This window comes from Streptomyces sp. DSM 106670, assembly GCF_055792845.1.
Window position 1 is genome coordinate 2,785,226 of record NZ_CM147704.1, and the last position, 55,884, is coordinate 2,841,109.

Consider the following 55,884-nt stretch of genomic DNA (forward strand, 5'->3'; position numbering starts at 1 on the left):
CCAGCACCAGGGCCCGCCGCGCGCCGTGCGCGGCGGGGTGTCCGCCGCGCCGCACCGGCAGCGCCCTCGCGGCGGTGCGCCGCCGCACGGCGCACCCCGCGCATCCGCAGTCGATGGCGGGTTCGTACTCCTCGAAGACCGGCACAGTCATGCGATTCCCCTCCGCACTCGTCATTCGTCAAGATCTTTGGGCGCAGCCGCAACGGGCGTCAGTGTTTCAACTCTCCCGACATATCGCATTTTGACGGAACAAAGGAAAAAAACGACTATCTGACGGGGCGTGGCGGCCGGTAAATGGTTCGGAGCACTCCCGAAGGTCCGGTAGAGTTCTCCAGGTCAGCAGGCGCCGTTAGCTCAGTTGGTTAGAGCAGCTGACTCTTAATCAGCGGGTCCGGGGTTCGAGTCCCTGACGGCGCACGCACAGTCGAAGCCCCCTCACGTTCAGTGAGGGGGCTTTGATCATTCCCCGTCCGATATCCGGTGACACCCGGTGGCGCCCCGCGACCGCACACGAACAACCACGCGTCGAACTGCACTCCGTCACGAGGCAGTGACGGAGGGGCTCGCGAGCGCCGATCTCCACTTCGTCACACCCCCTCCACAACTGGGGCCCAAATCGTGCGTATGACCGGTAAACAGTCTGTTTCACCCTTGCGATCCCGTTCCGTGTCGGACAATCTGTCTGGGGGCCCGACGGGCGCCAAGGGGGCTGCTGATCCGTACAGTTGGCACAGCAGAGCGTGACGTTCCGGTTGTTCGTACCGCGGGGTGGGGGTCCCGCTCGGTGACGGACGCCGAGGGGGCATCATGCAACCGGAAGGCCGCCGAACCATGTCTGTGGGGACGGTGGCTTGCCACCGTGTGCGTACCCGGTGAAGAACGGGGGCCACCGCGCACGCACGAGAGACCGAACAGTCACGCACCAGCATGCGTGCGGGGGGATGTACCCATGACGTCGACGCCGCCAGGCGACCGGCAGGAGAACGACGCTTCCCGGACGACGCAGCTCCGGATACCGGCGCAGCTGCGGGCCGGTGCGGCGAGGCGGCGTGCCAAGAAAGAGCTGCCGCGCTACGACTACGAGCACTACAGCCGGCTGGCCGGGCCGCTGACGCAGCCCCCCGCGGGCAAGCCGTACAAGGTCCAGTACCGCTCGCTCATATCGCAGGAGCCGCACCGCGTGCGCGCGGCGCTCCTGCTCGGCGCGGCTCCGCTCGTCTCGCTCGGTCTCTTCGCCTGGCTGATGCAGCCCGGCCACTGGACGGACCGCGACCCGAACCTCGACAACGACCTCCTGCTGGTCCTCGACATCGTCATGCTGGTCTCGATCGGTCTGATCGAGCTGTTCCGCACGATGAATGTCCTGTCGAACGCGCATGCCACCCTGGTCGCCCGCGACCCGGTCCCGGTGATCCCGGAGTCCGGCACCCGGGTCGCCTTCCTCACCTCCTTCGTTCCCGGCAAGGAACCGCTGGAGATGGTGACGAAGACGCTGGAGGCGGCCGTGAAGATCCGCCACCGCGGTCTGATGCACGTCTGGCTGCTGGACGAGGGCGACGACCCGGCGGTCAAGGAGGTCTGCGCCCGGCTCGGTGTGCACCACTTCTCCCGCAAGGGCGTGGCGCACTGGAACCAGGCCAAGGGTCCGCACCGCGCCAAGACCAAGCACGGCAACTACAACGCCTGGCTGGACGCGCACGGCGGCGACTACGACTTCTTCGCCTCGGTCGACACCGACCACATCCCGATGGCGAACTACCTGGAGCGGATGCTCGGCTACTTCCGCGACCCGGACGTCGGCTTCGTCATCGGCCCGCAGGTCTACGGCAACTACGACACCTTCGTCACCAAGGCCGCCGAGTCGCAGCAGTTCCTCTTCCACGCGCTGATCCAGCGCGCGGGCAACCGCTACGGCGCGCCCATGTTCGTCGGCACCAGCAACGCGGTCCGGATCTCGGCGCTGAAGCAGATCGGCGGTCTGTACGACTCGATCACCGAGGACATGGCCACCGGCTTCGAGATCCACCGCCACCGCAACCCGGCCACGGGCCGGAAGTGGCGCTCGGTCTACACCCCGGACGTGCTGGCCGTCGGCGAGGGCCCGACCGCGTGGACGGACTTCTTCACCCAGCAGCTGCGCTGGTCGCGAGGCACCTACGAGACGATCATCGGGCAGTTCTGGAAGGGCTTCGGAACCATGCCGCCCGGCAAGCTCTTCAACTACACGATGATGATCATCTTCTATCCGATGTCGGCGCTGAACTGGATCCTCGCGGCGCTCAGCTGCGCGCTCTTCCTCGGCATGGGCGCCTCCGGTGTCCAGATCGACCCGACGATCTGGATGATGCTGTACGGCAACGCCTCCGCGCTCCAGATCGGCCTGTACATCTGGAACCGCCGCCACAACGTCTCGCCGCACGAGCCCGAGGGCTCCGGCGGGCTGGCCGGCATGGTGATGTCCGCGCTCTCCGCGCCGATCTACGCCCGCTCGCTGATGGACGCGGTGCTGCGCCGCAAGAGCTCGTTCGTGGTGACCCCGAAGGGCGACTCGTCCAGCCCGGACACCCTGTTCGGCACCTTCCGGATCCATCTGTTCTTCATCGTCGTCTTCGGCGCCTCGATGATCTCCTCCTTCTTCCTGGGCCACAGCCACCCCGCGATGGTCACCTGGGCCACGCTGGCGCTGCTGATCACCGCCGCGCCGATCATCGGCTGGCGGTACACGATGCGCGCCGAGAAGAAGAAACGCCGGTCGGGCGGAGGATCGCACCGCAGCGGCGGACCGGCCCCGGAGCCGAGGCCCCAGCCGCTGCCCGGAGCACCCGGAAACGACCAGACCATGCAGATCTCCCTGGGGGGACGTAAGAAATGAAGTACCGTCCGAGCCGCCGTACCCGCCGCCTGGCGATCAGTACGGCGGTGGTTCTCGCGCTCGCGGGGGCGAACGGGCCGTGGCTGTACCGCTTCAGCACCGAGCGCTATCACGAGTACAAGATCAACCAGCCGGACTACAAGGCGGCCAACGGGCACTGGGACTTCCTGGACGTCCCCTCCGAGCACCGGATCAACACGATCCACGCGGCGCTGCTGCACACCGGCAAGGTGCTGCTCGTCGCGGGCTCCGGGAACAACCAGAAGAACTTCGACGCGAAGAGCTTCCGCTCGGTGCTGTGGGACCCGAAGACCAATGTCTTCAAGGACATCCCCACCCCCAAGGACATGTTCTGCGCCGGGCACACCCAGCTGCCCGACGGCAAGCTCCTCATAGCCGGCGGCACCAAGCGGTACGAGAAGCTCCAGGGCGACGTCACCAAGGCCGGCGGCCTGATGATCGTCCACAACGAGAACCCGGACAAGCCGATCACCCTGCCCGCGGGCACCCGGTTCACCGGCAAGGAGAACGGCAAGACGTTCGTCTCCAAGGACCCGGTCCTGGTCGAGAAGGCCACCAAGGTCTTCGACAAGCAGACCGGCGCGTTCCTGCGCAACGACCCCGGGCTCGGCCGGATCTACGTCGAGGCGCAGCAGACCGGCAAGAAGTACGAGACCGGCACCGAGGACAACTACCGGGTGGCGGGCCTGTCCGGCTCGGACACCCGCAATGTGTACGGCATCGCGCAGAAGCTGGCCCTGGACAAGAAGGACTTCCAGGGGATCAAGGAGGCCTTCGAGTTCGACCCGGTCGCGGAGAAGTACATACCCGTCGACCCGATGAACGAGGCCCGCTGGTACCCGACGCTGACGACGCTGGAGGACGGCAAGGTCCTCGCCCTGTCGGGTCTGGACGAGATCGGGCAGATCGTCCCCGGCAAGGACGAGATCTACGACCCGGCGACCAAGGAGTGGGAGTACACCGGCATCGAGCGGAAGTTCCCCACCTACCCGGCGGTCTTCCTGCTGAATGACGGCAAGCTCTTCTACTCCGGCTCCAACGCCGGATACGGTCCGGCGGACGTGGGCCGCGACCCGGGCGTCTGGGATCTGTCGACGAACAAGTTCAAGAAGATCCCCGGGCTCAGCGACCCGGACCAGATGGAGACCTCGGCGACGGTACGGCTGCCCCCGGCCCAGGACGAGAAGTTCATGGTGATCGGCGGCGGCGGGGTCGGCGAGTCCGAGAAGGCCAGCGAGAAGTCGCGGCTGGTCGACCTCCGGAAGAAGAACCCGGAGTTCACCGACGGCGCGTCCCTCTCCGAGGGCACCCGCTACCCCAGCGCCTCGCTGCTGCCCGACGACTCGCTGCTGGTCACCGGCGGCTCCAGCGACTACCGCGGGCGCGGCGGCTCGGACGTGCTCCAGGCCCGGCTGTACGACGCGAAGAGCGACACGTACAAGAAGGTCGCGGATCCGGCGGTCGGCCGGAACTACCACTCGGGTTCGGTGCTGCTGCCGGACGGCCGGGTGATGATCTTCGGTTCGGACTCGCTCTTCTCCGACAAGGCCAACACCCGGCCCGGCGTCTTCGAGCAGCGCATCGAGATCTACACCCCGCCCTACCTCTACCGGGACTCCCGGCCGGAGCTGACGGCCGGGCCGAAGAAGATCGAGCGCGGCTCCACGGGTCTTTTCACCACGCAGCACGCCTCGAAGATCACCTCGGCGAAGCTGATGCGCCCCTCGGCGGTCACGCATGTCACCGACACCGACCAGCGCACCGTGGCGCTGGACATGAAGAAGTCGAAGGACGGGATCACCGTCACCGTGCCGGAGAACCGGGCGCTGGTGCCGGCCGGTTGGTACATGCTCTTCGTCACCGACGACCAGGGCACCCCGTCCGAGGGCATGTGGGTGGAGGTGCCCGAGTAGGGGCCGTACGCGGCGGAGGCCGCACACCGGGAGATCGGGCTCCCGGTGTGCGGCCTCCGGCCGTTGCCGCTACTTGGTGGCGCCGGCCAGGCCCAGGGCGTACTCCGGCCACCAGTCGCCGGCCTTCGGGCCGCCCTTGCAGTCGCCGTCGGACTCGCCGGGGCGCTTGATCCACAGATAGGCGTCGACCAGCTCGTCGCCGGTCCGGGTGGTCGGGGCCTCGCCCAGCGCGCGGCCTGGCGGATTGCACCAGCTCTCGGCGGGGTCGCCGCCGGTGTAGGGGCCGTTGCCGTTGCGGCTGGTGTCGATGACGAAGGGCTTGTTGCCGATCTTCTCCGACAGCTTCTTGCCGAACTCCGTGGAGACGGCCGTCGTCTGGAAGTTGGAGACATTGAGCGAGAAGCCGTCCGCCTCGGCGATCCCGGCCCGCTGGAGCGGCTGGAACAGCGCGTCGGGCGACTGCCAGCCGGCGTTGCCCGCGTCCAGATAGACCTTGGTGGCGGGCTGCTGCTTCAGCCGCTGGATCGCGCCCTTGAGGAGGTCGTAGCGCTCCTCGTGGAACTCCTGCGGTGTGCAGCCGTCGACCAGGTGCAGCAGGGCGTCCGGCTCCAGGATCACGGTGGCGCTGCGGTCCCCGATGCCCTTGGCCACGCCGTCCAGCCAGCCGCGGTAGGAGTCGCCGTCGGAGGCGCCGCCCTTGGAGAACTGGCCGCAGTCGCGGTGCGGGATGTTGTAGAGGACCAGCAGGGCGTCCCGGTCGGCCGCGGCGGCCGCCTCGGTGATGCCCCGCACCTGGGACTCCGGGTTGTCCGGGGTGATCCACTCGCCGACCGGCTGCTGCGCTATCTTCCGGATCAGCGCGGCGTTCTTCGCGTCGCCGTCCTCGGTGTACGCGGCGACCTGACGGGCCGCGTTGCCGTCGGGGTTGACCCAGTACGGATCCTTGTCCTTGGGCTGCTGCTCGACGGTCGGCGCGCTCTTCTTCCCGCCGCCGTCCCCGTCACCGGAGCATCCCGCCAGCAGCAGGGCCGCCCCCAGCGCCGCCGCCGTACCGGTCGTCCGCAGGCCCGCCGCGCGCCTGCGCGTCCGGGACCGGCCGGTGTAACTGCCGTACATCCACTCCCCCTTGGGTGCACTGCCTGCACTGTCGCTCACTGGTTGCACCGATGTGCTGCCGGTCCGATCCATCCTGGCACAGCGGCCGGGCGCCCACGCTCCCACCCGTACAACGGTCGCACCGGGGCACCGGTTCCGGACATCCCGTTCGAAAGCCGGTCATCCGTCCGGCGGGGCCCCTACAGTGGCGAGGGATCGGGCTTCCCACCGCACCGACCTCCCGTACCGCGCCGGGCGACTCCCGCGGCCGGGCGCACGCGGTCGAGGACCGGCCCGGCCGGCACGCCCCGTGAGAGGCGGCCGGCCGGGCCGGGTTGAACGGGGCGCTTCAGCCGCGTCCCCCGTGGGCCACGGCCTGTACGCGCTCCCCCGCGTCTCCGGCGTCTCGGGCGTCTCCGGCCTTCGCGTCCTTCGCGCCGGTGAGGTACGCGGAGACGACCACGTTCGCCGTGTAGGAGCGGGTCCTGTGGTCGTACGTCCCGCCGCAGGTGATCAGCCGCAGCTCGGCCCGGCCGTCCTGACGGGGCCCGTACGCCTTCTGCGCGTCGAAGCGTTCGCGGGTGACGACCTGGACGTCGTCCACGGTGAACTCCGCGACACTGCCGTCGGTCCGGGTGACCTCGATCCGGGCGCCCGGCTTCACCGCGCTGAGACCGTAGAAGACCGCCGGCTTGGTGTCGGTGTCGACATGGCCGACGAACAGGGCCGCGCCCTTCGCCCCGGGCTGGATGCCGTCGCCGTACCAGCCGGCGGTCTTCGGCATGCCGTACGGGGGCGGGTCGATGGCCCCGTCGCGGTCGAGGCCGCGGGCGATGACGGGGGCCGTGATCCCGACGGAGGGGACCTCGACGCGTTCGGGGGCGGCGCCGGCGACCGGGTCGTGGGCCGGGGGCAGCTCGGCCCCGAAGGGGCGGCCGACCGCGGCCACGTCGCCGGTGGTGGGCCCCGACAGGCCGCCGAGCCCGCCGCCCGCCTCCTTGCCCCAGAGCCACAGGCCGAGCAGCAGCACGGCCCAGGTCACTCCGGTGAGCAGTCGCCCGTTGCCTGCCGGGCGGTCCTGGGCGCTCATGTCAGCTGCCGGCCGGGTCGCGGCGCCGGCGCGAGCTGCGCAGGGCGACGGCGACGGCCGCGACGGCGGCGAGCACCAGGCCGATCACCGCGTGCCGGGTGCCGGGCCCCTCGGCCTCGGTGGACCGTTCGGCGAGGGTGGCGGTGCCTCCACCGCCCGCCTTGACGGGTGCGGCGGGCGAGGGACGGTTGTGGTGGACGACGGTGAGGGTGCCGGTCGCCTTGCCGTCGCTGTCCTCGCACGTCACCCAGACGTCGTAGGAGCGGGGTTCGGCGTCGGACCGGATCCGGGCCTCCGCGAAGAGGCCTTTGTCGTCGGCCGGGCGGAAGTGGGCGACCGAGGTGAAGGCGTCGGAGTTGCCCTTGGCCCGGCGGCCCTTGCCGCAGACGTCGACCCACAGTTCCACCTGCCCGCCCGGGGCGGTCGTGGACGGGGTGACCGAGACGGTGCCGGTGCGCCGGTCGTCGTCGCCGGCCGGGGCGGCCGGGGATGCCAGCGCGGCGGGCGCGGGCACGGCTATGAGTGCGGCCGCCGCTGCGGCACAGAAAGTGATGGGCATGGAACGCATCGTGAACCTCCTACGGGAAGGTTCACGCCTGCGACGGCGGCCCGCATCCGCAGTCCTCCATTCGAGCGACTGCGGACGCGGTCCGCGCAGGTCAGTCGCGGTTCCCCGCGGTGGGCTGGTCGGCCTGGTCCGGCAGCTCGACGAGGCTGACCAGGTCGGCGATGGACTCGACGACGTGGGACGGGCCGAACGGGTAGCGGTCGATGTCGGCGACGGTGGTGAGCCCGGTGAGCACCAGGAAGGTCTGCATGCCCGCTTCCAGGCCGGCCAGGACGTCGGTGTCCATCCGGTCGCCGATCATGGCGCTGGTCTCGGAGTGCGCGCCGATGGCGTTGAGCCCGGTCCGCATCATCAGGGGGTTCGGCTTGCCCGCGAAGTACGGGTCCTTGCCGGTGGCCTTGGTGATGAGGGCGGCGACCGAGCCGGTGGCGGGCAGCGGGCCCTCGGCGGACGGGCCGGTCTCGTCGGGGTTGGTGCAGATGAAGCGGGCGCCCGCGTTGATCAGCCGGATCGCCTTGGTGAGCGCCTCGAAGCTGTACGTACGGGTCTCGCCGAGCACCACGTAGTCCGGGTCGTGGTCGGTGAGGACGTACCCGATGTCGTGCAGGGCGGTGGTGAGACCGGCCTCGCCGATGACGTACGCGGTGCCGCCGGGGCGCTGGTCGTCCAGGAACTGGGCGGTGGCGAGCGCGGAGGTCCAGATGTTCTCCACGGGCACGTCCAGGCCCATGCGCTTGAGCCGGGCGTGCAGGTCGCGCGCGGTGTAGATGGAGTTGTTGGTGAGGACGAGGAAGGGCAGCCCGGAATCCCGCAGCCGCTTGATGAAGGCATCGGCGCCGGGGATGGGCGTGCCCTCGTGGATGAGGACGCCGTCCATGTCGGTGAGCCAGGAAGTGATGGGCTTGCGGTCTGCCATGTGTCGGGACTCCTGCCGTACGCACTGCGTGCTGGGGGTGCCCGGACCGCGCCGTCCCGGCACCCCCAGCATAATTAGGAGGCCGTGATCGTGACCCCGTCGATCACCCAGTACCAGTTGTTGCTGCCGGTGTAGTGGAACCGGAAGCTCACGTTGGCGGCCCCGGGCGGGACGTCCAGGGTCAGCGCCTGGGGCTGTGAGATCACATCGGCCGTGTAGCGCTTCACCTCGACGGGTGTTCCGCCGTTCCAGGAGGCGAGGATCCGGGCGCTCTGGCTGCCCTCCTGGCGGTACAGGGTGGTGAAGCCGAGGGTCACGGTGGACCTGCCGCCGACCGCGTACGCCGGAGTGACGAGCGTGGAGTCGTACGGTCCCGAGGACGCCTTGTCGTCCCACTCGTCGGAGTCGGCGACCGCGAAGATCCCGCGCGAGCGGACGTTCAGCTCACGGGACTGGTCGCGCTGGCTGCGGCTCCAGAACTCGTCGGTGGCGAAGGTCCAGCCGCGCCACTCGGTGACGCCTCCGGTGCCCATCGCGGAGTTCACGACGGACCAGCCGCTGGGCGCGGTGTGGGTCCAGCCGAGGACGCCCGCCGGGATCCCGGTCTCGTCGACGCGGGCGGACAGGGCCGGGTGGAGGGTCTCGAAGGGGTCGGTGGAGCGCTCCTGGATCGGCTTGCCGTCCAGGCCCCAGGCGGGGTCGGGGGCGATGCCGAGCTGCTTGAAGACGGTGGCGGCGACGTCCACGAGGCGGGTGTCGGCGGGGCGGGCGCCGGCCTCGATGCCGGGGCCCTGGGCGAGGACGAAGGTGCGCCGCTCCTCGATGGCGCTGCCGCCGTGGCCGCCGGAGTCGGTGTGGCCGTGGTCGGTGGTGACGATGACGGTCCAGCGTTCGGTGGCGTACGAGGGCCGGGCCCGGATCGCGGTCAGGAGGCGGCCGAGGTAGCCGTCCTGGACGTCGATGGCCTGGCGGTAGGCGGTGCTGGCGGCGCCGGAGTTGTGGCCGACGATGTCGGTCTGGCCGAAGTAGACGAAGAGCACGTCCGGGTTCTGGTTCCGGAGGATCGACTCGGTCTCGGCGGCGATGGTGGCGTCGTGGCCGGTGTAGCCGTCGCGGTCGCCGTCGAGGACGAGCTTGGCGTCGGCGCCCGGGGTGACGGTGCCCTGGGCGTCCAGGGGCTTCCAGTCGACGGCGGCGTAGGTGGAGAGCTGGGGGCGGACCTGGGCGAGGCGGGCGAGGAAGCCGGGGTACTTCGCGTAGTTCTTCCCGGCGAAGGAGTTCTCCTTGACGCCGTGCTTGTCGGGCCAGACGCCGGTGGAGATCGTCGACCAGCCGGGTCCTGAGGAGGTGGCGGCCATGGGGTTGGCGTACAGCAGCGAGGTGCCGTACGTGCCGTCGGCCATCATCGCCTTGAGGTGCGGGGCGTTCGCGGCGGCGATGACGTCGTGGCGCAGCCCGTCCATGCCGACGACGAGCACCTTGTCCTTGCTGGTGCCGTTGGGGAGGGTGGGCGCGGCGTACGCGGCGGGGGCGGTGACGAGCGGGCCGACGGCGGCGGCGGTGGCCGCGACGGCGGTGGTGGCGAGCACGGAGCGGCGGGACAGAGACCGGGTCACGTGATCCTCCAGGGAGGGGGCGGGTCGGGCGGGGGCGGGACGTGAACTTCCGTCTGGACCGGACCCGTTACCTTGACGAGATAACCGGGCCGGGTCCAGACCTTCGCAGGAATCCGTTGCCGGAAGATGGCCGGTCAGCTTCCGGTGGCCGACTTCCAGGCGTCGATGTACGAGTCCAGGTTGGTCCCGATGTCCGACCAGTCGGGCTCGAAGATCTCCACGCTCTCCATCAGCCCGGCCAGTTCGACGGCGTTGGCGTCGGTGGCCTTGACGTCCTTGCGGGCGGCGAAGCCGCCGCCGACCGCGCTGACGTCGCGCTGGGCCTGCTCGGAGAGCATGAAGTCGAGCAGCTTCTTGCCGTTCTCGCTGTGCGGGGCCTTCGCGACGAGCCCGGCGGCGTACGGCAGAGCGAAGCTGGTGGGCTTTCCGTCGCCCTTGGCCGGGAACCAGATGCCGAGGTTCGGCATGTCCTTGGACTGGGCGAAGTTCATCTGCACGTCCCCGTTGGCGACGAGGAGTTCGCCCTTGTCGACCTTGGGGGCGAGCTTGCCGGTGGAGGCGGACGGGCCGACGTTGTTGGTCTGGAGCTTCTTCAAGTAGGCCATGGCCGGCTCCTTTCCGCCGAAGTCGTGCATCGCCTTGATGAGGACGGCGGTGCCGTCGCCCGCGACGCCGGGGGTGGAGTACTGGACCTTCTCCATGTACGCGGGGTCGAGCAGGTCCTCCCAGGTGCGCGGCGGGTTCTTCAGCTCCTTGGTGTTGTGGACGAAGCCGAAGTAGTTGTTGACGACGGAGGTCCACGTGCCGTCGGCCGCCCGGTCGGCGCCGTCGACCTGCTCGGCGCCCTTCGGCTCGTACGCGGTCAACAGGCCCTTGGCGTCGGCCTGCTGGATGAAGGGCGGCAGGGTGACGAGGACGTCGGCCTGGGTGTTGGACTTCTCGCGGGCGGCGCGCTGCACCATCTCGCCGGAGCCGCCCTCGACGTACTTCACGGTGATGCCGGTCTTCTTCTCGAAGTCCTTGAAGACCTTGTCGTACCAGCCGTCGCCGCTCTCGCCCTTGAGGCCGTCGGCGCTGTAGACGGTGACGGACTTCTCGTCGGACGCGGCGGAGGAGCCGCCGCAGGCGGTGAGGGTGACGGCGGTGAGGGCGGCCAGGGGCAGGGCGAGGGTACGGGCGGGGGTGCGCATGGGTTTCTCCAGAAGACGGGAGGTGGTGGTGGCGGGGTTTCAGCGGTAGGAGGCGCGGGTCCGGATGCGGGAGACGGCGGCCAGGACGAGGAGCGTCGTCGTCATCAGGACCACGGCGAGGGCGGCGCCGGTGAAGAGCGAGCCCCGGTCGGTGGCGGCGAAGATCTGCACCGGCAGCGGGGTCCAGTCCGGCGGGTAGAGCATCATCGTGGCGCTCAACTCCCCCATGGACAGCGCGAAGCAGAGCCCGACGGCCGAGGTGAGCGAGGGCAGCAGGAGCGGCAGCCTCACCCGCCACAGCACCCGTGCGGGGCTCGCGCCGAGGCCGGCGGCGGCCTGTTCGTACATCGGGTCCAGGCGGCGCACGGCGGCGGCGACCGACTGGTAGGCGAAGGCCGTGACGAGCACGGTGTGAGCGAGGATCACGATCCACCGCGTCCCGTTGAGCAGGACCGGCGGTCGGCTGTAGGCCACCAGCACCGCGAGGCCGACGACCACCGAGGGCACGGCGACCGGCAGGATGAACAGGGCGTCCAGGAGCCGCTTTCCGCGCGTACGGAGAGAGGCGGCGGCGAGCGCGGCCCAGCCGCCGAGGGTGAGGGCCAGCACGCTCGCGGCGAGCGCGGTGGCGAGGCTGGTGGTCAGCGCCTGGAGCGCGTCGCCGCTGGTGGCGGCGGCGTAGCGCTCGACGGTGGGCCCGGAGGGGAAGGCCCCGGACCAGTTGGTGGCGAGGGACGCGGCGAGGATGACGAGCAGCGGCACCGCGAACAGCGGGACGAAGAGGAGCAGGAAGACGGTCCAGGTGGCCCACTTCCCGGCGCGGCTATGCACCAGCACGACGGCTCACCACCCGGTAGAGGCCGTAAAGGCCCACGGAGATCGCGATGTTGACGACGGCGACGACGCAGGCGGCCGGGTAGTCCGACTCCAGGATCGCCTTGCTGTAGACGAGCATCGGCAGCGTCGTGACGCCCTTCGCCCCGGTGAACAGGACGATCCCGAACTCGTTGAGGCACATCACCAGGACGAGGCTGCCGCCCGCCGCGAGTGCCGGAAGCGCCTCGGGCAGGATCACCTGCCGGATGATCCGCACGGGTCCGGCGCCGAGCGATGAGGCCACTTCCAGCTGCCCGGTGTCGAGTTGGGAGAAGGCGGCGAGCAGCGGGCGCATCACGAACGGCGTGAAGTAGGTGATCTCGGCGAGCAGGACGCCCCACGGGGTGGTCAGGAAGTGGAAGGGCCCGTCGGCCGCGCCGGTGACGTCGGTCCAGAGCCCGTTGGCCATCCCGACCGAGCCGTAGATGAACAGCAGGGCGAGCGTGATGAGGAAGGATGGGAAGGAGAGGAATACGTCCACGAACCGGGCGACCGCCTTCCCGCCGGGGAACGGGACGAACGCGATGACCAGTGCGAGGACGAACCCGAGGACCAGACAGCCCACGGTCGAGCCGACGGCGAGCCACACGGTGGTGGTGAGCGCGTCGCGGAAGACGGCGGAGGCGAAGACGTCGGCATACGGGTCGAGCGAGACGCCGCCCTCGTCGGGGGTGAAGGACTGCTGGACGACGAGGGCCAGCGGGTAGAGGAACGCGAGCGCGAGGACGGCGACGGGCGGCAGCGCCCAGACCCAGGCGGGGACGGTACGGGAGCGGCCGGGGCCGGAGCCGGGTGCTGCGGGGGCCGGTCGGCCGAGGGTACGGGGCACGGCGGCGGTGGCTGCGGTGCCGGTGGCGGCGGCGGTCATGGGCCGACCCCCGCCCGGTCTCCCGCCCCTGCCCGGTCTCCCGCCCCCGCCGGGAGCAGCACCGCGTCCTCGGCGGCGAAGTGCAGGGTGACGGGGTCGCCGATGGCCGGGGGCTCGCGCAGTTCGCGGAGGTCGGCCATGACGCGGTGGCCGTCGACGTCGGCGTGGACGCGGTGGGTGGAGCCGCGCCACTGGACCTCGGTGACGGTGCCGGTGAGCGCGTTGGGCCCGTCGCCGATGCCGACCAGGTGCGGCCGGACGCAGAGGGTGGCGGTGGCGCCGGGTGCGGCGGTGCCGGTGTCGGTGGCAACGGCGAGGGGGCGGCCGCCGAACGCGACGGCTCCTGCACCGGCGACCGTGACCGGGAGCAGGTTGGCGTTGCCGACGAACGAGGCGGTGAACTCCGTACGGGGGCGGCGGTAGAGCTCCTGCGGGGTGCCGCAGTCCTGGAGCCGGGCGCGGTCCATGACGGCGATCCGGTCGGCGAGGGTGAGCGCCTCGACCTGGTCGTGGGTGACGTACAGGATGGAGACGTCCGGCAACTCGCGGTGCAGCCTGGCCAGTTCGGCGAGCATGCCGGAGCGGAGCCGGGCGTCGAGGGCGGAGAGCGGTTCGTCCAGGAGCAGGACGCCGGGGCGGATGGCGAGCGCGCGGGCGATGGCGACGCGCTGCTGCTGGCCGCCGGAGAGTTCGCGCGGGTGGCGCTCGGCGTACGCGGCCATGCCGACGAGTTCGAGGGCCTCGGTGACCCGGCCGGGGATCTCGGCCTTCGGGGTGCGGTGGGCCTTGAGCCCGAAGGCCACGTTGTCCTTGACCATGAGGTGCGGGAAGAGGGCGTAACTCTGGACGACCATGCCGATGCCGCGCCGGTGCGGGGGCAGGGCGGTGACGTCCCGGCCGCCGAGGAACACCCGCCCGGCGGCGGGCCGGACGAACCCGGCGACGGCGCGCAGGGCGGTGGTCTTGCCGGATCCGGAGGGGCCGAGGAGGGCCATCACCTCGCCGGGTTCGACGGTGAGGTCGAGCCGGTCGAGGACGACGTTCCCGCCGTAGGCGACGGTGACGCCGTCGAAGCGGATGCCGCTGGGGGCGGCGGGGTCGGTGGTGGAGGCGACGGGGGCCGGGGCGGGCGCGCTCATGCCTCGGCCCGTGCGATGAGGTCGGGCAGTTCGGCGACGGACCCGAGGACGTGGGTCGCGCCGTGCCGGGTCAGCAGGTCCTGGTCGTGGGCGCCGGTGAGGACCCCGGCGACGATCCCGGCGCCGGAGCGTACACCGCCGAGCATGTCGTACGAGGTGTCGCCGGCCACCACGGTCCGGCGGACGTCGGCCACGGCTCCGGTGCGCAGGAAGGCGGCCAGCACCATGTCCGGGAAGGGCCGGCCCCGGCCGCCCGCGTCGGCGGGGCAGAGGGTGAGCGGGACGAGGTTCTGCCAGCCGAGGGCGGTGAGGATGGCGTCCTGGGTGGTGCGGGCGAAGCCGGTGGTCAGGACGACGGTGCGGCCCTCGGCGGTGAGCCGCTCGACGGCCTCGCGGGCGCCGGGGAGCGGGGCGATGCGGCCGCCGTCGACGAGTTCGCCGTACGCCTCCTCGAAGGCGGTGTTGGCGCGCTGGGCCGTCTCCTCCTCGCCGAACAGGTGGCGGAAGACGGAGATCTTGGATTCGCCCATGGTGGCGCGTACGTACGCGAGTTGACGGGCGTGCTCGTCGGATTCCGGGCGTACGCCGAGGCGTTGGGCGGCGGCGGAGAAGGCCTGCTCGACGAGGCCGCCGTCGGCGACGGTGGTGCCGGCCATGTCGAGGACGACGAGGTTGTAGGGGTCGCGCGTGATGTCGGTCGGGGAAGTCGTATCGGTCGGGGAAGTCATGTGGTTCACCAGCCCAGTTGGTCGGCGGTCGTTTCGGCGATGGCGGGCGAGCACGTCATGCCGCGCCCGCCGGGTCCGGTGACGAGCCAGACCCCGTCGCGCACCTGCTGCCGGTGGACGACGCGTGCGGTGTCGGTGCACTGGGCGTAGACGCCCGCCCAGCGGTGGCGGATACGAGGCAGCGGGCGGCCGAGGAAGGCCTCGACGACCCGGGTGAGGTGCTCGTAGGGCTCCTCGACGGTGTCGAAGGCGAAGGGGTGCTCGTACTCATGGGTGTCGCCGATGGTCAGCCCGCCGTCGCGGCGCTGGACCATGAGGAGTTGCATGCGGTGCTCGGCGGCGACCGGGTCCTGGGGCTGTCCGGCGTTGAGGGCGTCGAGGGCCTCGCCCCGGTAGGCGGGGTAGTAGCGGAAGCTGTCGGCGTCGGCGACGGAGGTGGTGAGCGGCTCGCCGAGCGGGTCGGTCTGCATCATCTGGAGGCGGACGCGGCGCACCGGCAGTCCGGGCCCGGCGAGTTCACGGACGAGTCCGCCGAGCCAGGCGCCGGTCGCGAGGATCACGGCGTCACCGGTGTGGACGTCTCCGTGGTCGTCGCGCACCGAGGCGGTCCCGACGACCTCCCGCACCTCGCGGCCGCCGAGGTAGGTGTACCGCCCGGAGGCCAGCAGCTCTTCCTTCAGGGCGCGTTGGGCGGTGCGGGGTTCGACCGCCGCGTCCCGCTCGCACCACAGGGCGGCGGTGAACGCGCCGCGCAGGGCCGGGTTGAGGGCCCGGGCCTCGTCGGCGGTGAGCAGCTTGTAGCCGCGCGCCGCCGCGTCGGGCCGGGCGACGGCCGCCTCGGCGACGGCGACCTCGTGCGCGGTGCGCAGCGGGGTCAGCGAACCGCAGGCCCGGAAGCCGAGCCCGGGCACCCGCTCTCCGATGGACTCCCACAACTCACGTGCGCGCAGGGCGGTTTCCAGCTCCTCGCCACCGGCCCGCCCGCTGATCCATATCTGTCCGAAATTGCGGAGCGATGCCCCGCGCGCCTCGCTCTCGCGCTCGATCTGTACGACCTCGTGGCCGCGGCTGACTGCGTGCCAGGCGTGCATGGTTCCCACCACGCCGGCTCCTACGACGATGACTCTCACGACGGCCACGCTCCTCGGGACGGGTGTCCCGGACACGTCCGGTCGCCGACGGGACGGTGAACGACCCCGCAAGTTTGGACCAGACCCGTTATGTTTACGTTACCAACGGCGTGACTCGGTGAGCTCCGGCACGGGCTCTCTCAGCCCCGCTCCTCGCCCAGTCCCGCCCCGCCCTCAGTCCCGCCCTTCACCCCGCAGATGGGCGGAGAAGGAGAAGCGGTCGCCCCGGAACAGCGTCCGCACGCGCTCCAGCGGCCGGCCGTCGGTGTCCCGGGAGAGCCGGTGGATCAGGAGCATCGGCAGGGCGGGCGGGGTCCCGATGAGCAGGGCCTCGCGGGGAGTCGCGAGCACGGTCTCGATCCGCTCGTCGGCGTCGCCGAAGGCGATCCCGAGGCGGTCGCGGAGGTAGGCGTAGAAGGAGGAGTCCGGGTCGAACCGCGTGTCCAGGTCCGGGACGCGGGCGACGCCGACGTACGTGCTCTCCAGGCCGACGCGTTCGTCGTCGGCGAGCAGCACCCGCTCCAGGTGCCAGACCGGCTCGCCCCGCTCCACGCCGACCTCGGCGGCCAGCGCGTCCGGGCAGGGGAAGCGCTCCAGGCCGATGAGGTGGCGGCCGGGCCGCCTGCCCTGGCGGCGGACGCCTTCGGTGTAGCTGGCCAGCGAGAGCGGCTGCTCCAGCTTGGGTCCGGCGACGACGGTGCCGCGCCCCTGCCGCCGCAGCCGCCCTTCCAGGAGGAGTTCGCGCAGGGCCTGGCGGACGGTCTCGCGCGAGACCTCGTGCCGCTGGGCGAGCTCCCGCTCGGTGGGCAGGAGCCCGCCCTCGCCCAACTCGTCCAGCAGTACCGCGATACGGGCCTTGACCGCGTAGTACTTCGGAATACGGCCGTGCTCGGGGATGCCGGAGCGGATCGGTGCGCCAGGTGCCTGGTCGTTCGGGTAGTCCACCGCCCGATGGTGGCAGACGCGGGTGAACGGACCGGTGCGGGGCCGCGGCCCCGCACCGTCAGGCGTCGCGGCGCACCCGGCGGGCGTGCCGCAGCAGGCCGGCCCCGGCCAGCAGGAGCACCCCGGCGGCGGCCCCGGCCCAGGCGATCGACGCCGGTCCGGTGCGGGCGAGTTCGGGGAGCGGGCGGCCGAGTCCGTCGCGGGGCGGCAGCCCGGGGCTCTCCTCGCCGCCGCCTTCTTCGCCCGCGCCGGAGTCGCGGTCCGGTGACGGGTCCCGGCCCGTACCGGGGTCCGTACGCGAACCGTCGGGATCGCCCGGCCGCTCCGTACGGGTGCCGGCGCCCGGCCCGGAGCGCTCCGGGTCGGGACGCTCGGACCGGGAACCCTCCGGCCGGGGCCGCTCGGTCCGGGGGTGCTCGGTCCGGGGGCCGTCCGGTTCGCGGATGCCGCCCGTGGCGCCGTCGACGATCACGAAGGGGTACTTCTCCGACTCCCCCACCCATTCGCCGTCCTCGCGCCCGCCGCCCTTGGCCCTGTCCTGGTGGCGGCGCTGGACGACGGCGGCGTGCGCGGTGACCGGACCGGGGGCGGTGTCGGAGGTGAAGGCCATGCGGACGCGTACGGAGACGGTCTCTCCGGCGGGCACGGTGAACCCGAGGAACGGATCGCTCTGCTCATCCTCCCCGCCCGCCTCGCCGAAGACGCCGATCTGCTCGTCGCGGTCGGTGCTCTCCCAGGTGACCCGGTGCTCCGTTCCCGGGCTGCCGGGCTCGGAGAACTCCAGCTGGATCTGGTCCGGCGTCAGCCTGCGGTCGCGGTCGGCGAGCACCAGGACCGGATGCAGGGCCCGGCAGGACGTGTCGGTGGTGTTGGTGAGGTCGAGGAACCAGGTGCCGTAGCCGCCACCGGAGGCGTACCGGTCGGGGGCGTCCTGGATCCGGGTCTCGATCGGGAAGTCCTTGGCCTTCGGGTCACCGCACACGGGCTGCTCGTCGGCGGATAAGGAAGCGGCGGCGGGCGCGGCCGACAGGGCGGCGGCCTGCGGGCCGCCCAGGAGCGCGGCGGGGACCGTGATCCCGGCGGCCAGCCCGAGGGCGGCGAGCGCACGGGCGTCACGCAGCCGTGCGCAGGAGGTGGGAAGCATGAGGGGTCACCCTTCACTGCTCGCGGACGACCGGGGCGGGGGCCGCCGGTGGTGGCCTCCGACGCCATCACGCGCGCGCGTGATCAGAGTGTCGACATGCCGACTTGATTCATACGATCACCCGACTGCACCCCGGTTCGGTCAGGCGGCCGACCGCACCCCGCATCGGTCAGGCGGGCGGGCCTCAGGCCGGACCGGTCATCCCCGCTCCCCCACCCGCCCGAACACCGGCGCGAGCACCAGCTGCGCCGCGCCCTCCGCGACCGGCCGGTCACCGCCCCCGGCGACCGTGACGGTCACCCCCGCGCCCGCCCCGCCCCGGGCGGCCCGCTCCTCGATCACGGCCCGGACGCCCCGTACGTACGCGTCCTCGTCGGCGGCCACCGTCCGGCCGCCCAGGACCACCCGGTCGATGTCGAGCAGACCGACCAGGTTCGCCGCGCCCGTGCCCAGCGCCCGGGCCGCCTCCGCCCGGTCGCCGCGCGCCTCGGCGGCCAGGCACAGCGCCTCGATGCAGCCGCGTCCGCCGCAGCCGCAGAGCGGGCCGTCCAGCTGGAGGGTCTGGTGGCCGAACTCGCCCGCGCCCGTCCTCGCCCCCCGGTGCACCTCGCCGCCGAGGACCAGGCCGGCGCCGAGCCCCGTACCGAGGTGGAGGTAGGCGAAGTCGCCACCGCCCGCCCCGCCGAGAGCGAGGGCGAGGGCGGCTGCGTTGGTGTCCTTGTCCAGGACCACCGGCAGCCCGGTCCGCTCGGCCAGGGCGGCGCGCAGCGGGTAGCCGTTCCACTGCGGGAAGCCGGTGACCCGGTGCAGGACTCCGTCCCGGTGGTCCAGCGGGCCGGGCACGGCGACGCCGAGGCCCAGCACCGGCTTGTGCGGTTCGGCCGCGCACAGGTCCCGTACGGCGTCGGCCGCGTCCGCGAGCACCCGGTCCGCCGGAGCGCCGAGGTCCAGGGGTGCGCGGGTGACCGCGACCGGCCGGCCCGCGAGGTCGACCAGGACGGCGGTGAGTCCGTCGCGGTCCAGGTGCAGCCCGACGGCGAACTGCGCGTCGGGCACGAGCCGCAGCACCGTGCGCGGCTTGCCGCCGGTGGAGGGGCGCAGGCCCGCGCCGACGGCCAGACCGTCCTCCCGCAGCCGGGCGGTGATCTTGCTGACGGCCTGCGGGGTGAGGCCGGTGCCCTCGGCGAGCTCCAGCCTGCTGATGCCCTCCGCCCCGGCCGCCCGCAGCAGGTCCAGCACCAGCGCGGCGTTGTGGTGGCGCAGGGCCGGCAGGTTGACCCCGGCCTGGGTCCTCGTCCGGCTCCCGTTCACGGCTCACTCCTCTTCACCGGTCCCATTGTGCCGGTCGCTTGCACTTTGGCAACAGCGTTGCTTAAGTGGAATGCATGACCCCCAACGCCCCCGACGCCTCCACCGCCACCGGCGCCTCCGGCATCTCCGGCACCACCGGCGCGCCTCTCCGCGTCGCCCTCGTCGGCTACGGCCTGGCCGGCTCCGTCTTCCACGCCCCGCTGATCTCGGCGGCCGACGGCCTGGTCCTCGACACGGTCGTCACGTCGAACGAGGAGCGCCGGGCCGAGGCCCGTGCCGCGTTCGGCGACGTCCGCTTCGCCGCCTCGCCGGACGAGCTGTGGGAGCGCGCCGACGAGCTGGACCTCGTCGTGATCGCCACCCCGAACAAGACGCACGTCCCGCTGGCGACGGCCGCGCTGAAGGCCGGGCTGCCGGTGGTCGTGGACAAGCCGGCCGCCGGGACCGCCGCCGAGGCGCGCGAGCTGGCCGCGCTGGCCGAGGAGCGCGGGCTGCTGCTCTCGGTCTTCCAGAACCGCCGCTGGGACAGCGACTTCCGCACGCTGGCCGCGCTGATCGCCGACGGCGAGCTGGGCGAGGTGCAGCGCTTCGAGTCCCGGTTCGAGCGCTGGCGGCCGCAGCCGAAGGGCGGCTGGCGCGAGTCGGGCGACCCGGAGGAGATCGGCGGTCTGCTGTACGACCTGGGCAGCCATGTCGTCGACCAGGCGCTGACGCTGTTCGGCCCGGCGGTCCAGGTGTACGCCGAGTCCGACGTACGGCGTCCCGGCGCGGCGGCGGACGACGACACGTTCATCGCGATCACCCATGTCAACGGGGTCCGCTCGCACCTGTACGTCAGCGCCACCACGGCCCAGCTCGGCCCGCGCTTCCGGGTGCTCGGCTCGACGGCGGGCTATGTGAAGTACGGCCTGGACCCGCAGGAGGCGGCCCTGCGCGAGGGGCTGCGCCCGGTGGCCGGTGCACCGTGGGGCGAGGAGGGTGAGGAGTTGTGGGGCCGTATCGGTTCCGGCGAGTCCCCGCTGACCGGCGGCGGCACCCCGGTCCGTACGCTGCCCGGCGACTACCCCGCGTACTACGCCGCCGTCGCCGCCGCGGTCCGCGGCACCGGCGACAACCCGGTCACCGCGCTCCAGGCGGCCGCCGCGCTGGACGTGCTGGAGGCCGCCCGCCGCTCGGCCCGCGAGGGCGTCTCGGTCACCCTTCTCCCGCACCACGACGAAGAGGAGCCGCACGCATGAGCACCACCTCCCCCACGATCTCCGAGCTGATCGCCCAGGAGCGCCGGCTCACGCTGCCGCACTTCTCCTACGACGACGCGTTCGCGCTCGGCAGCCTGCTGGTCGCGCTGGCCCGGGAGCGGCACGCACCGGTCGCGATCGACATCCGGCGCGGTGCGCAGCAGCTGTTCCACGCGGCGCTGCCGGGTTCGAGCGCGGACAACGACGCGTGGATCGACCGTAAGCGCAAGGTCGTCGAGCGGTACGGCGAGAGCTCGTATCTGGTCGGCACCCGGTTCCGGTCGAAGGGCACCACGTTCGAGGAGTCCTCGCGCCTGGACCCGGACACGTACGCGGCGCACGGCGGTTCGTTCCCGATCGCGGTGGAGGGCGCGGGCGTGATCGGCACGGTCACGGTGTCCGGGCTGCCGCAGGCCGAGGACCACGCGATGGTGGTCGAGGCGCTGGAGCAGTTCGCGGCGACGCAGGCGGCGTAGGGGCCGTACGCGAAGGGGCGCCGTCACCCGCATACGGCGACGGCGCCCCTCCTCTCGGCTTACGCACCCTTCTTTCGGCTTCGGCTGCTCCCCCTAGGCGTCCTTCAGCTCCTGCCGCTGCCGGCCGAGCCCCGCCACCTCCAGCTCCACCACATCGCCCGCCCTGAGGTACGGCTTCGGCTCGGGCTGCCCCATCGCCACCCCGGCCGGCGTACCGGTGTTGATCACGTCGCCCGGGTAGAGCGTCATGAAGTGGCTGAGGTAGCGGACGACCTCGCCGACCGGGAAGATCTGCTCGGCCGTGGTGCCGTTCTGCTTCAGCTCGCCGTTGACCCAGAGCCGCAGCGGCAGGGCCTGCGGGTCGGGCACCTCGTCGGCGGTGACCAGCCAGGGGCCCAGCGGGTTGAACGTCTCGCAGTTCTTGCCCTTGTCCCAGGTGCCGCCGCGCTCGATCTGGAACTCGCGCTCGGAGACGTCGTGCGCGGTGGCGTACCCGGCGACGTGCGCGAGGCCCTCCTCGGCCGACTCCAGATAGCGGGCGGTGCGCCCGATGACGACGGCGAGCTCGACCTCCCAGTCGGTCTTCCGGCTGCCGCGCGGCACCAGGACCGTGTCGTCGGGCCCGACGACGGTGTCGGGGGCCTTGAAGAACAGGATGGGTTCCGCCGGGATCTCCGCACCCGTCTCGGCGGCGTGGTCGTGGTAGTTCAGCCCGATGCACACGATCTTGCCGATGCGGCCCAGCGGCGGGCCGATCCGCAGCCCGGTCGCGTCCAGGGCGGGCAGCACACCGGGCGCCTCGGCGGCCGCCCGTACCCGGGCGAGCGCGGAGGCGTCGGCGAGCAGCCCGCCGTCGATGTCGGGAACGATCCCCGACAGATCACGCAGAGTCCCGTCGCGGTCGAGAAGTGCGGGACGCTCGGCGCCCGCCGTACCGACTCGAAGCAGCTTCAACGGTCCAACTCCTCTTGGTCGAGGTGGGGCCCTCCGGCGGGGTGCGGGCCGACGGAGGACTTGGCTGATCGTCCAAGAGATGCGGTCACTCCGCAAGACCTCGTTCACACACTGGACCGGCGCACCGGACGGCCCGACTACGCCGCCGTGGCCATGGCGCCGCCGCCGACCGGCATGTCGCGGTAGAGCCAGGCCCGCTCGACGGCGGTCCAGGTGGTCGTGGTGACGACGTACAGGGCGGCGGCCAGCGGCACGACGGCCACGGTGATCAGGGTGAAGAAGGACAGCAGCGGCATCAGCTTCGTCATCGCGCCCATACCGGGCACGGCCTGTCCGTCCGGGCCCGCGGCGGGCGTCATCGGGTTGGCGGCCATCTGCCGCTTGGTGCGTCCGTAGTTGAACGTGGCAACGGCGGCGACGATCACGAAGAGACCCAGGTAGACCAGCCCCTGCCCGCCGAACATCCCGCCGTGCGCGAGCGCGTCGTGCCAGCGCCCGCCGAGCGGTGCGCCGAGCAGGTCGTGGCTGAGCAGCGCGTTGGGCTCGCCGCCGATCGAGCTGCTGGAGAACAGGTGGTAGAGCAGGAAGAACGCGGGCATCTGGAGCAGGCTCGGCAGGCAGCCGGAGAGCGGCGACACCTTCTCGGCGGCGTGCAGCTCCATGATCGCCTTCTGCATCCGCTCAGGATTCTTGCCGTGCTTCCTGCGGAGTTCGGCGATCTGCGGCTGGAGCCGGCTGCGGGCCTTCTGCCCGCGTGCGGCGGCCCGCGACAGGGGGTGGACGGCGAGCCGGACGAGCGCGGTGAACAGGATGATCGCGGCGGCGGTGGACGCGGTCTGGAAGAGCGGTTCGAGCAGATCGGCGAGGGAGCCGACCAGGTTCGCGAAAGCGGACATGAAGGCGGACATGGGTGAGCCCTCCGGGGGTCTCGTCGTGCCGGGGGGTACCTGTGCGGCAGGCGGACAGGTACGGGGTGATCACTCGGCAGGACGACCGGCGCGGGCGCGCACCGCACGTACGACACGCACGAAAGGACACGTACGAAAGGCGGTGCGGAGGTGCGCTACGCGGCGGCCGTCAGGAGGGCGTGCCCGGGTGCTCGGGGCCTGGTGCGGCCCCGGGCGTCGGGGTCGCGTTGCGGAAGGAACGCGGTGCGCTGCTCCCGGTCCCTGATGGCCGTACGGACCCGGGTGCGGGGCACCGGGGGCGCGCAGCGGGCGCTGATGACGGAGCAGGCGAGGAGCGCGGAGCCGGCGGCCGCGGTGGCGGCGAGCGCGACGGCGGCGGAGAGGCTGCCGCCCTCGGCGAGGAGGACCTCGGTGAGGAAGAGGACGAGGAGTCCGGCGGGCCGGAGCAGCCGGGCGAAGGCGCGGCGCAGGGCGTTGGCGTCCCGCACGATGCGCACCTCCTGACCCTCGTAAGGCTCGTTTCCGCCGTACGAGAATGCGTACGGCACTCCATTCGTTATACACGATGATCGGTTTCACACCGGGTCGGCGGCGTACTCGTCCCGGTCGTCGGCCAGCACCTCGGCGTCGGGCCGCGGGTCCGCGTCCCGGCGGCCGGCGAAGGTGACGGCGAGCGCGACGGCCAGATTGGCGGCGAGGGCGACGAGCCCGGCGTTCACACCCCACACCGGATCGTTCCCGCTGAAGACGAGGACACAGACCACCGCGACGCCCACGATCAGCCCGCTGAACGCACCCCGGAAGGTGAGCCGCCGCCAGACCAGGGCGAGCAGCACCATCGGCAGCAGCTGCGCCATCCCCTCGTACGAGATGAGGGAGAGGCGTACGAGCGTGTTGGGCGCGGTGTACGTGAGGAGCAGCGCGAGCGAACCCGCGACGACCACGACGACCTGCGCGGCGGACTTCTGCCGGTCGGCGTGGGCCAGGCGCGGCAGCAGCGACAGCACGCTGCGCCCCCACATCGTCCCGATGACCAGCATGAAGACGGCCATGGGCACGATGGAGGAGAGCGCCGCGGCGACTCCGACGACGCCGACCGCCCAGGCGGGCAGCGCGTCGACGACCAGCTTGAACAGGGCGAGGTTCGACTCCGCGCCGGCCAGCCCCGGCACCACGAACAGGGCGGCGAGACCGAGCAGCATCGGGACGAAGAGCAGGACGTTGTAGGCGGGCAGGTACATGGCGTTGCGGCGCAGCGCGTCGGCGTTCCGGGCACCGAGGTAACCGGCGACGGTGGTCGGAAAAATGACGACGGTCAGCGAGTTCAGGAACGTGGTGCTGATGAACCACACCTCCCCGAGCCCGCTCCCGCCACCTCCGCCTTCGCCGCCCCCGTGTCCGGGAAGGGTCAGCCAGTCGCTCTTCTCCGTGACGAGCCGGTCGAGGAAGGGCCCGTACCCGTCGAAGTAGTGCAGCGGCACGTAAAGGGCAAGAAATCCGAGCGTGGCGATGACCAGGACGTCCTTCAGCACGGACACCCAGGCGCTGCCGCGCAGCCCGCTGACCACGACGAAGCCGGTGGTGACGGCGAAGGCGACGAAGTAGGCCCAGTTCAGGCTGACGGCCCCGTAGGAGATGACGGAGAGCACCACGCCCATGCCGGTGATCTGGAGCTGGATGTACGGCAGCAGGAAGACGGTGGCCAGCACCGCGACCACCGCGCCGAGCCAGGGCCGGCCGAAGCGGTGGGCGACCATGTCGGTGATCCCGACGAGGCCGTGCCGGCGGGCGTAACTCCAGAGCATGGGCCCGACGACGTACCCGATCGCGTAACCGCAGGACATGTACGCGACGACGTACAGAACGGGCGCCCCGTAGTTGTAGCCCCAGCCCGCGGCCCCCAGATAGCTGAAGCTGGTGTAGCCCTCGCCCGCCATCAGCACCCAGATGAAGACGGGCCCCAGGCTCCGCCCGCCCACGGACCACTCGTCGAGCCCGCCGCCTCCGCCGCGCCCGCGCAGGGCGAGGAGGCCGAGGGCGACGGTGGCGACCATGAAGACGGCGAAGACGGAGGTGGCGACGGCGGCGTTCACGCGCCACCACCTCGCCGCCGGTCCCGAAGGTCCCCTCTTCTGAGGTCCTCCCTCCTGGTGAGCCACACAGCGACGGGCGTCAGAAGGGTCGCCCCGAGGAGCCACACGAAGAGGAAGGGCACGCCGAACAGGAGCGGGGTCACGCGGTTCACGAGGGGCAGCGCACCGAGATACAGGACATAGGGGACGAGCAGCCACAACAGATGGGGACGCCGTCTGATCACTCCAAGCACCCAGGGACCCTACGCCCGTCGCCCGCTCTTCCTCACCGCGGGCGCATCGCAGTGAGCTTCCCCCAGACGACGAGCCGGTAGCGGGAGCTGAACTCGGGGGTGCAGGTGGTCAGGGTGAGGTAGTACCCGGGCTCGCTGTAGCCGACGGAGGTGGTGATGTTGCTGCGCGGCACGGGCGCGATGACCCCGCTGTCGGACGGGGCGGTCCGGGCGAGGCGTTTGCCGACGGTGTACGTGTAGACGGCGTCGCGGGTCTCGACGGTGATCCGGTCGCCGCTGCGCAGCCGGTCGATGCGCCGGAAGGGCTCGCCATGGGTGTTGCGGTGCCCGGCGAGCGCGAAGTTCCCGGCCTGCCCGGCCTGCGCGGTGCGCGCGTAGTGCCCGACGTACCCCCGGTCGAGCACCCCGCCCTTGCTGGTCCCCTCGGCGACGGGAGCGGTGAGCCCGATCCGGGGGATACGCAGCACGGCGTACGCCTGGTCCCAGCGGGCGGCCGGGGCGGGCGCGGCCTCGGCCCCACGACCGGAGGCCAAAGGACGGGGCCCCGCGTCGAGCGCGCCCTCACCGCCACCAGGGTCGGGCGCGGGGGCGGGTTCGGGTTCGGGTTCGGGGGCAGGCTCGCCCCACTCCCGCTGCAGGCTCTGGACGGTGCGCCCGGCGTCGGCGCGGGCCTCGCGGTTGGTCCACCAGAGCTGATGGGCGACGAGGAGGAGCAGCAGAACACCGAGGGTCACGACGACTTCGGCGGACACCCAGAGCCCCCGGCCAAGAAGGTACGACCCTCCACGGCCACGACCACGACCACGACCACGACCACCCAACAACACCCCACGCCCACGCCCACGCCGCCGCCCGGCACCCCGCCCACGCATCGACGCCCTCCTCCCACACGGTAAGGACACGGAACGCACGCCGCCCACGCGCGCACCGCAGGCCTCGGGGCACACGGCCACGCACGCACCGCTGATGCCTCGGGGCGCACGGTCGCGCACCGCTGACGGCTCGGGGCGCACAGTAGGGGCAAACCTCACAACTCTCCAGACTTCTCCCCCTTCTCATCCCCCGACCTCTCCTCCCCGCCGTCGCCGTCCGGCAGTACCGTGTGGTCCATGCGCCCCGACACGCCTGCCGACCACACCACCGAAGCCGAGCGTCTGCTCCGCACCGCGGCGCAGTACCCCGAGGACCACGAACCGCTGATCCTCCAGGCCGCGGCCCACCTGGAACTCGCGGGCGACCGCGCCCGCGCGAGCACGCTCTACGACGACCTGCTCGCCGCCCCCGAGTCCACCGTCGACAACCCGCACCTGATCAAGGCCCTCAAAGCGGCCAACCTCTGGGAGTACGGGCACGAGGCCGAGGCCCGGGCGATCATCGACGGCATCCGCACAGCGGGCCCGCTGGACGCGGCGCCGTGGCAGGTGGCCGCGGAGACGCTGGAGGCGCACGACGAGCTGGAGTCGGCGCACGACTTCTTCTCGACCGCGCTGACCCTGCTGCTGGCCCCCGGCGAGGAGGTCCCGTACGCGACGCAGTCCCTGCTGACCGGCCGCCACCGGGTGCGCAGGCTGATGGGCCTGGACCACGACGCGTGGGACGAGCTGGCCGGCGCGCTGCACACGGCCGCGGTGCCGCTGGACGAGCTGCACGACCCGAAGCGCCTGTGGTCGCTGGGCTCCTCGGACCCGGTCGAGCTGAAGGCCGAGATCGCCCGCCTGCGCGCGGAGCTGGGCACCTACCGCACGGCTCTGTCCCGCCCGTTCCCGGTCGCGGTCCTGCACTGGCCCGAGCAGGAACTCCGCGAACTGCTCACGATCTACCCGGAGTTGACCGAGGAGTACGTGGACCGCGCCACCCACCTGAACCGCCTGGAGGCCTCCCTGCGCGACCTCCACGCGACGGGCACCCCGAACCTGGGCATCGTGACGGGCACGGTCCCTTCGTACGAGGCGTTCGCCGCCTCGGAAGCCGCCTCCCCGTCCGACCCGGGCCTCCTCCCCCAGTACGCCACCACCCTCGCCGCCCGAGGCCGCGCCATCCCCTGGCCCCCGTCCCGCACGGCCGCCTGCTGGTGCGGGTCGGGGGAGGCCTACGGGGTGTGCCACGGGGTCTGAGCCTCTGGTGTTACGTCCCTTAGTAGGGGCCGCCGCCCACAGCGTCTCGGGCGGCGGCCCCTACTGCTCTCCTCAGCCATGGGGCCCGGCTGTCAGGCCTCCTTGATACAACTGCAGATGCAGTACGCAGCCACATGAGGGGGATTCGCTATGCCCAACGACTTTCCGGATGAAGCGCCAGTCGCTGGGCTCTATGAATCACTCATCACGCATCGGCTCGCCGAGCGGATGAAACAGCTCGACTCCGCGGGCTGGCACTCCATCGAAGCCTCAGTTGGCACAGAATCGGCACCCCATGTCCTCTCCCGCCATATCGGTGCCACAGTGCGTCGGGTGCTTCAAGGCCTTTCCCCTGCCGAGCAGGTGATTGCGGCCAATCACATCCTGAATCGCTCCATACAATCGAAGGTGCGACCGAGTGGGTCGACCTCGTGACTGATGGGCCGCGACAGCTGTTGGCCGTCGCCGAGCAGGAGGCGCCTGGCGTCTACGCCATACGCCCAGCAACCCCGCTGTCCGAGACGGCACTCATCACCAACTCGCCCGAGGACCCCAGTCTCGGCTTCGAGCTGCGATCCGAGCTGGCCACCGCCGACCGAGTCGACCTCCTCTGCGCATTCGTGAAGTGGCATGGACTCCGCGTCTTGGAGAAGTCCTTGTCATCGGCGCACGAGCGCGGTATCCCCATCCGTGTACTCACGACGACGTACATCGGCGCTACCGAGCGCCGCGCTCTGGACCGGCTGGTACGAGACTTCGGCGCCGAGGTGAAGGTCAACTACGAGCTTCGCTCGACCCGTCTTCACGCCAAGGCGTGGCTCTTCCGCCGTGACAGTGGTTTCGACACGGCGTACGTCGGCAGCTCGAACCTCTCCAAGGCCGCCCTCCTCGATGGGCTCGAATGGAACGTCCGTCTCTCCTCCGTTGCGACACCCTCGGTGATCCGCAAGTTCGAGGCGACCTTCGACGCCTACTGGAGTGAGCCCGCATTCGAGTCGTACGACCCTGACGGAGACGCCCTGCGGCTGGACGATGCCCTGTCCCGCGCTGGCGGCAGCGGCCGCCCCGGGTTTACGAGCATCACCCTTTCCGGCCTGGAGGTACGCCCGTACCCGCACCAGCGGGACATGCTCGAACGCCTCGAAGTCGAGCGCATGGTGCATGACCGACACCGCAATCTTCTCGTCGCAGCAACGGGTACCGGGAAGACCGTCATGGCAGCCCTGGACTACAAACGTCTGCGTCAGACTCTCGGCCGTGACCCACGCCTACTCTTCGTGGCGCACCGCAAGGAGATTCTGGAGCAGTCCTTGCGCGTTTACCAGAACGTTCTCATCGATGCGAACTTCGGTGAGTTGTTGTTCAGTGGCGAGATTCCCAGCCGATGGACCCACGTGTTCGCCAGCGTCCAGTCGCTCACGACGCAGGCTCTGGACCGTATCGCCCCGGATCACTTCGACGTCATCGTGATCGACGAGTTCCATCACGGCACGTCGCCCACTTACCGAAAGATCATGGACCATTTCCAACCCCGGGAGCTCTTGGGGCTGACGGCGACTCCAGAACGCATGGATGGCTTGAACATCCAGGACGAGTTCTTCGACGGTCGAATCGCGGCGGAGATGCGACTCTGGGAGGCGCTGGAGAACGAGCTCCTCAGCCCGTTCCACTATTTCGGCATCACCGACAACACGGACATGAGCGCTGTCACATGGAAGCGTGGAGCCTACGACTCGACAGCGCTGAGCAACCTGTTCACGGGCAACGACGCACGGGCTCGGCTCGTGGTGCAAGCGGTGAAGGACAAGGTCACCGACCCTGATTCGATGCGTGCCCTTGGATTCTGCGTGTCGGTCGCGCACGCGCACTTCATGGCCGACTTCTTCCGACGGGCAGGCCTCCATGCAGTGGCCCTGTCTGGTGAGACTCCAGCACTCGACCGCAAGGCAGCACTTGATGACCTGCGCTCGGGAGCACTTCAAGTCATCTTCTCCGTGGACCTGTTCAACGAGGGACTCGACATCCCCGACGTCGACACCTTGCTCCTGCTGCGCCCCACCTCCAGCGCCACGGTCTTCCTCCAGCAGTTGGGCCGGGGATTGCGTCGCACCGAGGACAAGGCAGTCCTCACCGTCTTGGACTTCATCGGCCAGCACCGCAAGGAGTTCCGGTTCGAAGAACAGTTCCGCGCGCTGACGAACCTGACGCGTAACCGCCTCCTCGACAGCATCGAGCAGGACTTCCCCCAACTTCCTTCGGGCTGCCAGATCATCCTTGAGACGAAGGCCAAGGATCTGATCATTGACAACATCCGCACGCAGATCGCGGTCAATGTCACGCAGTTGGCCCGCGAGGTCGCGTCCTACGCGAAACCACGCCTTGCGGACTTCCTCAAGGAGAGTGGCCGAGAGCTCAAGGAGCTCTACCGAGGCAACGGCAACTCATGGACCGGTCTCTTGCGTCGAGCGAAGCTCCTGGACACGGTCGGCCCTGAAGGCGAGTCGCCACTCCTCAAGCGGGTCTCGGCGTTCCTGCATGTCGATGACCCGCTGCGCGTTGCGGCATACAGCAAGTTGCTGGCCGATGACGCTCCTACCTACGACGAGCTCAGCGAGCAGGAACAGGGGTACGCCCGCATGTTCTTCTTCTCGCTCTGGCCGCTGGGTGGAGACTTCCCCAGCTACCAAGCTGGGCTGGACTCACTGCGCCCTCAGCTGGCGTTCCGGGACGAGTTGCGTCAGGTGCTCGCTCATGTCCTGCAGCAGGCCGACCACGTTCCCGTGCCGCTCCTCGGGGCGCATGCTGCCATCCCGCTGACCATCCACGCTTCGTATAGCCGCGAGGAGATCCTCCCCGCACTGGGCCAGGCTGCCGTAGACGGCTTCAAGCCCGGCCACTTTCGCGAGGGCGTGAAGTGGTGCGAGGGCATCCAAACTGACGCACTGTTCGTCACCCTGGAAAAAGACGAGAAGGATTTCTCACCCGAGACTCGATACAAGGACTACGCCCTCAGCGACTCCTTGTTCCACTGGGAGTCGCAGAACCAGACGTCGGAGAGTTCCCCTACTGGAATTCGCTATCAGACACACCGAGAGAAAGGCACCCGCGTCCTCCTCTTCGTGCGCCGCTACAAGAAGACGGATATCGGCGGGCCCCAGCCCTGGATGCTCTTGGGACCCGCCGAGTATGTTAAGCACAAGGGCAGCAAACCCATGGCCATCGAGTGGAAGGTTCTCCACCAAATCCCCGCTGACGTTTTGACGTACTCCGCGATCGCCGCTGGCTAAACGATCCACAGAGTCCATTTTTCAGGTCACCGGGTGCCATCTTCATCAAGAATGTTCCAGAACCGACGATGTGCTTGTATGAAACGTTTCTGCACTCGATGGCCCTCCACCATGCGAAGCGGCACGACACGCCGCCCATCTTCGGTCGCAAAGCGATCCACCGCGCGGAAGTCATCGGTGAGGTACAGAGCACCCCGGTCAAGCTTCACATGACAATTGGGGCACAGGCAGAGGACGTTGCCGTCGACATCCGGACCACCCTCCGGACCGCCAAGGGCGTGAACGTGCGCCCCTTCTGCATAATTCATCCCGCTCGAATTTACCCTGAGTGGAGTTCGACAAACCTGACAGATATAGCCGTGCAGACGCTTCACACGTTTGGTTACGGCGGATTTTCGGACGATGCGCTCCACGGACATTGAGCGCCTGCGAACGGTCTCATCATCCGCCTCCTCATCACCACCAGCACCATGGGGTCCGGCCTGGAGGAGGTCACGGATCTGCTGCTCGAAAGACGTAAGGTCTTGCCACTCATCGCCTAGTCGACGCAACCTGAAACGGCAGATTTTAAAGCCTGAACTACCCGCCTCTTCCCAATCCTCGACTACCTTATACAACCCATCGTACCGATATCCACTCAATGGCGAATAAGCACGCTCACCAGCACTCCCCCGAATAACTCGGACGAAATTCCCCTGCACTCGACTTCGCCGAAGACTTGAGTTCCCCTTGTTCTCCCAGGTCTGATCAGAGGTTTGCTTCGTGGAGTTCCTCGACTTCCCTCCGGCACCCGTATAGATAACCTCTTTCCAGTTATCTACGTCATCTTCGTACCCCTTGTTGAGCACAATGGCGTCGGCAGCTCGCTCGCCGCCCTCATCACGCCCCCAAGAGATGCCAGCCTCGTTCTCTTTGTGCAGTTTGGCCGCTTTGACCTCTTCCCTCGACTCGTAAGCAGTACCGGGAGGAACGTCGTTCACGTGTCCGAAGACGGCTCGATAGGCAGGCATGAAGACATGCTGCCTACCTGGGAGGACATCGACGGAGTCACCATCTGCGCGTCGGGACATCTGGCTAAATTCGTTCGAACATCGGCTTGATTCGAACGTTGTGGATCTATCACCGGCACATCACGACCGCCCCTGAAACTCGCGGGCCGCCCGGAGCTTTCCGCACGGCGCGATGCGCTCGCGCATGGTCGCGGACGAAGAGCTATACGCATGCCCACGCGCTACCTCACGTGGTCATAGCCTGTCGGGCCCGAGCGATGACGTGCTGCGCCTCAGCACCGAACACGGCGGACTCAGCGAGGGATTCCCAGACCCGCCGGTACAGGGCCACCGTGTCGGAGCCGTCCAGCCAGAGTTCCGCATGCCAGTCCTCCGTGATCACCAGACGCTCACCGACGATCCAGAACGCGTTGGCAGGAGGAACACGGAGAGCGGCGTTCATCGGCACGATCCCCAGCCGGACGGTGTCCATGCCGATGACCCCCAGCAGGCGGTCCAGCTGCCCGGCCAGGACCTCAGGAGGGCACACCTTCGCCCGTAGCGCGCCCTCCCACATCAGGAGACTGAGACGCCGACCGGGCTGGTACAGCCAACGCTGGCGGTCCATGCGGGCCCGTACCGCGTCCTCGGTGTCGCGGGGTGAGTTCTGGAGCGTCGCGTAGCTCTCGAACACATGCCGGGCGTAGTCCGGGGTCTGCAGCAGACCGTTGACGGCGAAGGAGTCCCACACGTGCAGTACGCGGGCATTCGCCGTCACCTCGTTCCACGTCTCCTGCACCGGGCGGTGTCCCGACGACAGTTGCCGCCGCCACGACCGGATGTGCGACTCGAAACCCTTCAGCCGTCCGTGCAGCTCGTCGTAGGCTCCGGGGTGCCCGGTGGCATCGGCCCACGCCCGGAGGTCCTCTGCGGTAGGTGTCTGGCGGCCGTTTTCCAGCTTGCTCACTTTGCTCTGCGCCCAGCCGAGGGAGGCACTTAGAGCGGTACCAGTGAGAGGGCCGCGAGGGCTCTCCGTTCGGAGCATCCTCAGCCGTCGCCCCAGATCCTCACGAGCTTTCTGAAAGTCTGTGCTCACCGGTACGTGTCTGTTCCTTCTGCTCTTACTCGCTGTTGCTCAGCTTCGCCGCGAACTCTCTGTGCAGTACGGCGTGATGCCATGCCGCGTCACGGATGACGGAGTACCGGACGATTTCGGCCGGCTCTGTGATCAACTCGACGTCTACGAGGTGGTCGCCGTCGTCGAAACGCAGCCTTGCGGCAAGTCGGCTGTCGAACAACCAGAAATCTTCGGACGGCAGTTGGAGGCGATCGGCGTCCGCACGCCACAGGCTCCGAATGTCCTCCCCCAGGCCGATGTTCCGCTTGGCGTTGTTCAGGAGGTAGAGCTGTCCCGTGGTCGGCGGCTGATCAATGATTCGTACCCGCTCGACGCGCTTGCCTTGCGCAGTCTAGGACCGGATCAGCTCGCAGTACGGATCGCTCTCGTCCCATTCGACCCCGCCGGTCTCGACGAACTGGCGGTAGGTGTCCGTGGCTTCATCACTGGCGTAGCGTCGCCGGGTCTCCAGCCGCCAGGCCGAGTGGCTGAACATCCGGAACAGGCCCTCGAACCCGTCCAGGTCGATGATCCGGGCCTGCCGAGTCGCGTCCCTCGGCGTCCAGTCGACCAGCAGTTCACGTGGCACGACCACCGCCACCTCGCCTTTGGAGAGGTGGCGCAACTGGGCAGTGTCGGTGGGATCGGTCAACGGCGGCCCGTGAACGATGACTTCTCCGCTCTCCGTGTCCTCATGGACGGAGGGGCACCCAGTACCGCCGCTACCCGTGCCATTGAACCGTAACTGACGTGCCATAACGAGCCGCCTCTCACCTCGGAGGGTGTTCTGTCCACAGCTCCAAGGTTGTCGGCTGCTCCGCGTGAATGTCGAGGGATCACCGCGTCCCGCACGAGAATATTCGCGAATAGCGACGATAGACGTCGGCCTGGTCCCCCGATCATGAACTGCATGACCGAGCCGGCCAGATACAGCACACCGCCCGGTGAACCTTCGCGGTACCGGGAGGGCGGCCCCGTACCCGTGGCTCTGCGGGTGGGGTCGAACTGTCGACGGCTAGAGACCGTGCCAGAGCAGTCGGCGGCATGACCACGGCGTCCGACTGCAACCTGCTGCGGCGCTCTCAGGAGCACTGAGGCAGAACGCGGGCTGCCACTCTCACGCCCCCGTTCGCCACGGACCCCCGCCCGGCCGTCTCCATGGACGGTCGGCAGCCGGGCGGGTGCAGGAGCACGACGGTGCGGAGACCGTATCTCCGCGACATCAGCACCGGAAGGGACTTTCCCATGAACGGGAACCTCTATGCCCTGTCGGCCCCCGCGGCCGATGCCTTCGACGACTTCTGCGGCGGCAACGCGGGCGGCCCCCACGAGACCTGCGTGAGCCTTGCCGCGATCCCCGGCGCGGAGGCCTCCTTCGTCATCCGCGACAGCAAGCCCGAGGGCGCGGGCAAGGAGCTGCGCTTCACCGGAACCGAGCTCGACGACTTCGCCAGCGGATGGGTCAGGACCCGGGGTCTGACGCTCTAGCCTGGCTGCCTTCCTGACCACGAAGCCCATGTAGAGGGCCGGACCGGACACGCTCCGGGCCGGCCCGCCCCACTGATGAAAGGCGCAAATGACCTGGTCAGGACACTGGCACGGATACGGTCCGTGGACCGGCAGCAGGGATGCGTACGGCCGGGAGGCCCTACGCCGTCCGGGTGCGGAACTGAACTCCGAGCAGACCCGCGCGTTCGTCGCCTCGACGCTGCCGCCCCTCATGACCGGGCACTGGCTCTTGCGGCAGAACCAGACCGCCGTGGAGCGCACTTGGACGCGTGCGGTGGGTGCCGTCACGTGGCTGAAGAGCACGTACGAGGTGAATCCCCCTGCCGACAGGGACGACGGCGGCCGCGCTTACGTCACCCTCGAACACAAGATCGCGTATGCGATGGACGCTCTTCCCCGAGGGGTCGACGTCTGCTGGGTGCACTACACGAAGTCCCAGAGCCTGATCTCGTTCTCGGTGGTGTGCTGCCTCAACCACCACCATCCTGGCCTTACGTGTCCTCTCCCGCCCGCCTGACCTCCCCTTTTCGTCAAAGCCTTGCCCGGCGCCGCCCTTCGGCCTCTGTGGGCCACGTCAGATCCGTCCGCTCCTGGATCGCGGAGAGTAGCCGGAACCTGCCTGCCCCGGTCGTTCGTCCTGTGGAGCGGGACCGATCGGATGGGACGACGACATGGTGGAGCGGGCAGAACCTGGTGCGATACCGGCGGAGACGTCGGGGGTGCCCGGTGTGGGTGGCGGGCGGCGGGGGTGGGTGGTCGCCGGGGGTGCCGTCGTCGTGGCCGGGGTGTTGGCGTTCCATCGGGGTGTGCCCAACTGGCCCGGGCGGGTGGGGAGTCTGCTGGAGTCCTTTCTGCCCTGGGCCGGCGTCTTCGTGGTCGTGCTGTTGGTCGTCGCCCTGGTGCGGCGGTCCGCCGTCGCGCTCGTGGCTCTGCTGCTGCCGGTGGGTGTGTGGGTGCATCTCTTCGGGGGGCTGCTCCTGCCCTACGGGGATAGCGGCGGGCGGGAGCTTGTCGTCGTGCAGCACAACGTCAGTGATGAGAACCGCGAGCCGGCGGCGACCGCCCGGGCGCTGAGTGAAGTGGGGGCCGATCTCGTCGCGCTGGAGGAGCTGGTGGATCCGCAGTTGGCGGTGTATGAGAAGGCCCTTGCCTCGGAATATCCGCATCACGTCGTACGCGGCACCGTCGGGCTCTGGTCCAAGTACCCGCTCAGCGGCGAGCGGCTCGTCGACATCAAGCCCCCGAGCATCGAGGAGGGGTGGAGCCGTGGTGTGCGGGCCGTGGTCCGTTCTCCGTACGGGGACATCGCCGCGTACGTCGCCCATCTGCCCTCCGTCCGGGTCGGCGCGGGCGGGCTCGCGTCCCAGCGGAGGGACGAGAGCGCCGCGCTGCTGGGGCGCGCCATCGCGGACGAGAGCGTCGAGACCGTCATTCTGCTCGGGGATCTCAACGGGGCTGTGGAGGACCGGGGGTTGAGGCCTCTCACCTCGCGGTTGAACGTCGCCGAGCGCGGGTTCGCCCTCAGCTTTCCCGCCGCCTTTCCGGTGGCCCGGATCGATCAGGTCATGGCCCGCTCCGCCGTCGTCGGCCACATCCGGACCCTGCCCGCCACCGGCAGCGACCATCTGCCCGTCGTCGCCCGGGTTGTCCTTCCGGGCCATCGGTGACGTGGGGGACCCGCGCACCCGGCAGGCGTCAACGGGTCACAGGGCCTTGAGCCAGGCGTGGCCCGGGTGCACCCGGGCCAGTAGTTCGGCCAGGGTCTCGCGTTGCGAACGGGTCAGGTGCGGGACGGTCGCGTCGAAGTCTCTCCGGTCCTTTTCACGGGCGTGCTTGGCCTTGAACAGGAGGACCAGTTCCGGTGCCAGATACGGGATGCCGTCGTGATCGTGATGGATGATCTCGCCGTACGGGAACCGGATCCTCTCGTCTCGTCGGCAGATCCAGACGTCGCCGTCGTGCGGTTCCCTGAACACGTCGAGCAGGTAGTCGCCGGTGGCCGGATCGCGGAGCCACGTCTGGTGGACGGCGGCCAGCGCCTCGGGCGTGGCGTCCTCCCAGATCCGGCCGCTGCCCGCCGCGTCGAAGACGTACCCGGGGAAGCGACGGCGGACCTCGGGGAAGCTCGCGTACGGAATCCCGATCTCGATGTCCCCGTGCGTACGCGTCTGCCTGCCACGGAACAGGTCCAGCGCCCAGCCTGCGGCCACGTACCAGGGGGTGCCGATCCCGGCCAGCCGCTGTGCGACCTCGCTCGGGGTCCAGGAGGACGACCACCTTGCGTCGAGGGCGTCGATCTCGTCGGGTGACAGTTCGACGCCACCGCTGGGTAGTTGATCGTTCACCGCTGGAATCTACAGGAGCCCGTCAGCCGGGAAGGAGGAAGACCCTCAGGTCCTGAACACCCTCAGGTCCTGGGGAGGCGTGTTTACTGGTCGAGATGGCCGGTGTCGCCGAGGCCGACCACCTGGCGGTTGTGGAAGAAGTCGTCCTCGCGCAGGGTGGTGATGCTGCCTGCGGGCGCTCGGAAGGCGGCGTAACCGGCCGCCTCGATCGGCATCTTGATCCAGGACGCCACGACGCACGTCAGGGAGCCTCCGTGCGTCACGATGATCTGGTGTTCGCACGGGCTGTCCAGGATCTCGTCCATGGCCGCGTAGATGCGCCGCGCCCACACCGCCTTGGTCTCCGCGCCCCGCACTCCCTCGTCGTGGTCCATCCGCTCCCCGGCCGCCGGCGGAGGGACGAAGCGGCGGTCGAGCCATTCCTGTGGTCTTCCCTCCGCCTCACCGTAGGACTTCTCCCGCAGCCTGCGGTCCAGGACCGGCCGCACACCGAACAGTTCGGCCACCGCGTCGGCCGTCCGCCGGGTGCGCCGCAGATCCGAGGAGTACAGCTCCACCTCGGCCTCGTCCGGAATCCGGTCCCGCAGCGCCCGGGCGACGGCGGCCGCCGCACGGACCCCTTCGGGCGTCAGCTGCGAGTCGTGCCATCCGCCGACGACTCCCTCGACGTGATGCGTCGCCTCCGGGTGCGTGACGACGTGGAGCGTGCGCATGGATGTGTGTCCTCCCGTGCTGGATGATGTCCGGTGGTCGGCCCGGTTGCCTCTCCCGTCCACCTCAGTAGCATCACCCTCCATGATTGCTCTGGTCGTCACCATCGCCCTGGCCTTCGTCGGGTACGTCGCGGCCTACCTCAACGGGTTGCGGCTCGCCCAGCGCAGCGAGCGGCTCGCTCGGGTGAACCGGCAACTCAGCGACTTCTACGGGCCGTTGTTCGCCATCACCGAGGCCAACGGCCGCGCCTTCGACGCCTTCGCCCAGCGCAACGTCCGCCCCGACGGCCGCTCCCCCTTCGACCACGAGGATCCGCCCACCGAGGAGGAACTCGCCGAGTGGCGGCTGTGGGTGACGACCGTCTTCCTGCCGAACATCCGGACCATGCGCGATCTCGTGGTCACCCATGCCGACCTGCTGCGCGAATCCGAGATGCCGCCGATTCTGCTCAAGCTCTGTGCCCATGTGTCCGGTTACGAGATCACGGCCGCCCGATGGGCGCAGGGGCGGTTCGACCAGCACCTGTCCGTCGTGTCGTTCCCGAGCCAGGAGCTCGCCGACTACGCGCGGGAGGGGTTCACCTCGTTGAAGGTGGAGCAGAGCCGGCTGCTGGGGCGGCGGACCGCCGCCTGAGACCGTTCACGCACCCACGCGTCCATGCTTTGTACACGCTCTCATCACAATTCCGCTTCGCTTCCCGCATGCCCCTGATACGCACCCGGGCGCGCTGCGAACATCGGCTGCTCCACCGCACGTAGTCCGGCCTTGGGGGCAACACATGCAGACGAGGAAGCAGTCACGGCGGCCGGGGCGCGGCGTCCTCCGGATGCGGGTCTCGGCCGGAGCGGGCGCGCTCGCTCTGATCCTTACGGGGTGTGGGAACGAGGATGCCGCGTCGACCGGTTCGTCGCCCTCCGTGAAGCGGGCGCTGGCCCTCATGGACGACGCCGAGCAGAGCGTGGAGGCGGGCGACAGCCTGGACGTGGACGTCCTCGACAACGACTCCGTCATCCTGGAAAGCGGGGTCGGAGCGGGACTGCTCGACGCCTACGACCCGGCCGAGCTGTCCCTGGACATCGACACCGCGCCCGCCCATGGTTCCGCTTCGGTGTCCGGGACCACGGTCACGTACACCGCCAGGGAGGGGTACGCCGGTGAGGACGAGCTGACGTACCGGGTCCTCCTGAAGGGGACCGAGGTCCCCGCCGCCACCGCCGTCGTCCGCATCACCGTCACCGCGCCCGCGGGCGGTCAGCGGTAGTCGTCGGGGTGGTCCTGCATCCAGGTGTTGATGCCGTCGCGGGTGCCGACGATCTCGGAGAAGTACTTCTCCAGATGCGCCTCGGACCGGTCGTCGCCCAGCTTGTCGAACAGGACCTTCATGTCGGCGAGCGGCTTCTTGAAGTGGCCGGGGCCCTTGGTGTCCGCCCGCATCGACTCGTCCAGTTCGGTGAGTTCCCGGGTCACCCGGCCGAGGAAGTAGGCGCAGTCGCCCGCGCCCGGCGTGCAGGTCTCGTTCAGCGTCGCCTGGAGCGTCGCGAAGGCGTCGCGGACCAGTGCGGGGCCGGGCGAGGGAGCGGCAGCGGGCTCCGCTTCGCCCGCCTCCCGCTCGGCCGCGTCCGCGTTCTCGACCGCGCCCGCGTTCTCGACGGCGTCGGCGTTCTCGGCGCTCCGGGCGGCGTCCACAGCCGCCGGATCCGCCGCCGCGTTCGGGACGTCCGTGCCGGGGCCGCCACCGCTCGACGCCTGGGTGCAGGAGGCCAGCGCCGCAGCCACGACCACGGCAAGTGCGCCTGCGCGCAACCCCGTTCGCGCCGGACGCCGACCTTGGGTACGGGCAGTGTTACGGAACAGCATGAGACCCCCCTCGTGCGAAGGGTCCAGACCTTACCCCGGGCCACTGCCCGCGAGCACGGCGAGGTAGGACGCCATCTCCCCGTACACCGCGGCCGTGTTGTCCAGGTGGGCGTCGTGGCCGGCGTCCGGGACCACGACGGTCCGCGTCGCGGCGTGGCGGGCGCGCATCCGTTCCGCCTCCTCCGGCTTCATCGTGCCGTTCTCTCCCCGTACCACCAGCACCGGGCACCGCACCCGGTCCCAGGCGTCCCAGTGGTCGCGGTGCGCGTTCTCCTGGACCGTGGCCACCATCACGTCCCGGTCGACGCGGGGGTGCAGTCCGCCGGGGCCCGGTGCGAGACTCGCCGCCCAGGCCCTGCCCGCCGGGCCGCCGCCGAAGAACGCCTCGGCCGCCTCCCTGTCCGGGAACGGCACCGGCCAGGAGTCCAGCCAGCGCCCGATCTGCTCCGGCAGCCCCGGGCTCGGGCCCGCCGGTCCCGCCTCGATCAGGATCAGCGCACGGCACACCTCCGGGTGCGCCGCCGCCGTCAGCAGTGCGGTGAGGCCGCCCATCGACTGGCCGACCAGCACCGTGTCCGGGCCGGCCAGACCGAACCGGCGCGCCACGGCGAGGACATCGCGTACGTGCGCCGCCCGCGTCACGTCGCCGGGACGCCGGGTGCTCGCCCCGCTGCCCCGGGCGTCGAAGGCGATCACCCGGTGCGTGGCCGCGAACCGGGCCGCCAGCGCGTCCCACTCGCCGCAGTGTCCTGCCAGCCCGTGCAGCAGGAGCAGGGGCGGGCCATCGCCACCGTGGTCGGTGCAGAAGAGGCGTACGGGACCGGCCCCGGCCCCTTCGCGCTTGCCCTCGCCCTCGCCCTCGCCCGGGACTGTCACCGTCACCGTGGTCGCCCCCATGGCCGCTTCCATCCGGAACCCCCGCCTCCTCCGTACCGCCCTCCGGCCTCGTCGCCCCGAACGCTAGCCTCGGGCGGAGCAGCGAACCACGGAAATACCGACGGCTCGCAAGACGGCTTACAGGAAACGGCTCACAGGAAGCGATGGTGGCGGCGATGGCGAAGGTTCCGGCAGCGGCGGTGGCGGCGAGCGGGCTCGTCGGGGGTTACGGCGTCGCCCGGTGGACCAAGAAGCGACCGCTCGGCGGCGTCGCGCTCGCCGCCGCCGGATCCCTCGCCGCGTACGAGTGGAACCGCCAGGCGGGGCCGCGTGCCGCCGCCGGGCTGAGCGTCGCCTACGTCGCCGCCTTCGCCGGATCGCACCCGCTCGCCAAGAAGGTCGGCGCCTGGCCCGCCGTGTTCGCCGTCGCGGGCGGCGTGGCCGCCGCCTCCTGGGCCGTCACCCGCCGGGCCACCCACCACTGAGCCCCGCCCGTCACCCGCCGGGCCGCCCAGGGCTGAGCCCCGCCCGACATCCGACGGGCCACCCACCACTGAGCCCGCCCGTCACCCGCCGGGCCGCCCAGGGCTGAGCACTGCCCGTCACCCGCCGGGCCACCCACCGCTGAGCCCCTTGCGTCTCCGGCAGGCCGCCCACCGCTGAGCCCATCGCGTCTCCGGCGGGCGTCCGAAAGAATCCCGCGCCGCGCTGAACGCCCGCCGCCCCGCGCCCGTACTACCGGGCAACTCCCCCGCGTAAGCCGGGTGCGTACCCGTACGACAGGACGGGTACGCACCCGGAACCCCCGCCCCGGCCCCGCAAGGCCTCAGCCCCCCAGCGCGTGCGACACCGTGTAGATCGCCAGGCCCGCCAGCGCGCCGACCACCGTGCCGTTGATCCGGATGAACTGGAGGTCGCGGCCGATGTGCGCCTCGATCTTCTTCGAGGTCTGGTCCGCGTCCCAGCCCGCGACCGTCTCGCTGATCAGCGAGGTGATCTCCGCGCGGTACGTCGTCACCACGTACACCGCCGCGTCCTCCAGCCAGCCGTCCAGCTTGCCCTGGAGCCGTGCGTCGCTCGCCAGCCTGGCGCCCAGCGACATCAGCGAGGCGCGGGCGCGCAGCCGCAGTTCGCTGCGCTCGTCCTCCGCCGCCGAGAGGATCATCGTGCGGACGGAGGACCAGGCGGAGGCGATGACGTCCTGGACCTCGCCGCGGCCCAGGATCTCCGACTTCAGCCGCTCCACGCGGGCCCGGGTGTCGGCGTCGCTCTGGAGGTCGGCCGCGAAGTCGGTCAGGAACGTGTCGATGGAGCCGCGCGCCGGGTGCTCCGGCATGTCCCGCATCTCCGTGACGAACCGCAGCAGTTCCTTGTAGACCCGCTCCCCCACCCGCTTGTCCACGAACCTCGGCGTCCAGCCGGGCGCCCCGCCCTGCACCGCGTTCATCACCGAGTCGCCGTGCTCCACCAGCCAGTCGTGCGCGCGTACGCAGACGAGGTCGACGACCTTGCGGTGGCCGCCGTCCGTGACGACCTTCTCCAGCATCTTGCCGAGGCCCGGGCCGACTTCGACCGCGTCCGCGCGCCGGGTGATGGCCTCGCCGACCACCGCCTGGACGTCGGAATCCCGAAGGACCGTCAGCGCACCGCGCAGCGCCGTCGCCAGCTCGGCGGTGACCCGGTCCGCGTGGGCCGGCTCCGCGAGCCACACGCCGAGCCTCCGGCCGACCCCCAGAGCGTGAATTCGGTCACGAATGACGTCCCCGGAGAGAAAGTTCTCGCCAACGAAGGAACCGAGGGACTGTCCTAGCTGATCCTTCTTGGTGGGGATGATGGCCGTGTGCGGAATGGGCAGGCCGAGCGGGCGCCGGAAGAGCGCCGTGACGGCGAACCAGTCCGCCAGCGCGCCCACCATCCCCGCCTCGGCAGCCGCCGCAACGTAGCCCGGCCAGCCCCCCACGCCTGAGTTCTTTGCCCAGGTGGCCAGGACGTAGATGATCGCGACGAGCAGAAGGAGGCCGGTGGCCGTGAGCTTCATGCGCCGTACGCCGCGCTGTTTCTCCTCGTCGGCGGCCGTGTACGCGAACGAGGCCAGGGGGCCCGTTCCGCGCGGCGGCGCCCCGGAGCCCTCAGGGCCTCCCGTGCCCCCGGTGCCCCCGGAATCGCGCACCGCGACCGGCCCCTGCCCTGGCCCCTGCGACTGCTCCGACTCCTGCACCGCGTCCTCGCCCTGCTCCTGCTCGCCGGATCCGGTCCGTTCCATCCGCTCCACCCGTCCGCGTACGTCTCGCCCCCGTGACGTACGCATTGTCCCTACCTCCCCTACTCCCGGGCCGCACGTCGAGTTCCCGACGGCCTGTCGCATCATGGGACCAGCACGATCATCACAAGGAGAAACACCGCACATGCCCAGGCGCCAGGGGTATGCCCTGCTCATCGCCCTAGTGGCGGGCACCGCCGTGCTCGCCGCCGCCGTCGCCTTCGGTACGACGCTGCTCTCCGGTCCCCGGTCGACACCGCTCCCGCCCGCCGAGACCCAGGCGGCGGCCCGTAACCCGGTCGACCCCGCCGCCTCGGGCGGCAGCTGGGTCGCCACCTGGACCGCCGCGCCCGTCCGCGGCGAACCGGGTACCGAGGGCGGGCTCCCCGGGCGCACCATCCGTAACGTCGTGCACACCAGCATCGGCGGGAACGTCGCCCGCATCACGCTGTCGAACCTCTTCGGTACGGCCCCCCTCGTCATCGACCAGGCCACCGTCAACACCCGGCCGGTGACCTTCAAGGGCGCCGCCGCCGTCACCGTCGCCGCGGGCGGACGGGTCATCAGCGACCCGGTCGTGGTGCCCGTGGCCCCCGACTCCGACCTCCAGGTCAGCTTCCGCACCCCGCAGGCGGGCGGGCCGGTCACCTACCACCCCAACACCCACCAGACCTCGTATCTGATCGACGAACGCGGCACCTGGAGCACCACCCACTGGCGCTATCTGACCGCCGTGGACGTCCGCAGCGAGCGGGCGCTCGGCGCGGTCGTCGCCCTCGGGGACTCCCTGACCGCGGGCAGCGGCTCCACCACCGACGCCAACGCCCGCTGGCCCGACGTCCTCGCCGACCGGCTGGGCGGCCGGTACGGGGTCGCCAACGCGGGCATCGCGGGCAACCGGGTCGTGGGCGTCGGCCGCGGCACCGGGGGCCAGGCGGGCACCGACCGGCTCGACCGCGACGCGCTGTCGGTCGCCGGAGCCCGGACGCTCGTCGTGGCGCTCGGCATCAACGACGTACAGCAGTCCCCGCAGGAGGCCGACCCCCTGCGCATCGTGGACAGCCTGCGCGCCCTCGCCGACCGGGCGCACGCCCGCGGGCTCTCGGTCGTCGGCGCGACGCTGACCCCGTTCGAGGGCTTCGCCACCTGGACGCCGCAGCGCGAGGCCGTGCGCCAGGCGGTCAACGAGCAGATCCGGGCGGGCACGGTCTTCGACGCGTACGTGGACTTCGACGCGGCGGTACGCGACCCCGCCGCGCCGACCCGGATCCTCACCTCGTACGACTCCGGCGACCACCTGCACCTCAACGACGACGGCTACCGCGCGCTCGGCGACCACGTGGACCTGAAGCTCCTGGACCGGGCCGGCGCGCCCCGGTCCGACGCGCTGTGAGCCGCTGAGGAGACGTGCGAGCGGGCGGGGCGGGGCGGTCGGGCGGGCGGGCGGGCGGTCGGGCGGTCGGGCCGCCCGAGGCGGGTTCGGCGCTCAGAGTTCCTTGCGGCCGCCGCCACCGCCCGCGCCGCCGTCCGGGCCCTCAAGCCCGCGTCGGCGGCGTGCCTCCAGTTCCGCTTCCTCCGCGGCCTTCAGCCGGCGGCGCTCCGCCTTCGTCCGCTTGCGCTCCACGCCGACGCCGCCCATCAGGGCGAAGCCGGTGATCCGCACATGCGGGGAGTCGGGGGCGATCTCGCCGTCCTCATTGGGGCCCTCGCCGAAGCCGCCCATGATGCCGATGCCCCGGACCTCGACGTTCAGCTCCGGCGGCGCGGTCACATGGAGGCCGCCCATGATCGTGAAGCAGCGGATGACGACCTCGCGGTCCTCGAAGTGGGCCTCGCGCAGATCGATCTCGCCGCCGCCCCACATCGCGAACGCGGTGAACTTCCGGGCCACCGTCCAGCGGCCCTTCCGGTTGAACCCGCCCCAGAAGGCGAACGCCCCCTTCGATGTGGCGTTGCCGCCGATCCGCGCGGGCCAGTTCGCCGCAGAACCCCGCAGCGGGGCGGGCGCGGACGAGCCGACCGGGGCGACCGCCGATCCCGGTGCCGGAAGGTCCTGGACCAGCGGCTCCAACTCCCCGTGCGTACGGGCCTTGTAGGCCGTTTCGAGGCGCTGGTCGAACTCGTCCATATCCAGTCGGCCCTCGGCCACGGCCTCGCGCAGCAGTTCCGCGATCCGCTCACGCTCGGCGTCGGAGGCGCGCATTTCCGGACGTTCACTTGTCATACCGCGCAGCCTATTGAACGGACCCGTTCCCGGCACAGACCCGCAGGCCCACGACCTGCGCGCGCCGCGATCCGGAAGGCGCCCCGGAGGGCCCGGCGCTCCCTGTGCGTGCCCGTCAGGGCGCGGACTCGTACATCCTCGCGATCACGGCCTCGATGTCCGGCTCCCGCACCGACAGGTCGACCAGCGGGTACTCCGCGGCGATCCGCGCCACCAGCGGGGCCGCCGACACGGCGGCGGGGAACGCCAGCCACTGGCGCGGGCCCTCCACCTTGACCGCCCGCAGCGCCGGGGTACCGCCCGCGGCCTCCGGCGCCAGCACGATCGGGGGGAGTTCGCTCGCCAGGTCCACCACGAGCATGCGTTCGCTCTCCCCCACCTCGTGGAGGCCCGCCAGCGAACCGTCGTACATCAGCCGGCCGTGATCGATCACCATCACCCGGTTGCACAACTGCTCGATGTCGGTGAGGTCGTGAGTCGTCAGCAGGACCGTCGTCCCGCGCCCGGCGTTCAACTCCTTGAGGAACTGCCGCACTTTGGCCTTGGAGATCACGTCCAGGCCGATCGTCGGCTCGTCCAGGTACAGCACCTCCGGATCGTGCAGCAGCGCCGCCGCGATGTCGCCGCGCATCCGCTGCCCGAGCGAGAGCTGCCGTACGGGGACGTCCAACAGCTCGCCCAGATCGAGGAGTTCGACGCAGCGGTCCAGGTTCTCGCGGTAACGCCGGTCGGGAATGCGGTACATGCGGTGCATCAGCCGGTACGAGTCGCGCAGCGGCAGGTCCCACCAGAGCGTCGTCCGCTGGCCGAAGACCACACCGATGCGGTGGGCCAGCCGGGTGCGTTCGCGTGAGGGGTCGATGCCCGCGACGCGCAGCCGGCCGCCGCTCGGGGTGAGGATGCCCGTCAGCATCTTGATCGTGGTCGACTTGCCGGCCCCGTTCGGGCCGATGTAGCCGACCATCTCGCCGCGCGCGACCTGGAAGCTGATCCCGTCCACGGCCCGGACCTCGTGCCGTTCCCTGCGCACCAGGCCGGCCTTCCGGCGGACCTGGAAGACCTTCTCGACGCCGTCGAGCGTGATGAAGCCGTCGTCCGCCATGCCCGTGCTCTCCCGCGTAGTCCCGTCCGACATGGTCGGCTCCCGATTTCTCAACTGCCCGTGCTCCGGTACGCCCGCAGCCCCGCCCGCCACGCGAGGCCCGCCAGCACCCAACAGGCCACCGCCACCAGCGGCGGCAGGAACGCCACCCACCGCGGAAGGTCGACCGGGTACTCCCGGCCGAGCACGTACAGCGCGGGCAGCCAGCTGACGAAGGCCAGCGGCACCACGAACGTCACCCCGCGCACCAGGTCCTTGGCGAAGATCGTGGGCGGGTACTGGAGCAGCGTCGTCCCGCCGTACGTGAAGGAGTTCTGCACCTCCGAGGCGTCCTGCGCGACGAACTGGAACGCCGCCCCCATGACGAAGATCGCCCCGAAGATCGCCGCCCCGCTCACCACCATCATCGGCAGCATCAGCACCTTCAGCGGCGTCCACGCGATGTCCAGCGAGAGCAGCGCGTAGCCGAGCACCAGCAGCCCCTGGGTGATCCGCCCCAGCCGGCGCAGCGCGAACCGGTCCGCCGCGACCTGCGCCAGCACCGGCACCGGCCGCACCAGCAGGGTGTCGAGCGTGCCGTCGCGCACCCGGCGGCCCACCCGGTCCATCGAGCCCAGCAGCAGATCGCTCAGCCCGAACGCGGTGGCCGACACCCCGTACAGCAGGGCGATCTCCGACAGCGTGTAGCCGCCCAGCGCGTCGACGTGCGAGAACATCAGCAGGATCGTCACGAAGTCGAACGCCGTCACCGCGAGGTTGCCGAACGTCGTCATGGCGAACGAGGCCCGGTACGCCATCGTCGAGCGCACCCACATCGCCATGATCAGCCCGTACGCGCGCACGCCCTCCAGCAGCCGCGGCCGCTCCTCGAACGCGAAGCCGCCCGGTTCCGGGGTCCGTTCCCCGCCGGTCCGCACCACCACCGTGTCAGCCACCCTGCACCACCACCCTCCTGGTCGCGGCGGTCTGCAGCAGCCGGCCCGCCAGCAGCAGCACCACCGCCCAGCCGCCCTGGAACGCGTACGCCTCCACCAGGCCCCACCCCGTGTGCTTGCCGAGGAACACATCGGCCGGCACCTGGAGCAGCGAGGACCACGGCAGCGCCCGCGCCACCTCGCCGAGCAGTCCGGGGAAGAGGTTCAGCGGCAGCAGCATCCCGGAGAAGAACAGCCCGGCCAGCGACACGATCTGCAGCGCGCCCGCCCCGTCCATCAGCCAGAACGCCGCCAGCGCGACCAGATAGCGCACCGCGAAGCTCACCACCACGCCCAGGAACACCGAGAAGAGGAACGCCGGCCAGGTCCACAGCGAGCCGGGCAGCGCCAGATCGAAGGCGAGCGCCCCCAGGAACATCGGGGCGATCCCCCGGCCCAGCAGATGGAACGCCGCCCGGCCCAGGTCCCCCGCCAGCCACCACAGCTGGAGGTCGGCCGGACGGTACAGATCGACGGCGATGTCCCCCGTACGGATCCGCTCCATCAGCTCGTCCTCGAAGCCGCCGCCCATCATGGCGCAGGTCATCAGCAGGGCCTGCCCGAGCCAGACGTACGTCAGCGCCTGGGACGTGTCGTACCCGCCGAGCTGCGGACGCGCGTCCCAGAGGGCGATGTAGGTGTACGCCATGATGAAACCGAAGACCGTGTTGGTGAACACCCCCGCGGCCGTGGCCGTCCGGTACGTGGCGTAGCGCCGGAACGCACCCCCCGCCACCACCGCGTAGAGCCGCACGCCGTCCCCTCTCCCCCGCCGCCACCGGCTCCCGACACCAAAGCGCACGAGCCTAATGCACGGGTGACGGTGGCCGCGAACGTATTTCGCGCACGCGTTTCGCGCGCGTGGGGGGTGACGCCGGAGGAGGGAACGGACCGTCAAGAACTGTGGCTTTCCCGGCGAAACGGGCACTATGGGAGAACCGACCACGCCCGAGGAGCCCCACGGACATGAGCGACGAGCCACAGCACTGGGCCCCCCGCGAGCCCTCGGACGCGGCGGCCGCCCCCGGCAGCGACCGGGGCGGGCCGCCCGGAACGGACGCGCAGGGCGGGAAGGGCGGGAAGGGCGGAAAGAAGCGGCGGCCCCGGCGCACCGGCTGGCGGCGTGCCGTCCCCACCTGGCGGATGGTCCTCGGCACCGTGCTGGGCCTGGGCCTGCTCCTCGCCGGCGGCATCTTCGCCGGATACCAGCTCGTCGACATCCCGGCCGCCAACGCCTCGGCCACCGCCCAGTCCAACGTCTACCTCTACAACGACGGCAGCGTCATCGCCCGCGACGGCGACGTGAACCGGGAGAAGGTCAAGCTCTCCCAGGTCCCCATGACCGTCCAGCACGCGGTACTGGCCGCCGAGGACCGGGACTTCTACTCCGACGCCCGCGCCGTCGACGTGAAGGCGATGCTCCGGGCCGGCTGGAACACCGTGACCGGCAAGGGCAAACAGGGCGGCTCGACGATCACCCAGCAGTACGTGAAGAACTACTACCTGGGCCAGGAGCGGACCGTCCTGCGCAAGGCCAAGGAGGCCATCATCGCGGTCAAGCTCAACCGCGAGGTGACCAAGGACCAGATCTTCGAGGGCTACCTCAACACCAGCTACTTCGGGCGCAACGCGTACGGCATCCAGGCCGCCGCCCAGGCCTACTACGGCAAGAACGTCGAGGAGCTCAGCACCTCCGAGGGCGCCTACCTCGCCGCCCTCCTCAACGCCCCCAGCGCCTACGACGTCGTCGCCCACCCCGACAACAAACCCGCGGCGCAGCGCCGCTGGAACTACGTCCTGGACGGCATGGTCAAGGAGGACTGGCTCCCTGCCGCCGAACGGGCGACGACCCGGTTCCCCACCCCCGGCGAGGCCAAACCGTCCACTGGGCTCTCCGGCCAGCGCGGCTACATCGTGCAGGCCGTCGAGGACTATCTGAACCGGCGCGGCATCCTCGACGAGAAGACCCTCGCCACCGGCGGCTACCGCATCACCACCACCCTCGACAAGGCCAAGCAGGACGCCTTCGTCAAGGCCGTCGACACCAACGTGACGGCCAGGACCAGCACCGACCGCAAGGCGGATCGCAACGTCCGCGTCGGCGGGGTCTCGATCGTCCCCGGCAGCGGCGCGGTCGTCGCCCTGTACGGCGGCATCGACTACACGAAGCAGTACGTCAGCAACGCGACCCGCCGCGACTACCAGGTCGGCTCCGTCTTCAAGCCGTTCGTCCTCACCTCGGCCGTCGTCAACGACTCCACCACCCAGGACGGCCGCCCCATCACGCCCAACACCGTCTACGACGGCAGCAACAAACGCACGGTCGTCGGCCCGCAGGGCGCCACCGACTACGCCCCCGCCAACGAGGACGACGTCGACCACGGCGACATCACCGTGCGCACCGCCACCGACGAGTCCGTCAACTCCGTCTACGCGCAGATGGCCCAGGACGTCGGCCCCGGCAAGGTCCGGGACACCGCGATCGCCCTCGGCATCCCCGCCGACACCCCCGACCTCACCGCCTCGCCCTCGATCGCGCTCGGCCCCGCCAACGCCAGCGTGCTGGACATGGCCGAGGCGTACGCCACCCTCGCCGACCACGGCCGGCACGGCCCGTACGTCCTCGTCGACAAGATCACCAAGGACGGCGCCGAGGTCGAGCTGCCCGAGCGCACGACCGAGCAGGCCGTCAGCCGCGAGGCCGCCGACACCACCACCGCCGTCCTGCGCAGCGTCGTGGAGGGCGGCACCGGCACGGCGGCCCAGGCGGTGGGCCGCCCCGCCGTGGGCAAGACCGGCACGGCGGAGGAGGACCGGGCCGCCTGGTTCGCCGGATACACCCCGGACCTCGCGACCGTCGTCGCCGTGATGGGCCAGAACCCGGACACCGGCGCCCAGACCTCGCTGTACGGAGCTCTCGGCCTGCCCCGTATCAACGGCGGCGGCGCACCGGCCGAGACCTGGGCCGCCTATACGGAGGCGGCGCTGCGCTCCTCCCCGGCCCAGGAGTTCGACCTGGAGACGATGCCGGGGTCCGACGAGGAGGACGAGCCCCTGCTCGACGAGGACTCCGACGGAAGCACGGAGCCGTCCGCCGCGTCGGACCCCACCGCGCCCTCCTCCACCGCCCCTTCCGGCACCGCGCCGAGCAGCCCCACCCCCGGCACGGACACCGGCGGGACGGACGGGACAGGCGGTACGGGAGGGACCACCGGGGGCAACGCCTCCGGCGGCTCGGGAGAGACAGGGAACACCGAGGGCGGCGGCGGGGCGAGCGGCGGCACAGGCAGCACCGGCGGCACGGGCGGCTTCGTCGAAGGCGCCCGCGGCCCGGACTTCCCGGACGGCCGACCGGTGTGACCACCCGACGTGACCGCCCGACGTGACCGACCGGCCCCGCCCTCGGCGCGCCTCAGTGCCCGGACGTCGCCTTCAGGCCGACCACGGCCACCAGCAGCAGACAGACGAAGAAGATCCGGGCGGCGGTCACCGGCTCGTTCAGCACGACCATGCCCAGGATCGCCGCACCGGCCGCGCCGATACCGACCCACACGCCGTACGCCGTACCGATCGGCAGCGTCTTCGCCGCATGCGACAGCAGCACCATGCTCGCCACGATCCCGAGGCCGGTGAACACGCTCGGCCACAGCCGCGTGAACCCCTCGGTGTACTTCATCCCGATCGACCAGCCCACTTCGAGCAGACCGGCGATGATCAACAGAACCCACGCCATGACAGGCACCTCCGACGAAACCACGCGAACAGAACGGGTGCGTCGTCTTTGCCAACCCGGTACGGCGCGTCTCGTCGGGGTGGTCCCACCGTAGCAAAAAACGGGGAAAGGCCTGGTGACACCGGTCACCAGGCCCTGAACAGCCCCTGCCGCGCGGTCCCGCGGCTGCCCGGAGCCGTCCCGCGACTTTCCTACAGATACAGCCCGGTCGAATCCACCGAACCCTCGAACCGGTCGGCGGCCACCGCGTGCAGATCGCGCTCCCGCATCAGGACGTACGCCACGCCCCGCACCTCGACCTCGGCACGGTCCTCGGGGTCGTACAGCACCCGGTCGCCGGGCTCCACCGTCCGTACGTTCTGCCCGACCGCCACGACGACGGCCCAGGCGAGGCGCCGGCCCACCGCGGCCGTCGCCGGGATCAGGATGCCGCCGCCGGAACGCCGCTCGCCCTCGGCCGTGTCGTTCCGCACCAGCACCCGGTCGTGCAGCATCCGGATGGGCAGCTTGTCGTCGTGGGTGTTCTCGCTCACGCCCGCAACCTACCTGGCGTGCCCGGCGCCGTACGCCTCCGGGTTCCGCTCACGCGCGACGTTCCGCTCACGCGGGACGCTCGGCTCGCTCGGCTCACGCGCGACGGCGGCGCTTGGACACGGTGAGCAGCCCCACCACGCCGACCACCAGCAGCGCCGCGGGAATCACGCGCTCCAGCCGCGGAGAACCGTCCTCCGCGACGAACTGCGCCTTCACCTCCGACACCGAGCGGTTCACCGCGACGAAGGCACGGCCGGCCGTCCGGTCCACGGACTGGGCCGCCTTCGCCTTGGCGTCTCCGATGATCGTCTTCGGGTGTACGCGCACCCCGATCTCGTCGAGCACCACAGCGAGCTGCTCGCGCCTGCTGATGATGTCCGCCTCGATCTGCGCAGGGGTCCTGGCATCCGACACTGCGCCGCCTCCGTGGTCGTCGTCCGGTAAACCTTCGTCTGGGTCTTCGTCGACAGTCTGTCAGCTCGAACCTCCGCACACCCGGCGGCACCCCTATTACCCTCGGTCCCGTCCGACCCGTGCACCACCCGAGGAGAACCACATGAGCGAGCGACTGAAGCCCGGCGACACCGCTCCCGCCTTCACCCTTCCCGACGCCGACGGCAACGAGGTGTCGCTCGCGGACCACAAGGGCCGCAAGGTCATCGTGTACTTCTACCCGGCCGCGCTTACCCCCGGATGCACCAAGCAGGCCTGCGACTTCACGGACAACCTCGACCTTCTGGCGAACGCCGGGTACGACGTCATCGGCGTCTCGCCCGACAAGCCGGAGAAGCTCGCGAAGTTCCGCGACACGGAAAACCTCAAGGTCACCCTGGTGGGCGACCCGGCCAAGGAAACTTTGGAGGCGTACGGCGCCTTCGGCGAGAAGAAGCTCTACGGCAAAGTGGTGACGGGCGTGATCCGTTCGACCGTCGTCGTCGACGAGGACGGCAAGGTCGAGCACGCGTTCTACAACGTGAAGGCGACCGGCCACGTCGCGAAGATCGTCAGGGATCTGGGCATCTGACGCCCGCCCGGCCCGGGGTTCCGGCCCCGGGCCACCCCTCGCACGATTCCGGCGGTACCGGCGATTCCGGGCGGCGTCCGGCCGGAGAACGTGTTCAGATCATGTGAGGGAGATCGCATCGGCCCACGAAGTCGGTTTGCGACCGCCATGACTGCGCAGAAGCCTTTCCTGGATACACACTCCGAGGAAAGGACCCGGCCATGGCGGCCCCCGACCCCCACCAGGCGGCCGACCCCGCAGCGGTCAAACGCCACCCCACGCTCTTCCGGGCCATCCGGAAGCGGCGGAATCCTCGGCTGCGCCGGACGGACATCACGGTCACGGACGATGCCGCGGTCAAGCGGGCCGTGAAGGCGGCCTCGCTGGGCAACGCCATGGAGTGGTTCGACTTCGGCATCTACTCCTATCTGGCCGTCACGATCGGACATGTGTTCTTCCCGTCCGGGAACGACACCACCCAGCTCCTCTCCTCCTTCGCGACCTTCGCGGTGGCCTTCCTCGTACGGCCGCTCGGCGGGATGTTCTTCGGCCCGATGGGCGACAAGGTCGGCCGCAAGAAGGTCCTCGCGCTGACGATGATCCTGATGGCGGTCGGCACGTTCGCGATCGGCCTGATCCCGTCGCACGACACGATCGGCGTCTGGGCCGCGGTCCTGCTGATCTTCTTCCGGATGCTCCAGGGCTTCTCGACGGGCGGTGAGTACGGCGGTGCGTCCACGTTCATCGCGGAGTACGCCCCCGACAAGCGGCGCGGCTTCTTCGGCAGCTTCCTGGAGTTCGGCACGCTGGCGGGCTACGTCGGCGCGGCGGGCCTCGTCACGGCCCTGTACGCCCTGCTGAACGACGCCCAGATGGAGGCCTGGGGGTGGAGGATCCCGTTCCTCGTCGCGGGCCCGCTGGGTCTGGTCGGCCTCTACCTGCGACTGCGCCTTGACGAGACGCCGGCCTTCCAGAAGCTGGAGGGCGGCACGGCGCACGCGAGCGAGGCGGCGGACGGCGTCGAGTCCACGGCCAAGGGTGACCTGGCGAAGATCTTCCGGCAGTACTGGCCGACGCTGATCCTCTGCATCTGCCTGGTCGGCGCGTACAACATCACCGACTACATGCTGCTGTCGTACATGCCGACGTACCTCTCCGACGAGCTCGGCTACAGCGAGACGCACGGTCTGCTGATCCTGCTGGCGGTGATGGTGTTCCTGATGCTGATCATCAGCCAGGTCGGCAAGCTCTCCGACCGCTTCGGCCGCAAACCGCTGCTGATGACCGGCATGCTGGGCTTCCTCTTCCTCTCCCTCCCCGCGTTCCTCCTCATCCGGGTGGACGGCATCCTGCCGATCACGGTCGGCATGCTGCTGCTGGGCCTCTCCCTGGTCTGCATGCTCGGCACGATGTCGGCGGCGCTGCCGGCCCTGTTCCCGACGAACGTCCGCTACGGGTCCCTGTCGGTCGGCTACAACCTCTCCGCGTCGATCTTCGGCGGCACGACCCCGCTGGTGATCACGGCCCTGATCAGCTGGACCGGCTCCAACCTGATGCCCGCGTACTACGCGATGGCGGCGGCCCTGGTCGGCGTGATCGCGGTCGCCTGCATGAAGGAGACCGCCCAGCAGCCGCTGATCGGCTCCCCGCCGTCGGTCGAGACGGACGAGGAGGCGGCGGAACTGGTACAGGCACAGGCGCCCGAACCGAAGTTCTGAGGGCTGCCGCTTCGTCGCCCTTCGCCAGGTGCCCCCTCCGGATTACGGACGTGACCATCCGATAAACGGGTCGTTACTCCGTACGAGGCTGCGAACATGCGGCCGGGACCGGAGGGGGCAGAGCATGGGGCCGGCTCGCTATACCCGTGAGCTGCTTGAAGAAGCAGCGCGGATGACGACAAACGCCACCGACGCGGTGCGGTGGTGCGGAAGGACGCCTACGCCCGGCAGCCGGCGTTATCTACGTCAGAAGATGGCCGAGGCGGGCATAGACACCTCGCACTTCGCCGACACACGGATACGCCACACAGAAGAGAGACTGCGCGAACTGGTCGCCCGCTCAACGAGCGTGGCCGAAGTCGTGCGCAGGCTGGGCATCAGTCCGGTGGGCGGCAACCAGGCTCACATCGGCCGCCGCATCACCGCTCTACGGATCGACATCTCGCACTTCACGACAGCACCTCCGGGCGGACGCAGGCCCAAGGGTTCGTTGGGAAATCTCCTGACGCTCCGTACGCCGTCGGACGGCAGAGTGCCCGGCGAACGGCTCCGCAGGGAGCTCGTGCGCAAGGGGGTGGAGAACAAGTGCACCGAATGCGGCAACCACGGGGAGTGGCTGGGGCAGCCTCTCCGGCTCGAAGTGGACCACGTCAACGGCGACTGGTGGGACAACCGCCCGGAGAACCTGCGTCTCCTCTGCCCGAATTGCCACGCGGCGACCGACACCTATCGGGGCCGCAAGCGCAGGAGGACGGCGTGAGCGCCAAGTACCCGCGCGACCTGCTGGTGCGGAGGGCCGCGGAGGCGAGCAGCCTCGTCGATCTCCTGCGCCGCTTGAACGCACCCCTGGGCAGCCGGACACTCCGGTACGTACACAACCGGCTCGCACACTACGGAGTCGACACGTCCCACTTCGTGGAGGAGGAGCTCCCCGCACGGGAGCGCTGCACGTTTCCGCGCGAGCTCCTCGCCGAAGCAGCGGCCCACTCCCACAGCATCCGGGAGATGTTCACGTACATGGGTCTGCCGCCGAGCGACAGCCCGTACGGCTACCTACGCGGGAGGATGGACCGGCTCGGCATCGACACCTCCCACTTCACCAGCGGACGCAGGTACGGAACGCCTTCCACACCTCGCACCGCACTGACCGAGGCCGTCACCGCGTCCGGCAGCCTGGCTGGCGTCCTGAGGTCCTTGGGGCTGGGCAACAACGGCACCGCCCGCGCTCGCGTGAAGCGGGACATCGAAACGTACGGGCTGTCCACGGCTCACTTCACCGGACAAGGTCACCGTCACGGAACGCGCTCCCCGAACCGCAAGTCCGCGGCGGAGATACTCAAGCGCCTGGACACCGGGGCGTCCCGGACGAAGACGGCTCAGTTACGACGAGCTCTGGACGACATCGGCGTTCCCCATGCCTGCGCGAGATGCGGGACCGGAGACACCTGGCGGGGCAGGCGGCTCGTCCTGGAGATCGACCACGTCAACGGCGACCGGCTCGACAATCGCCGCGAAAACCTCCGCTACCTCTGCCCCTCATGTCACAGCCAGACGCAAACCTTCTCGAAGCCGCGCAAGCTCGCACAGTAGAGTGGTGCGCGCGGGTCCGTACCCCAGCTGGCCTAGAGGGCGCCGGTTTAGGTCCGGTGTGTCGTGGGTTCGAGTCCCACCGGGCCCACAGGTGCGGGGCGGCTGCAACCTTCGTTTCGAAGGAAGCAGCCGCCCCGCTCTGTTTGTCACCCCACCAGCTCCCGCACCACCGGCACCAGCGCCCGGAACGCCTTCCCGCGGTGGCTGATCGCGTTCTTCTCCGCCGGGGTCAGCTCCGCGCAGGTCCGGGTCTCGCCCTCCGGCTGGAGGATCGGGTCGTAGCCGAAGCCGTTAGTGCCCGACGGGGTGTGGCGCAGGGTGCCGTTCAGGCGGCCCTCGACCACGCGTTCCGTGCCGTCGGGGAGAGCCAGGGCGGCGGCGCAGGCGAAGGAGGCGCCGCGGTGTTCGTCGGCGATGTCGCCCAGCTGGGCCAGGAGCAGGTCCAGGTTGGCCCGGTCGTCACCGTGGGTGCCGGACCAGCGGGCCGAGAAGATGCCGGGGGCGCCGCCGAGGACGTCCACGCAGAGGCCGGAGTCGTCGGCGACCGCCGGGAGGCCGGTGGCGCGGGCCAGGGCGTGGGCCTTGAGGAGCGCGTTCTCGGCGAAGGTGACGCC

53 protein-coding genes, 2 tRNA genes, 2 pseudogenes and 1 riboswitch (2 of these 58 only partly in view) are annotated in these 55,884 nt (G+C 70.4%); of the genes and pseudogenes, 20 read left to right on the plus strand and 37 right to left on the minus strand.

Annotated features, from left to right (window positions below; all coding sequences use genetic code 11):
• A protein-coding gene (locus tag ACSMXR_RS12295; RefSeq protein WP_218527361.1) for a peptidoglycan-binding protein crosses the window boundary here: on the minus strand, positions 1–151 show its 5' end (the start). Its footprint begins 1,142 nt before the window's first position; the window shows 151 of its 1,293 coding nt (coding positions 1–151); it begins with the start codon at positions 149–151; its stop codon lies beyond the left edge, outside the window.
• Between the two features lie 192 nt (positions 152–343).
• On the opposite strand from ACSMXR_RS12295, the gene ACSMXR_RS12300 reads away from it, so the two are divergent.
• The 3 genes from ACSMXR_RS12300 (at position 344) to glxA (ending at position 4,806) form a co-directional block, all read left to right on the plus strand.
• A tRNA-Lys gene (locus tag ACSMXR_RS12300) sits at positions 344–417 on the plus strand.
• A 532-nt stretch (positions 418–949) separates the two neighbouring features.
• The gene (locus ACSMXR_RS12305; protein ID WP_137233768.1) at positions 950–2,872 is read left to right on the plus strand and encodes a glycosyltransferase family 2 protein; all 1,923 of its coding nucleotides are present in this window, start codon (positions 950–952) and stop codon (positions 2,870–2,872) included.
• A complete protein-coding gene (glxA, locus tag ACSMXR_RS12310) occupies positions 2,869–4,806 on the plus strand; it encodes a radical copper oxidase GlxA (protein WP_473171858.1) in 1,938 nt (645 codons plus the stop codon). The genes ACSMXR_RS12305 and glxA overlap by 4 nt, the downstream gene beginning before the upstream one ends.
• A gap of 69 nt (positions 4,807–4,875) precedes the next feature.
• Here the strand turns inward: glxA and ACSMXR_RS12315 are convergent, their stop codons facing one another.
• From ACSMXR_RS12315 to ACSMXR_RS12380, 14 genes are all read right to left on the minus strand, one after another.
• Positions 4,876–5,922 (minus strand): glycoside hydrolase family 6 protein, encoded by a 1,047-nt coding sequence (locus tag ACSMXR_RS12315; RefSeq protein WP_137233766.1) that lies wholly within the window; start codon positions 5,920–5,922, stop codon positions 4,876–4,878.
• A 328-nt stretch (positions 5,923–6,250) separates the two neighbouring features.
• Entirely contained in the window at positions 6,251–6,991 is a 741-nt protein-coding gene (locus ACSMXR_RS12320; protein ID WP_376184630.1) for a class F sortase, read from the minus strand.
• Position 6,992: 1 nt separating this feature from the next.
• A complete protein-coding gene (locus ACSMXR_RS12325) occupies positions 6,993–7,559 on the minus strand; it encodes a hypothetical protein (protein ID WP_164621459.1) in 567 nt (188 codons plus the stop codon).
• Between the two features lie 91 nt (positions 7,560–7,650).
• Positions 7,651–8,475, minus strand: a complete 825-nt coding sequence (locus tag ACSMXR_RS12330; protein WP_218527359.1) for an HAD-IIA family hydrolase — start codon at positions 8,473–8,475, stop codon at positions 7,651–7,653.
• A gap of 74 nt (positions 8,476–8,549) precedes the next feature.
• Positions 8,550–10,091: an alkaline phosphatase family protein gene (locus tag ACSMXR_RS12335; RefSeq protein ID WP_473171859.1), complete on the minus strand. Its 1,542-nt coding sequence runs from the start codon at positions 10,089–10,091 to the stop codon at positions 8,550–8,552.
• A gap of 134 nt (positions 10,092–10,225) precedes the next feature.
• The gene (locus tag ACSMXR_RS12340) at positions 10,226–11,281 is read right to left on the minus strand and encodes a 2-aminoethylphosphonate ABC transporter substrate-binding protein (RefSeq protein WP_473171860.1); all 1,056 of its coding nucleotides are present in this window, start codon (positions 11,279–11,281) and stop codon (positions 10,226–10,228) included.
• Positions 11,282–11,320: 39 nt separating this feature from the next.
• A complete protein-coding gene (locus ACSMXR_RS12345) occupies positions 11,321–12,118 on the minus strand; it encodes an ABC transporter permease (RefSeq protein ID WP_381795489.1) in 798 nt (265 codons plus the stop codon).
• Positions 12,105–13,025 (minus strand): 2-aminoethylphosphonate ABC transporter permease subunit, encoded by a 921-nt coding sequence (locus ACSMXR_RS12350; RefSeq protein WP_473171861.1) that lies wholly within the window; start codon positions 13,023–13,025, stop codon positions 12,105–12,107. Before ACSMXR_RS12350 ends, ACSMXR_RS12345 begins: the two co-directional genes overlap by 14 nt.
• A complete protein-coding gene (locus tag ACSMXR_RS12355) occupies positions 13,022–14,164 on the minus strand; it encodes an ABC transporter ATP-binding protein (RefSeq protein WP_473171862.1) in 1,143 nt (380 codons plus the stop codon). The genes ACSMXR_RS12350 and ACSMXR_RS12355 overlap by 4 nt, the downstream gene beginning before the upstream one ends.
• Positions 14,161–14,892 carry a phosphonatase-like hydrolase gene (locus ACSMXR_RS12360; RefSeq protein ID WP_473171863.1) on the minus strand — a complete coding sequence of 244 codons (732 nt, stop codon included), beginning with the start codon at positions 14,890–14,892 and terminating at the stop codon, positions 14,161–14,163. The genes ACSMXR_RS12355 and ACSMXR_RS12360 overlap by 4 nt, the downstream gene beginning before the upstream one ends.
• Before the next feature lie 5 nt (positions 14,893–14,897).
• Positions 14,898–16,022 carry a TIGR03364 family FAD-dependent oxidoreductase gene (locus ACSMXR_RS12365; RefSeq protein WP_473171864.1) on the minus strand — a complete coding sequence of 375 codons (1,125 nt, stop codon included), beginning with the start codon at positions 16,020–16,022 and terminating at the stop codon, positions 14,898–14,900.
• A gap of 174 nt (positions 16,023–16,196) precedes the next feature.
• Positions 16,197–16,967, minus strand: coding sequence for a GntR family transcriptional regulator (locus ACSMXR_RS12370; protein ID WP_364884322.1), 771 nt, complete (start codon positions 16,965–16,967; stop codon positions 16,197–16,199).
• Between the two features lie 58 nt (positions 16,968–17,025).
• Complete coding sequence (locus tag ACSMXR_RS12375) at positions 17,026–18,111, minus strand: peptidase (protein ID WP_473171865.1); 1,086 nt, start codon at positions 18,109–18,111, stop codon at positions 17,026–17,028.
• A gap of 198 nt (positions 18,112–18,309) precedes the next feature.
• A complete protein-coding gene (locus tag ACSMXR_RS12380) occupies positions 18,310–19,422 on the minus strand; it encodes an ROK family transcriptional regulator (RefSeq protein ID WP_137233753.1) in 1,113 nt (370 codons plus the stop codon).
• A gap of 74 nt (positions 19,423–19,496) precedes the next feature.
• On the opposite strand from ACSMXR_RS12380, the gene ACSMXR_RS12385 reads away from it, so the two are divergent.
• Together ACSMXR_RS12385 and ACSMXR_RS12390 are read left to right on the plus strand one after the other, a co-directional pair.
• Complete coding sequence (locus ACSMXR_RS12385; RefSeq protein ID WP_473171866.1) at positions 19,497–20,660, plus strand: Gfo/Idh/MocA family oxidoreductase; 1,164 nt, start codon at positions 19,497–19,499, stop codon at positions 20,658–20,660.
• Complete coding sequence (locus ACSMXR_RS12390) at positions 20,657–21,136, plus strand: heme-degrading domain-containing protein (RefSeq protein WP_473171867.1); 480 nt, start codon at positions 20,657–20,659, stop codon at positions 21,134–21,136. The genes ACSMXR_RS12385 and ACSMXR_RS12390 overlap by 4 nt, the downstream gene beginning before the upstream one ends.
• A 93-nt stretch (positions 21,137–21,229) precedes the next feature.
• Here the strand turns inward: ACSMXR_RS12390 and ACSMXR_RS12395 are convergent, their stop codons facing one another.
• The 6 genes from ACSMXR_RS12395 to ACSMXR_RS12420 form a co-directional block, all read right to left on the minus strand.
• On the minus strand, positions 21,230–22,090 hold the full coding sequence (locus ACSMXR_RS12395; RefSeq protein WP_218526316.1) for a fumarylacetoacetate hydrolase family protein: 861 nt from the start codon (positions 22,088–22,090) through the stop codon (positions 21,230–21,232).
• A 137-nt stretch (positions 22,091–22,227) separates the two neighbouring features.
• Positions 22,228–22,998 (minus strand): YidC/Oxa1 family membrane protein insertase, encoded by a 771-nt coding sequence (locus ACSMXR_RS12400; protein WP_364884352.1) that lies wholly within the window; start codon positions 22,996–22,998, stop codon positions 22,228–22,230.
• Positions 22,999–23,153: 155 nt separating this feature from the next.
• A complete protein-coding gene (locus ACSMXR_RS12405; RefSeq protein ID WP_030087732.1) occupies positions 23,154–23,486 on the minus strand; it encodes a DUF6412 domain-containing protein in 333 nt (110 codons plus the stop codon).
• Positions 23,487–23,573: 87 nt separating this feature from the next.
• Positions 23,574–25,091, minus strand: coding sequence for a sodium:solute symporter family protein (locus tag ACSMXR_RS12410; protein WP_473171868.1), 1,518 nt, complete (start codon positions 25,089–25,091; stop codon positions 23,574–23,576).
• The gene (locus tag ACSMXR_RS12415) at positions 25,088–25,324 is read right to left on the minus strand and encodes a DUF3311 domain-containing protein (protein WP_170994635.1); all 237 of its coding nucleotides are present in this window, start codon (positions 25,322–25,324) and stop codon (positions 25,088–25,090) included. The genes ACSMXR_RS12410 and ACSMXR_RS12415 overlap by 4 nt, the downstream gene beginning before the upstream one ends.
• 32 nt (positions 25,325–25,356) lie before the next feature.
• A complete protein-coding gene (locus ACSMXR_RS12420) occupies positions 25,357–26,076 on the minus strand; it encodes a class E sortase (RefSeq protein WP_473171869.1) in 720 nt (239 codons plus the stop codon).
• Between the two features lie 357 nt (positions 26,077–26,433).
• Here ACSMXR_RS12420 and ACSMXR_RS12425 point away from each other — a divergent pair, with 357 nt between their 5' ends.
• Positions 26,434–27,438, plus strand: a complete 1,005-nt coding sequence (locus tag ACSMXR_RS12425; RefSeq protein WP_473171870.1) for an SEC-C domain-containing protein — start codon at positions 26,434–26,436, stop codon at positions 27,436–27,438.
• 150 nt (positions 27,439–27,588) lie between these two features.
• Positions 27,589–30,725: pseudogene (locus tag ACSMXR_RS12430) on the plus strand (DEAD/DEAH box helicase).
• 26 nt (positions 30,726–30,751) lie between these two features.
• On the opposite strand, the gene ACSMXR_RS12435 reads toward ACSMXR_RS12430, so the two are convergent.
• The 3 genes and pseudogenes from ACSMXR_RS12435 to ACSMXR_RS12445 form a co-directional block, all read right to left on the minus strand.
• A complete protein-coding gene (locus ACSMXR_RS12435) occupies positions 30,752–31,735 on the minus strand; it encodes a YDG/SRA domain-containing protein (RefSeq protein ID WP_381908484.1) in 984 nt (327 codons plus the stop codon).
• A gap of 226 nt (positions 31,736–31,961) precedes the next feature.
• The gene (locus ACSMXR_RS12440; protein WP_473171871.1) at positions 31,962–32,810 is read right to left on the minus strand and encodes a helix-turn-helix domain-containing protein; all 849 of its coding nucleotides are present in this window, start codon (positions 32,808–32,810) and stop codon (positions 31,962–31,964) included.
• A gap of 25 nt (positions 32,811–32,835) precedes the next feature.
• A pseudogene (locus tag ACSMXR_RS12445) lies at positions 32,836–33,588 on the minus strand (DUF6879 family protein).
• Between the two features lie 488 nt (positions 33,589–34,076).
• On the opposite strand from ACSMXR_RS12445, the gene ACSMXR_RS12450 reads away from it, so the two are divergent.
• The 3 genes from ACSMXR_RS12450 to ACSMXR_RS12460 all read left to right on the plus strand — a co-directional run bounded on the left by ACSMXR_RS12450 (position 34,077) and on the right by ACSMXR_RS12460 (position 36,007).
• A complete protein-coding gene (locus ACSMXR_RS12450) occupies positions 34,077–34,319 on the plus strand; it encodes a DUF397 domain-containing protein (protein ID WP_218526302.1) in 243 nt (80 codons plus the stop codon).
• Between the two features lie 88 nt (positions 34,320–34,407).
• Complete coding sequence (locus ACSMXR_RS12455; RefSeq protein ID WP_473171872.1) at positions 34,408–34,857, plus strand: hypothetical protein; 450 nt, start codon at positions 34,408–34,410, stop codon at positions 34,855–34,857.
• A 235-nt stretch (positions 34,858–35,092) separates the two neighbouring features.
• Entirely contained in the window at positions 35,093–36,007 is a 915-nt protein-coding gene (locus tag ACSMXR_RS12460) for an endonuclease/exonuclease/phosphatase family protein (RefSeq protein ID WP_473172371.1), read from the plus strand.
• A gap of 36 nt (positions 36,008–36,043) precedes the next feature.
• Here ACSMXR_RS12460 and ACSMXR_RS12465 read toward each other — a convergent pair whose 3' ends face one another.
• Together ACSMXR_RS12465 and ACSMXR_RS12470 are read right to left on the minus strand one after the other, a co-directional pair.
• Positions 36,044–36,685 carry a nucleotidyltransferase domain-containing protein gene (locus ACSMXR_RS12465; protein WP_473171873.1) on the minus strand — a complete coding sequence of 214 codons (642 nt, stop codon included), beginning with the start codon at positions 36,683–36,685 and terminating at the stop codon, positions 36,044–36,046.
• Between the two features lie 83 nt (positions 36,686–36,768).
• A complete protein-coding gene (locus ACSMXR_RS12470) occupies positions 36,769–37,398 on the minus strand; it encodes a histidine phosphatase family protein (RefSeq protein ID WP_473171874.1) in 630 nt (209 codons plus the stop codon).
• Between the two features lie 82 nt (positions 37,399–37,480).
• Between ACSMXR_RS12470 and ACSMXR_RS12475 the strand changes: the two genes are divergently transcribed.
• Positions 37,481–38,032: a hypothetical protein gene (locus ACSMXR_RS12475; protein ID WP_218526298.1), complete on the plus strand. Its 552-nt coding sequence runs from the start codon at positions 37,481–37,483 to the stop codon at positions 38,030–38,032.
• A 145-nt stretch (positions 38,033–38,177) separates the two neighbouring features.
• Entirely contained in the window at positions 38,178–38,660 is a 483-nt protein-coding gene (locus ACSMXR_RS12480) for an Ig-like domain-containing protein (protein ID WP_473171875.1), read from the plus strand.
• Here ACSMXR_RS12480 and ACSMXR_RS12485 read toward each other — a convergent pair.
• Entirely contained in the window at positions 38,651–39,181 is a 531-nt protein-coding gene (locus tag ACSMXR_RS12485) for a hypothetical protein (RefSeq protein WP_473171876.1), read from the minus strand. The genes ACSMXR_RS12480 and ACSMXR_RS12485 overlap by 10 nt on opposite strands.
• Positions 39,182–39,286: 105 nt before the next feature.
• Entirely contained in the window at positions 39,287–40,153 is an 867-nt protein-coding gene (locus ACSMXR_RS12490; protein ID WP_473171877.1) for an alpha/beta fold hydrolase, read from the minus strand.
• Between the two features lie 155 nt (positions 40,154–40,308).
• Between ACSMXR_RS12490 and ACSMXR_RS12495 the strand changes: the two genes are divergently transcribed.
• On the plus strand, positions 40,309–40,617 hold the full coding sequence (locus ACSMXR_RS12495) for a hypothetical protein (protein ID WP_473171878.1): 309 nt from the start codon (positions 40,309–40,311) through the stop codon (positions 40,615–40,617).
• Between the two features lie 341 nt (positions 40,618–40,958).
• Here the strand turns inward: ACSMXR_RS12495 and ACSMXR_RS12500 are convergent, their stop codons facing one another.
• A complete protein-coding gene (locus tag ACSMXR_RS12500; protein ID WP_473171879.1) occupies positions 40,959–42,395 on the minus strand; it encodes a DUF445 domain-containing protein in 1,437 nt (478 codons plus the stop codon).
• A 142-nt stretch (positions 42,396–42,537) separates the two neighbouring features.
• Here ACSMXR_RS12500 and ACSMXR_RS12505 point away from each other — a divergent pair, with 142 nt between their 5' ends.
• Entirely contained in the window at positions 42,538–43,785 is a 1,248-nt protein-coding gene (locus tag ACSMXR_RS12505) for an SGNH/GDSL hydrolase family protein (protein ID WP_473171880.1), read from the plus strand.
• Between the two features lie 93 nt (positions 43,786–43,878).
• Here ACSMXR_RS12505 and ACSMXR_RS12510 read toward each other — a convergent pair whose 3' ends face one another.
• The 4 genes from ACSMXR_RS12510 to ACSMXR_RS12525 form a co-directional block, all read right to left on the minus strand.
• On the minus strand, positions 43,879–44,595 hold the full coding sequence (locus ACSMXR_RS12510; RefSeq protein ID WP_137233779.1) for a DUF1707 SHOCT-like domain-containing protein: 717 nt from the start codon (positions 44,593–44,595) through the stop codon (positions 43,879–43,881).
• Between the two features lie 136 nt (positions 44,596–44,731).
• Positions 44,732–45,751 (minus strand): ABC transporter ATP-binding protein, encoded by a 1,020-nt coding sequence (locus ACSMXR_RS12515; RefSeq protein ID WP_473171881.1) that lies wholly within the window; start codon positions 45,749–45,751, stop codon positions 44,732–44,734.
• A 17-nt stretch (positions 45,752–45,768) separates the two neighbouring features.
• Positions 45,769–46,653, minus strand: coding sequence for an ABC transporter permease (locus ACSMXR_RS12520; protein WP_364884395.1), 885 nt, complete (start codon positions 46,651–46,653; stop codon positions 45,769–45,771).
• Positions 46,646–47,446 carry an ABC transporter permease gene (locus ACSMXR_RS12525; protein ID WP_364884398.1) on the minus strand — a complete coding sequence of 267 codons (801 nt, stop codon included), beginning with the start codon at positions 47,444–47,446 and terminating at the stop codon, positions 46,646–46,648. The genes ACSMXR_RS12520 and ACSMXR_RS12525 overlap by 8 nt, the downstream gene beginning before the upstream one ends.
• 212 nt (positions 47,447–47,658) lie before the next feature.
• Between ACSMXR_RS12525 and ACSMXR_RS12530 the strand changes: the two genes are divergently transcribed.
• Positions 47,659–50,052, plus strand: a complete 2,394-nt coding sequence (locus ACSMXR_RS12530; protein WP_473171882.1) for a transglycosylase domain-containing protein — start codon at positions 47,659–47,661, stop codon at positions 50,050–50,052.
• Between the two features lie 52 nt (positions 50,053–50,104).
• On the opposite strand, the gene ACSMXR_RS12535 is transcribed toward ACSMXR_RS12530, so the two are convergent.
• The 3 genes from ACSMXR_RS12535 to ACSMXR_RS12545 form a co-directional block, all read right to left on the minus strand.
• Positions 50,105–50,425, minus strand: a complete 321-nt coding sequence (locus ACSMXR_RS12535; protein WP_018488630.1) for a DMT family transporter — start codon at positions 50,423–50,425, stop codon at positions 50,105–50,107.
• Positions 50,426–50,461: 36 nt separating this feature from the next.
• Positions 50,462–50,520: riboswitch (guanidine-III (ykkC-III) riboswitch) on the minus strand.
• Positions 50,521–50,616: 96 nt separating this feature from the next.
• The gene (locus tag ACSMXR_RS12540) at positions 50,617–50,958 is read right to left on the minus strand and encodes a GroES family chaperonin (protein WP_030087658.1); all 342 of its coding nucleotides are present in this window, start codon (positions 50,956–50,958) and stop codon (positions 50,617–50,619) included.
• Positions 50,959–51,052: 94 nt separating this feature from the next.
• Positions 51,053–51,373, minus strand: a complete 321-nt coding sequence (locus ACSMXR_RS12545; RefSeq protein ID WP_006124861.1) for a DUF3618 domain-containing protein — start codon at positions 51,371–51,373, stop codon at positions 51,053–51,055.
• Between the two features lie 142 nt (positions 51,374–51,515).
• Between ACSMXR_RS12545 and bcp the strand changes: the two genes are divergently transcribed.
• The 5 genes from bcp to ACSMXR_RS12570 all read left to right on the plus strand — a co-directional run bounded on the left by bcp (position 51,516) and on the right by ACSMXR_RS12570 (position 55,358).
• A complete protein-coding gene (gene bcp, locus ACSMXR_RS12550) occupies positions 51,516–51,983 on the plus strand; it encodes a thioredoxin-dependent thiol peroxidase (protein ID WP_473171883.1) in 468 nt (155 codons plus the stop codon).
• A 200-nt stretch (positions 51,984–52,183) separates the two neighbouring features.
• Positions 52,184–53,680: a glycine betaine/L-proline transporter ProP gene (gene proP, locus ACSMXR_RS12555; RefSeq protein ID WP_098024946.1), complete on the plus strand. Its 1,497-nt coding sequence runs from the start codon at positions 52,184–52,186 to the stop codon at positions 53,678–53,680.
• Between the two features lie 124 nt (positions 53,681–53,804).
• Positions 53,805–54,440: an HNH endonuclease gene (locus ACSMXR_RS12560; RefSeq protein WP_218526287.1), complete on the plus strand. Its 636-nt coding sequence runs from the start codon at positions 53,805–53,807 to the stop codon at positions 54,438–54,440.
• On the plus strand, positions 54,437–55,270 hold the full coding sequence (locus tag ACSMXR_RS12565; RefSeq protein ID WP_473171884.1) for an HNH endonuclease signature motif containing protein: 834 nt from the start codon (positions 54,437–54,439) through the stop codon (positions 55,268–55,270). Before ACSMXR_RS12560 ends, ACSMXR_RS12565 begins: the two co-directional genes overlap by 4 nt.
• Positions 55,271–55,282: 12 nt before the next feature.
• Positions 55,283–55,358: transfer RNA gene (locus ACSMXR_RS12570), tRNA-Leu, on the plus strand.
• 58 nt (positions 55,359–55,416) lie between these two features.
• On the opposite strand, the gene rdgB is transcribed toward ACSMXR_RS12570, so the two are convergent.
• A protein-coding gene (gene rdgB / locus ACSMXR_RS12575; RefSeq protein WP_473171885.1) for an RdgB/HAM1 family non-canonical purine NTP pyrophosphatase crosses the window boundary here: on the minus strand, positions 55,417–55,884 show its 3' portion. 135 nt of this gene lie beyond the right edge of the window; only the last 468 of its 603 coding nucleotides appear in the window; its start codon lies off the right edge, out of view — the gene reads right to left on this strand; the stop codon is at positions 55,417–55,419.

Excerpts from the sequence above, each read along its gene's own strand:
- ACSMXR_RS12360 (WP_473171863.1), bottom strand. The coding sequence starts at position 14,892 with ATGACTTCCCCGACCGATACGACTTCCCCGACCGACATCACGCGCGAC.
- ACSMXR_RS12470 (WP_473171874.1), bottom strand. The coding sequence starts at position 37,398 with ATGCGCACGCTCCACGTCGTCACGCACCCGGAGGCGACGCATCACGTC.
- ACSMXR_RS12510 (WP_137233779.1), bottom strand. The coding sequence starts at position 44,595 with ATGCGCGCCTCCGACGCCGAGCGTGAGCGGATCGCGGAACTGCTGCGC.
- ACSMXR_RS12505 (WP_473171880.1), top strand. The coding sequence starts at position 42,538 with ATGCCCAGGCGCCAGGGGTATGCCCTGCTCATCGCCCTAGTGGCGGGC.
- glxA (WP_473171858.1), top strand. The coding sequence starts at position 2,869 with ATGAAGTACCGTCCGAGCCGCCGTACCCGCCGCCTGGCGATCAGTACG.
- ACSMXR_RS12375 (WP_473171865.1), bottom strand. The coding sequence starts at position 18,111 with ATGCTTCCCACCTCCTGCGCACGGCTGCGTGACGCCCGTGCGCTCGCC.
- ACSMXR_RS12350 (WP_473171861.1), bottom strand. The coding sequence starts at position 13,025 with ATGACCGCCGCCGCCACCGGCACCGCAGCCACCGCCGCCGTGCCCCGT.
- ACSMXR_RS12475 (WP_218526298.1), top strand. The coding sequence starts at position 37,481 with ATGATTGCTCTGGTCGTCACCATCGCCCTGGCCTTCGTCGGGTACGTC.
- ACSMXR_RS12435 (WP_381908484.1), bottom strand. The coding sequence starts at position 31,735 with ATGCCTGCCTATCGAGCCGTCTTCGGACACGTGAACGACGTTCCTCCC.
- ACSMXR_RS12480 (WP_473171875.1), top strand. The coding sequence starts at position 38,178 with ATGCAGACGAGGAAGCAGTCACGGCGGCCGGGGCGCGGCGTCCTCCGG.
- ACSMXR_RS12560 (WP_218526287.1), top strand. The coding sequence starts at position 53,805 with ATGGGGCCGGCTCGCTATACCCGTGAGCTGCTTGAAGAAGCAGCGCGG.
- ACSMXR_RS12385 (WP_473171866.1), top strand. The coding sequence starts at position 19,497 with ATGACCCCCAACGCCCCCGACGCCTCCACCGCCACCGGCGCCTCCGGC.
- ACSMXR_RS12425 (WP_473171870.1), top strand. The coding sequence starts at position 26,434 with ATGCGCCCCGACACGCCTGCCGACCACACCACCGAAGCCGAGCGTCTG.
- ACSMXR_RS12535 (WP_018488630.1), bottom strand. The coding sequence starts at position 50,425 with ATGGCGTGGGTTCTGTTGATCATCGCCGGTCTGCTCGAAGTGGGCTGG.
- bcp (WP_473171883.1), top strand. The coding sequence starts at position 51,516 with ATGAGCGAGCGACTGAAGCCCGGCGACACCGCTCCCGCCTTCACCCTT.
- ACSMXR_RS12355 (WP_473171862.1), bottom strand. The coding sequence starts at position 14,164 with ATGAGCGCGCCCGCCCCGGCCCCCGTCGCCTCCACCACCGACCCCGCC.
- ACSMXR_RS12305 (WP_137233768.1), top strand. The coding sequence starts at position 950 with ATGACGTCGACGCCGCCAGGCGACCGGCAGGAGAACGACGCTTCCCGG.
- ACSMXR_RS12500 (WP_473171879.1), bottom strand. The coding sequence starts at position 42,395 with ATGGAACGGACCGGATCCGGCGAGCAGGAGCAGGGCGAGGACGCGGTG.
- ACSMXR_RS12455 (WP_473171872.1), top strand. The coding sequence starts at position 34,408 with ATGACCTGGTCAGGACACTGGCACGGATACGGTCCGTGGACCGGCAGC.
- ACSMXR_RS12320 (WP_376184630.1), bottom strand. The coding sequence starts at position 6,991 with ATGAGCGCCCAGGACCGCCCGGCAGGCAACGGGCGACTGCTCACCGGA.
- ACSMXR_RS12315 (WP_137233766.1), bottom strand. The coding sequence starts at position 5,922 with ATGTACGGCAGTTACACCGGCCGGTCCCGGACGCGCAGGCGCGCGGCG.
- ACSMXR_RS12400 (WP_364884352.1), bottom strand. The coding sequence starts at position 22,998 with ATGTCCGCCTTCATGTCCGCTTTCGCGAACCTGGTCGGCTCCCTCGCC.
- ACSMXR_RS12530 (WP_473171882.1), top strand. The coding sequence starts at position 47,659 with ATGAGCGACGAGCCACAGCACTGGGCCCCCCGCGAGCCCTCGGACGCG.
- ACSMXR_RS12330 (WP_218527359.1), bottom strand. The coding sequence starts at position 8,475 with ATGGCAGACCGCAAGCCCATCACTTCCTGGCTCACCGACATGGACGGC.
- ACSMXR_RS12390 (WP_473171867.1), top strand. The coding sequence starts at position 20,657 with ATGAGCACCACCTCCCCCACGATCTCCGAGCTGATCGCCCAGGAGCGC.
- ACSMXR_RS12495 (WP_473171878.1), top strand. The coding sequence starts at position 40,309 with ATGGCGAAGGTTCCGGCAGCGGCGGTGGCGGCGAGCGGGCTCGTCGGG.
- ACSMXR_RS12515 (WP_473171881.1), bottom strand. The coding sequence starts at position 45,751 with ATGTCGGACGGGACTACGCGGGAGAGCACGGGCATGGCGGACGACGGC.
- ACSMXR_RS12450 (WP_218526302.1), top strand. The coding sequence starts at position 34,077 with ATGAACGGGAACCTCTATGCCCTGTCGGCCCCCGCGGCCGATGCCTTC.
- proP (WP_098024946.1), top strand. The coding sequence starts at position 52,184 with ATGGCGGCCCCCGACCCCCACCAGGCGGCCGACCCCGCAGCGGTCAAA.
- ACSMXR_RS12325 (WP_164621459.1), bottom strand. The coding sequence starts at position 7,559 with ATGCGTTCCATGCCCATCACTTTCTGTGCCGCAGCGGCGGCCGCACTC.
- ACSMXR_RS12340 (WP_473171860.1), bottom strand. The coding sequence starts at position 11,281 with ATGCGCACCCCCGCCCGTACCCTCGCCCTGCCCCTGGCCGCCCTCACC.
- ACSMXR_RS12490 (WP_473171877.1), bottom strand. The coding sequence starts at position 40,153 with ATGGGGGCGACCACGGTGACGGTGACAGTCCCGGGCGAGGGCGAGGGC.